General features: G+C 62.1%; 38 protein-coding genes (2 of these 38 only partly in view). 14 read left to right on the plus strand and 24 right to left on the minus strand.

What is annotated here, in order from left to right; all coding sequences use genetic code 11:
- On the minus strand, positions 1-2,366 hold the 5' portion of the coding sequence (locus FNU76_RS04850; protein ID WP_143856656.1) for a polysaccharide biosynthesis/export family protein. It extends 94 nt beyond the left edge of the window; 2,366 of the gene's 2,460 nt are visible here — the first part of the coding sequence; the start codon lies at positions 2,364-2,366; its stop codon lies beyond the left edge, outside the window.
- Positions 2,367-2,780: 414 nt separating this feature from the next.
- Here FNU76_RS04850 and FNU76_RS04855 point away from each other — a divergent pair, with 414 nt between their 5' ends.
- The 4 genes from FNU76_RS04855 to FNU76_RS04870 all read left to right on the plus strand — a co-directional run bounded on the left by FNU76_RS04855 (position 2,781) and on the right by FNU76_RS04870 (position 29,152).
- Positions 2,781-4,082 (plus strand): tryptophan--tRNA ligase, encoded by a 1,302-nt coding sequence (locus FNU76_RS04855; RefSeq protein ID WP_143856657.1) that lies wholly within the window; start codon positions 2,781-2,783, stop codon positions 4,080-4,082.
- A gap of 249 nt (positions 4,083-4,331) precedes the next feature.
- Positions 4,332-27,419: an FG-GAP-like repeat-containing protein gene (locus tag FNU76_RS04860; protein WP_143856658.1), complete on the plus strand. Its 23,088-nt coding sequence runs from the start codon at positions 4,332-4,334 to the stop codon at positions 27,417-27,419.
- Positions 27,409-27,894 (plus strand): hypothetical protein, encoded by a 486-nt coding sequence (locus tag FNU76_RS04865; RefSeq protein WP_143856659.1) that lies wholly within the window; start codon positions 27,409-27,411, stop codon positions 27,892-27,894. The genes FNU76_RS04860 and FNU76_RS04865 overlap by 11 nt, the downstream gene beginning before the upstream one ends.
- Positions 27,895-28,258: 364 nt before the next feature.
- On the plus strand, positions 28,259-29,152 hold the full coding sequence (locus tag FNU76_RS04870) for a transposase (protein ID WP_223879226.1): 894 nt from the start codon (positions 28,259-28,261) through the stop codon (positions 29,150-29,152).
- Between the two features lie 35 nt (positions 29,153-29,187).
- Here FNU76_RS04870 and FNU76_RS04875 read toward each other — a convergent pair whose 3' ends face one another.
- Together FNU76_RS04875 and relB are read right to left on the minus strand one after the other, a co-directional pair.
- Entirely contained in the window at positions 29,188-29,439 is a 252-nt protein-coding gene (locus FNU76_RS04875) for a type II toxin-antitoxin system RelE family toxin (protein ID WP_308418615.1), read from the minus strand.
- A 1-nt stretch (position 29,440) separates the two neighbouring features.
- A complete protein-coding gene (relB, locus tag FNU76_RS04880) occupies positions 29,441-29,698 on the minus strand; it encodes a type II toxin-antitoxin system RelB family antitoxin (RefSeq protein WP_308418616.1) in 258 nt (85 codons plus the stop codon).
- Positions 29,699-30,137: 439 nt separating this feature from the next.
- Here relB and nadS point away from each other — a divergent pair, with 439 nt between their 5' ends.
- The 3 genes from nadS (at position 30,138) to FNU76_RS04895 (ending at position 31,072) form a co-directional block, all read left to right on the plus strand.
- Complete coding sequence (nadS, locus tag FNU76_RS04885; RefSeq protein WP_143856661.1) at positions 30,138-30,428, plus strand: NadS family protein; 291 nt, start codon at positions 30,138-30,140, stop codon at positions 30,426-30,428.
- 120 nt (positions 30,429-30,548) lie between these two features.
- On the plus strand, positions 30,549-30,710 hold the full coding sequence (locus tag FNU76_RS04890) for a DNA-binding protein (protein WP_143856662.1): 162 nt from the start codon (positions 30,549-30,551) through the stop codon (positions 30,708-30,710).
- Complete coding sequence (locus tag FNU76_RS04895) at positions 30,707-31,072, plus strand: hypothetical protein (protein WP_143856663.1); 366 nt, start codon at positions 30,707-30,709, stop codon at positions 31,070-31,072. The genes FNU76_RS04890 and FNU76_RS04895 overlap by 4 nt, the downstream gene beginning before the upstream one ends.
- Before the next feature lie 161 nt (positions 31,073-31,233).
- On the opposite strand, the gene FNU76_RS04900 is transcribed toward FNU76_RS04895, so the two are convergent.
- From FNU76_RS04900 to FNU76_RS04935, 8 genes are all read right to left on the minus strand, one after another.
- Positions 31,234-31,902: a site-2 protease family protein gene (locus FNU76_RS04900; RefSeq protein ID WP_143856664.1), complete on the minus strand. Its 669-nt coding sequence runs from the start codon at positions 31,900-31,902 to the stop codon at positions 31,234-31,236.
- 145 nt (positions 31,903-32,047) lie between these two features.
- Positions 32,048-32,716 (minus strand): site-2 protease family protein, encoded by a 669-nt coding sequence (locus FNU76_RS04905; RefSeq protein ID WP_223879227.1) that lies wholly within the window; start codon positions 32,714-32,716, stop codon positions 32,048-32,050.
- Positions 32,717-32,772: 56 nt separating this feature from the next.
- Positions 32,773-33,297 carry a CPBP family intramembrane glutamic endopeptidase gene (locus FNU76_RS04910; RefSeq protein WP_143856666.1) on the minus strand — a complete coding sequence of 175 codons (525 nt, stop codon included), beginning with the start codon at positions 33,295-33,297 and terminating at the stop codon, positions 32,773-32,775.
- Positions 33,294-33,917, minus strand: coding sequence for an L-threonylcarbamoyladenylate synthase (locus FNU76_RS04915; protein WP_143856667.1), 624 nt, complete (start codon positions 33,915-33,917; stop codon positions 33,294-33,296). Before FNU76_RS04915 ends, FNU76_RS04910 begins: the two co-directional genes overlap by 4 nt.
- A 21-nt stretch (positions 33,918-33,938) precedes the next feature.
- Positions 33,939-34,796, minus strand: a complete 858-nt coding sequence (locus FNU76_RS04920) for a 3',5'-nucleoside bisphosphate phosphatase (RefSeq protein WP_143856668.1) — start codon at positions 34,794-34,796, stop codon at positions 33,939-33,941.
- 72 nt (positions 34,797-34,868) lie between these two features.
- Positions 34,869-35,426: a transcription elongation factor GreB gene (gene greB / locus FNU76_RS04925; protein WP_143856669.1), complete on the minus strand. Its 558-nt coding sequence runs from the start codon at positions 35,424-35,426 to the stop codon at positions 34,869-34,871.
- Positions 35,427-35,633: 207 nt separating this feature from the next.
- A complete protein-coding gene (locus FNU76_RS24390) occupies positions 35,634-37,136 on the minus strand; it encodes a pseudouridine synthase (RefSeq protein ID WP_223879228.1) in 1,503 nt (500 codons plus the stop codon).
- A gap of 69 nt (positions 37,137-37,205) precedes the next feature.
- Positions 37,206-38,636 (minus strand): aminotransferase-like domain-containing protein, encoded by a 1,431-nt coding sequence (locus FNU76_RS04935; RefSeq protein WP_143856670.1) that lies wholly within the window; start codon positions 38,634-38,636, stop codon positions 37,206-37,208.
- Positions 38,637-38,851: 215 nt separating this feature from the next.
- On the opposite strand from FNU76_RS04935, the gene FNU76_RS04940 reads away from it, so the two are divergent.
- Positions 38,852-40,432: a sensor domain-containing diguanylate cyclase gene (locus tag FNU76_RS04940; RefSeq protein WP_143856671.1), complete on the plus strand. Its 1,581-nt coding sequence runs from the start codon at positions 38,852-38,854 to the stop codon at positions 40,430-40,432.
- A 6-nt stretch (positions 40,433-40,438) separates the two neighbouring features.
- Here the strand turns inward: FNU76_RS04940 and FNU76_RS04945 are convergent, their stop codons facing one another.
- Together FNU76_RS04945 and FNU76_RS04950 are read right to left on the minus strand one after the other, a co-directional pair.
- The gene (locus FNU76_RS04945) at positions 40,439-41,062 is read right to left on the minus strand and encodes an NF038129 family PEP-CTERM protein (RefSeq protein ID WP_179958353.1); all 624 of its coding nucleotides are present in this window, start codon (positions 41,060-41,062) and stop codon (positions 40,439-40,441) included.
- 58 nt (positions 41,063-41,120) lie between these two features.
- Positions 41,121-43,772 carry a DUF8508 domain-containing protein gene (locus tag FNU76_RS04950; protein ID WP_223879229.1) on the minus strand — a complete coding sequence of 884 codons (2,652 nt, stop codon included), beginning with the start codon at positions 43,770-43,772 and terminating at the stop codon, positions 41,121-41,123.
- Between the two features lie 243 nt (positions 43,773-44,015).
- Between FNU76_RS04950 and radA the strand changes: the two genes are divergently transcribed.
- The 6 genes from radA (at position 44,016) to FNU76_RS04980 (ending at position 50,001) form a co-directional block, all read left to right on the plus strand.
- Positions 44,016-45,380: a DNA repair protein RadA gene (gene radA, locus FNU76_RS04955; protein ID WP_143856673.1), complete on the plus strand. Its 1,365-nt coding sequence runs from the start codon at positions 44,016-44,018 to the stop codon at positions 45,378-45,380.
- 129 nt (positions 45,381-45,509) lie between these two features.
- On the plus strand, positions 45,510-45,839 hold the full coding sequence (trxA, locus tag FNU76_RS04960; RefSeq protein ID WP_143856674.1) for a thioredoxin TrxA: 330 nt from the start codon (positions 45,510-45,512) through the stop codon (positions 45,837-45,839).
- A 216-nt stretch (positions 45,840-46,055) separates the two neighbouring features.
- A complete protein-coding gene (gene rho, locus FNU76_RS04965; RefSeq protein ID WP_143856675.1) occupies positions 46,056-47,306 on the plus strand; it encodes a transcription termination factor Rho in 1,251 nt (416 codons plus the stop codon).
- 164 nt (positions 47,307-47,470) lie between these two features.
- Positions 47,471-47,734, plus strand: a complete 264-nt coding sequence (locus tag FNU76_RS04970) for a type B 50S ribosomal protein L31 (protein ID WP_143856676.1) — start codon at positions 47,471-47,473, stop codon at positions 47,732-47,734.
- A 50-nt stretch (positions 47,735-47,784) separates the two neighbouring features.
- Complete coding sequence (locus tag FNU76_RS04975; protein WP_143856677.1) at positions 47,785-49,527, plus strand: ArnT family glycosyltransferase; 1,743 nt, start codon at positions 47,785-47,787, stop codon at positions 49,525-49,527.
- Positions 49,528-49,629: 102 nt separating this feature from the next.
- On the plus strand, positions 49,630-50,001 hold the full coding sequence (locus tag FNU76_RS04980) for a hypothetical protein (protein ID WP_143856678.1): 372 nt from the start codon (positions 49,630-49,632) through the stop codon (positions 49,999-50,001).
- Between the two features lie 16 nt (positions 50,002-50,017).
- Here FNU76_RS04980 and FNU76_RS04985 read toward each other — a convergent pair whose 3' ends face one another.
- The 11 genes from FNU76_RS04985 to cysE form a co-directional block, all read right to left on the minus strand.
- A complete protein-coding gene (locus FNU76_RS04985) occupies positions 50,018-50,884 on the minus strand; it encodes an isochorismatase family protein (RefSeq protein WP_143856679.1) in 867 nt (288 codons plus the stop codon).
- Positions 50,885-50,978: 94 nt separating this feature from the next.
- Positions 50,979-51,173, minus strand: a complete 195-nt coding sequence (iscX, locus tag FNU76_RS04990; protein WP_143856680.1) for a Fe-S cluster assembly protein IscX — start codon at positions 51,171-51,173, stop codon at positions 50,979-50,981.
- A 49-nt stretch (positions 51,174-51,222) separates the two neighbouring features.
- Positions 51,223-51,564 (minus strand): DUF4124 domain-containing protein, encoded by a 342-nt coding sequence (locus tag FNU76_RS04995; RefSeq protein WP_179958354.1) that lies wholly within the window; start codon positions 51,562-51,564, stop codon positions 51,223-51,225.
- A 1-nt stretch (position 51,565) separates the two neighbouring features.
- The gene (fdx, locus tag FNU76_RS05000; protein WP_143856682.1) at positions 51,566-51,922 is read right to left on the minus strand and encodes an ISC system 2Fe-2S type ferredoxin; all 357 of its coding nucleotides are present in this window, start codon (positions 51,920-51,922) and stop codon (positions 51,566-51,568) included.
- Positions 51,923-51,968: 46 nt separating this feature from the next.
- A complete protein-coding gene (gene hscA, locus FNU76_RS05005) occupies positions 51,969-53,828 on the minus strand; it encodes a Fe-S protein assembly chaperone HscA (protein ID WP_143856683.1) in 1,860 nt (619 codons plus the stop codon).
- A gap of 45 nt (positions 53,829-53,873) precedes the next feature.
- Positions 53,874-54,410 carry a Fe-S protein assembly co-chaperone HscB gene (gene hscB, locus FNU76_RS05010; RefSeq protein ID WP_143856684.1) on the minus strand — a complete coding sequence of 179 codons (537 nt, stop codon included), beginning with the start codon at positions 54,408-54,410 and terminating at the stop codon, positions 53,874-53,876.
- 117 nt (positions 54,411-54,527) lie between these two features.
- Positions 54,528-54,851: an iron-sulfur cluster assembly protein IscA gene (gene iscA / locus FNU76_RS05015; RefSeq protein WP_143856685.1), complete on the minus strand. Its 324-nt coding sequence runs from the start codon at positions 54,849-54,851 to the stop codon at positions 54,528-54,530.
- 2 nt (positions 54,852-54,853) lie between these two features.
- Positions 54,854-55,237: a Fe-S cluster assembly scaffold IscU gene (gene iscU / locus FNU76_RS05020; RefSeq protein ID WP_143856686.1), complete on the minus strand. Its 384-nt coding sequence runs from the start codon at positions 55,235-55,237 to the stop codon at positions 54,854-54,856.
- Positions 55,238-55,316: 79 nt separating this feature from the next.
- Positions 55,317-56,528 (minus strand): IscS subfamily cysteine desulfurase, encoded by a 1,212-nt coding sequence (locus tag FNU76_RS05025; RefSeq protein WP_143856687.1) that lies wholly within the window; start codon positions 56,526-56,528, stop codon positions 55,317-55,319.
- Positions 56,529-56,621: 93 nt separating this feature from the next.
- Positions 56,622-57,113: a Fe-S cluster assembly transcriptional regulator IscR gene (gene iscR, locus FNU76_RS05030; RefSeq protein ID WP_143856688.1), complete on the minus strand. Its 492-nt coding sequence runs from the start codon at positions 57,111-57,113 to the stop codon at positions 56,622-56,624.
- An 88-nt stretch (positions 57,114-57,201) separates the two neighbouring features.
- A protein-coding gene (cysE, locus tag FNU76_RS05035; RefSeq protein ID WP_143856689.1) for a serine O-acetyltransferase crosses the window boundary here: on the minus strand, positions 57,202-57,671 show its 3' portion. Its footprint extends 283 nt past the window's final position; 470 of the gene's 753 nt are visible here — the last part of the coding sequence; its start codon lies beyond the right edge, outside the window; the stop codon is at positions 57,202-57,204.

Here is a 57,671-nt window from a genome sequence, read left to right on the forward strand (position 1 = left end):
CGTTCCTCCAGCCTTTCGGGCATAACGATTGCATCGCCAGGCATCAATTTTTGTCCACCCAGGCTACTTAGCCAGCCACTTTGCCGCTTGCTTAATACCGTACCGTCCGCACGCAATACGAACATACTGGATTCGTCAGCATCGCGAGTCGGCCCGCCCGACTGGCGTAGATAGTCTTCGAATCGCTTCTCGGATTTGAAGATAAATGCGCCGGGGTTGAAAACCGCACCGAACACGCTAATGGAGCCAGACGCATTGGGGATGACTATCTTATCGCCGTCCTCCAAAGCGATATCCGGCAGTTGTTTTACATCCGGAGGAAGCAGCTCGGCCGGCATCTCAAGCGATACGCGACCGGTTGCCTTGATCTGGCGCAATTTATTCAAAAGCCCGCGCTGCTGCTCAGCTTCTACCTTGGCACTTTGAGCTTCTTCTGCATTCATTGCCTTTTGGCTTTTATTTACTGCCGTACGCTCCAGATCACGCTCCAGCCTATCCACCGAATCATCCAACTGCTTTTGTTGTAGTACGCGGACGGACTCCCGACTGAACTCGGTGCCGAACAAATAGGCATTCGATGTCAAACCGCCAATACGCGTTACCAGCTTTTGCAATGTTTCACCTTGCTCCAGCTTATATATACCAGGCGTAACGAACTCACCTTCCAGGCGAATGTACTTCGACTGCTTTTCTACCGGAACACGAATATCATCCTTGGAGAAGATCGTTACTACGTCATTTGGCTGAAGGAGCAAATTGTGCTGTACGTCGCCCTTCAAAGCCAACCCCAGACTAAATGGCAACAGGTCGCTACTGCCGTCATCGGCAACGCGTTCAATCACGGCATAATCCAGATTGACCGCTTCTGCGCGCTGAATGCTGGCGAAGGCATTTTCGTCTTTTGGATCTACTCCCTGCAGCGGAGTGAAATTCCTGTTGGGTGGATTTATTCCATTGATTTTTCGAGGACCATTCCTTGGCGTGATCTTGCCTCCTCCCCGATACATTGCCTGCACCATCGCATTTTGCGCATCCACGGAATCGTCTTGCGCATCCATCCGATTACGATCCGTCCAATAGCTACGCGATATCAGGGATTCCATGCTGGGGACGATATCGCTTATACGAATCCCCTTACGCCAGGTAAAACGTTCCGGCTGGTTCACAAAACCGCGCAGCGTGATTGAATTGGCAAACTTGGGCGCGATGGGATAAACGGTCACCACATCACCATCCTTGACGGCACCTGACTGGCCTGCCGCATCGAGCTTCAATTCCTCTACCTTGCGGGTCTTACGGTTATCGATTCGTTCAATCGTCACCTTCAATCCATCGGCAAGGCTACTCAAGCCGCCACTCCAGGCAATCAGATCCTTGAGCGAAGCTTCGCCTTCAGGCAACTCATAGATGCCGGCCGTGTTGATACTGCCGCTGATTGCAGCCACCTTGCCCACCGGTGGGATATAGATGACATCGCCGGGCAGGAGCGGACGATCCTTGGTCTTGTCGCCACGCAGCAAGAGGTCATACAGATCCATTTCACTGATGACCTTGTCGCCACGCTTAAGCTGGATTTTACGCATCGACCCTCTGGTGGACGGACCACCGGCGGCGAAGATCGCATTGACCAGGGTACTGAGGGAGCTCACCGTGTAGACACCCGGACGCTGTGCCTGTCCCACCACGAAGACCTGGATGGAGCGCAACTGCCCCAAGGTAACCGACAGCTCGAAGTTCTTGAAGGTGCGGCTGAAGGCGGTGGAAAGATAGCCTTGCAGTTCCTGGTAGCGAATGCCCGCGACATTGAACACGCCAACCCGTGGGATATTCACCGTGCCATTTCGATCGACCACCGCCCGAATATCGATATCAATCTGTCCCCAGGCACGTATCCAGATCTCGTCGCCCGGTCCGATCGTGTAATCGGAGGTAACCGGCACATTGTCTACCGGGGCGAAGGTATCCGGCGAATTGCGAAATAACTGGTAGCCGAACAGGGGCAGCAATTTGCCGGTCGAATCGTAGACAAAGCGCTGGAACTCGGTCTGCTCCGGTAATTGCTGGCGAATCGGCTGGCCCATGCGTTGCTCATCGCCGCCAAGCGCGTCGCCGAGCGGCCGCTGCGCACCCTTATTGGTGCGCGTACCACGCATGGGATCATTGCCGGCCCCCTGGATATCGATGGTGGGTCTGGCTGATGATTCTTGACCAAAAGATTTGCCTACAATCCCAAGCCGCTGTTCTCGCATTGCCGGGTCCGCCGCCAGATCGATATCGTCCGCGCTTACCGCAAAAGAAACACACACTGCGAGCAAGGAAACGAAGCGGCTTGCCCAACTGCATAAAGCATTCTTGGTCAATGTCATCTATCCACAGCCTCAAGACTCAAATCGGTGACGAATACCGCGTCACCTCCAAAGATCGACGGTCGTTCCTGTCTACGCAACTTCGTTCCTGCAAGCGAGGCGGCAACTGCCCTGTAGGCCGCATTCAGCATGACTATAGCAAGCATATGTTGCCGGAATGCACTGGAAAATTTGGCGGTTGCACTCGCTTGTAAGTCCATGCACTGGCAAAAATAGCGTTAGAAAACACTGATTTATGTCAGTCTGCAGCTGTCATATCTCGTGCTTTCAACGGTTTAACCGCCCTACCCCGCCCCACCTCCGCCACCAAAAGCCAGTCTTCAGGCCGATTGGGCCCCGGCGCGGCGCGTATCGCTTATCCAACAACCCCGCTAAACTTCCCGCCTGATTCCGCAAGACACAGGACTTTCCACCATGACTCTGCGCGTACTGACCGGTATCACCACCACCGGCACGCCCCACCTCGGCAACTATGTCGGGGCCATTCGCCCAGCCATCGCCGCCAGCCGCCTGCCCGCTAGCGATTGCTTCTTTTTCCTGGCCGACTACCACGCACTGATCAAATGCGACGATCCGGCCCGCATCGAGCGTTCGCGCCTGGAAATCGCCGCAACCTGGCTGGCCGCCGGGCTCGATGCCGAGCGGGTCACCTTCTATCGCCAGAGCGATGTCCCGGAAGTCACCGAGCTCAACTGGCTGCTGACCTGCGTGACCGCCAAGGGCCAGATGAACCGCGCGCATGCCTACAAGGCATCGGCCGATGCCAACGAGGCGGCCGGCGAGGAGACCGATGCCGGCATCAGCATGGGCCTGTTCTGCTACCCCATCCTGATGGCGGCCGATATCCTGCTGTTCAATGCGCACAAGGTGCCGGTGGGCCGCGACCAGATCCAGCATATCGAGATGGCCCGCGACGTGGCGCAGCGTTTCAACCATCTGTTCGGGCAAGGCCGCGAACTGTTCGTGCTGCCCGAGGCGGTGATCGAGGAACATGTCGCCACCCTGCCCGGCCTGGATGGCCGCAAGATGTCCAAGAGCTACGACAACACCATTCCGCTATTCGAAGGCGGCGCCCGTGGCTTGAAGGACGCCATTGCCCGTATCGTGACCGACTCGCGGCTGCCCGGTGAGCCCAAGGACCCCGAAGGCAACGCCCTGGTTGCCATCTACGAAGCCTTCGGCAGCCCCGAGGAAACCGCCGCCTTCCGCGCCGACCTGCTGGCCGGCCTGGGCTGGGGCGAAGCCAAGCAAAGACTGTTCGAGCGGGTCGAGCGCGATATTGCCCCGATGCGTGCGCATTACGCCGAGCTGATGGCCCACCCGGAACGGATCGAGGAAGCCCTCCAGATCGGTGCCCGTAAAGCCCGCGTGCAGGCTTCCCAGCTGCTCGCCACTCTGCGCGAAGCGGTGGGCCTGCGCAGCTTGCGCGCGGTGCAGACCGCCGCGCCGGCGGCCGATGCCGCCAAGCCGCAACTGGCCGTGTTCAAGCAATATCGCGAAGCCGATGGCCGCTTCTATTTCAAGCTGACCGCCCACGACGGACGCGTACTGCTGCAGAGCCAGGGCTTCGAGCAAGGCCGCGAGGCGGGGCAATGGGTGGGCAAGCTCAAGCAAAGCGGCGCCGCGGTGCTGGCGGAAGCACCGGTCCAGCTGGGCACGGGTATCGATGCCGAGGAAGTCACGGCTGCGCTGGCGCTGTTGGCTGCAACGGAGTAAGGCGAAGCCCACTTATGCTGGCGCTGGCCAGGATCGAAGTGCGGGGGCGTAGATCCCTACCGTAAGGAATCCCGGCCTGCGCCGGGATTTTTTTGTCCGCTGTTAATTTATTTCATTTAAAAACAAACATTTAAATAAATTTATAAAAATATTTTTAGATATCGCTAAACATTCTGAGTTCCCGAACGGAGCCATTGTCTTAACCAGTCGCCCGGCAACCGGCGACCAACCGTTCATGGAATCAGCAAGATGGTCACTATCGTCGCAGGTCAAGACACCGCTTTGTTCAACGGCACCGTTGCGCGCTTGGGCGCAGGCTCGGGCATTGAAGCAATAGGGCAAGCCGGAGAGGGGGTCGCGATCAATATCGCCCGCGGCAACCTGGTGGTGCAGCGCCGCGACGAAATCCTCCAAGGCAAGGGGCTGGCCAGCGATGTGCTGCGGACCTACAACAGCCAGGCCAAGTTCAGCGACGACAACGCCGATGCCTGGTGGCTGGGCGGCTATCGGCTGCTGCGCAACCTGACCGGCACGGTCAATACCATCGGGAGCAAGATCGAGCGGATCACGGCCGACGGGAGCGTGCAGGCTTTCGGCTATGTGGCCGCCGCCGGTGGCCAGCCGGCGCGCTATGTCAGCCAGGATGGCGACGGCGCGCACGACAGCCTCAGTTACGATGGCAGCACCTGGACCTGGCAGGACGGCAGCAGCCGCCTGCAGGAACGCTACCAGCTCGACGGCAGCGTCTACCGCCTCAACCAGGTCAAGGACGCAGCCGGCAATACGGTGGGCTACAGCTTCAGCAATGGCCTGTTGACGCGCACGGTGCATGCCAATGGCGATAGCGTCGATTACGTCTATACCGGCCGTAATCTGAGCCAGGAAAAGCTGACTCGCGCCGATGGCGGCATCGTCAGCCGCACCTATTACCACTACGACGCGCAAAACCGCCTGGACGAGGTCAAGGTCGACCTGACGCCCGACGATAACAGCATCGCCGACGGCAAGGTCTACCTCCTTGCCTATACCTACGACGGCAGCAGCAACCGGCTGGCCAGCATCAGCCAGACCGACGGCAGCAAGCTCAGCTTCACTTATAAGCTGGTAGCGACCGATGATTACCGGGTCGAAACGGTGACCGACGGCCTGGGTCAAATCACCCGCTTTGCCTACGACCTGGCGACGCGTACCACCACCGTTACCGATCCGCTCAGCTATGCCACGCGCTATCGCTACGATGCCCAGAACCGCCTGGTCGAAATCAATGGCCCCACCGTTGATGGCCTGGTTCAAAAGCTGCTGTATGTCTATGACGTCGACGGCAATCTCAGCCACAGCAGCGACGCGTTGGGCAATGCCGTTACCTATAGCTACGACGCCAACGGCAACCAGCTCAGCCAACAGAGCAATGCCGGGGTACGCATAGAGCGCAGCTATGACGCCGCCAACCAGTTATTGACCGAAACCCGCTTCCGCACGCCCGATCCGGATGGGGCCGGCAGCGGCCTGGCCGGCGCGCCCGCCACGACCCGCTACAGCTACGACGCGAAGCAGAACCTGCGCTTTATGGTCAGCGCCGAAGGCCGGGTCACCGAATATCGCTACGATGGTTTCGGCCAGCGCAGCAGCCAGCTCAGCTACCTTGCCAGCGTCTATCCGCTCGGCGCCTTGGCCAAGCACGCCGCACCCAGCGAGGCGGAGTTGGCCGCCTGGGCAGCCAGCCAGCCGGCCAGCCAGTTGAAACGCGAGGACTACAGCTACGACGCCCGTGGCCAGCGCAAGGATCTGGTGCGCTATACCGCCGTGGATAACGTGGGTGCCGGGGTGTCGGCCGGGTCCAGCAAGACCAGCTACACCTACGACCTGTCCGGCCGCCTGCTGACCCAGGTCGACGCCAGCGGCCGCCAGCTCAGCCATGGCTATGACGGCCTCGGCCGCCTGCTCAGCACGCTGGACAGCGGTGTGCCCGCGACCTCGACCTTGCACCAGTACGATGATGCCGGCCGCCGTATCATTCACACCCAGCGCAATGGCCGCATCGATACCGATAGCTACGACCTGGCAGGCCAATTGATCGGCACGATCCAGGGTGGCGCCGGTCCGGTGCAATACCGTTACGACGCCAACGGCAACCGCGTTGCCCTGATCGACGCAGATGGCGTGCTGACGCGCTCGGTATACGACGGCAACAACCGCCTGCGCTACAGCATCTCTGCTACAGGCGCGGTGGTAGAACAACGCTATGACGCCGCCGGCCGCCCCACGCAGCAGGTCGCCTATGCCACGCCGCTCGCCGATACCGGCACGATGGCGCTGAGCCTGGCCACCATGCAGGCCCTGCCCCGCTCCGCCGACGATCGCAATAGCTATCAGCTGTACGATGTGGCCGGCCGCTTGGCCAAGCAAGTCGATGCCGAAGGCTTCGTCACCGAATGGCGCTACGACGGCGCCGGCCAGTTGCTGCAGGAAACCCGCTACGAGACCAGGACCGCCAGCACGGTCACCGCCACCAGCACCGCCGAAAGCGTGCTGGTCACCCCGGCCGCCGGCGACCGGACCGTCCGCAGCTTCTACGATGCCGACGGCAAGCTGCTGGGCCAGCTCGATGCCGAAGGCTTCCTCAGCCTGAATGAATACGACAGCGCCGGCCGACTGGTGCATAGCATCCGCTTTGCCACGGCCAGTCCCCTGGCCAGTCGCGTCAGCGGCACGCTCGCCAGCCTGACGCCTGCAGCCGCGCCGGCCGATCAGCATGACTGGTACCTCTATGATGGGCAGGACCGGGTACAGGCCAAGGTTGATGCGGAAGGCTACCTGACCGAGCTGCAGTACGACACGCTGGGTAACAAGACCAAGGAAATCGCTTACGCCACGGCCGTCAATAGCGCGAACCTGGCAATCGGCAAGACCTTGGCCAATATCAAACCGGCGACCTCCGGCCAGGACCAGGTCAAGCAGTTCAGCTACACCCCCCGTGGCGAATTGGCGACCGAAACGGCTATCGACGGCACCGTCACCCGCTATAGCTACAACAGCGCCGGGCAGCTGATCCGCAAGGATGCGGCTTATAACGACACTTTCCAGTTGCGCAGCGATATCGTCGAATACGATCTGCTGGGCCGGGTTACCCGCGAATTGAGTAGCCAAGGGGTCGCACTGCTGGAACAGGACGGCACCGCCGTGCGGGCCGAGCGCAAGCGTTTGGGTTACCCCGAGCTCTTGGCCAACCTGACCGCGGCCAACAAGACCGCCATCAGCGATAGCTATGCCATTCGCCACGATTACGACAGTGCCGGACGCCGCATTGTCAGTACCGACGGCCGGGGCAACAAGACCCGTTTCTACTACGATGCGGTCGGCCGACTGGTCTACAGCCTCAACGGCCTGGGCGAGATCAGCAAGACCGAGTACGACGCCTTCGGTCAGGTCAGCGCCACCCGTTTGGGCATCAACCGCCTGCCGCCAGCCGTACTGGCAGGCTTGAACGGCGGTCTGCTGACCACGGCCATCAATTCCTTGATCTGGTCCTCCGCCAGCCTGGAAGACCGCACCAGCAAGACCAGCTACACCCTGCGCGGCCAGGTCAAGGACGCGCTCGACAGCCTCGGCAACACCACCAGCCAACGTTACAACGCGTTCGGCGAACTCGCCGGCAGCACGGCCCCGATCGAGGCCGGCCGCACGCTGGTCAGCAGTTACAGCTATGACCGGCGCGGCCTGCGTCTGCAGTCCGTCGCCGACGTGGGCGGCCTCAACGCCACGACCAGCAGCCAGTACGACGCCTTCGGCCGCCAGATCGCCGGCACCGACGCGCGTGGCAAGACCAGTACCAGCGCCTTCGATCGCCTGGGCCGTACCGTCCTGGTCACCGACCCCAACAATGCCACCCGCAAGAGCAGCTACGACGCCTTCGACCGCGTCCTGACCCAGACCGATGCGCTGGGCCATACCACCAGCTTCAGCTACGACAACGCCACTCGGCGCATCACCGTCACGACCGCGGAAGGCATCGTCAGCAGCAGCGAACGAAACCGCCATGGCGAGATCGTGACGCTCAGCGACGGCAAGGGCCAGCAGACGCGCTACAACTACGACGCCGACGGCCAGCTGACCCGTGTGACCGATGGGCTGGGCCAATCCAGCGACAAAGCCTACGATGCGGCCGGCAACCTGGTGCAAACAACCGATGCCAACGGCACCGTCACGCTGTACAGCTTCGATGCCGCCAACCGCCAGTTCAAGCGGCAGGTCGACCCGGCCGGCCTGAACCTCACCACCAGCTACACCTTCGACGGACGCGGCCGCACCGTCACCGCGACCGACGCCAAAGGCACGGTCACGCGCAACGAATACGACCGCAACGGCCAGCTGAAAGCAGTCGTGGTGGACGATGGCGCCGGCAAGCTGAACCTGCGCACCGAATACAGCTACGACGCGCAAGGCCATACCCTCAGCGTGACGCAAGGCGCCGGCAAGCCGGAAGCGCAGACCACCCAATACGTCTACGATAACCTCGGCCGCCGCACGCAAGAGATCGTCGATCCGGCCGGCCTCAAGCTGACCACCCGCTACGAATACAACCGCGCGGACCAGGTCATCGCCAAGCGCGATGCCTTGGGCAATACCAGCCGCTTTGTGTATGACGCGGCCGGGCAACTGACGCATAGCATCGATCCCTTGGGCGCGGTGGTCAGCCAGCAATACGACGCTGCCGGCCGGGTGAGCCGGACCGTCGCCTATGCCAAGACCGTCAATCTGAGTGCCCTGCCCGTGTTGGCCGACGCGATGGTCGGCTACAGCGCCAGCCAGATCGATGCCCTGCTGAGCACCGATCCGGCCGACCGGATCAACCGGACCGTCTACGACAAGGACGGCCGGGCGATTTACAACGTCGATGCGCTGGGTGCGGTGACCGAGCTGCGTTATGACGCGGCCGGCAAGCTGATCAGCCGCCTGGACTACGCCAAGCAGGTCGTAGGCAATTGGACCAGCCGTGCCGAACTGCAGGCTATCCTGGTCGGCGCTGCTTATGCCGGCGATGCCAACAACCGCGTCAGCCATAGCGTCTTCGATGCCGCCGGCCAAGTCGTGTATTCGGTCGATCCGCTAGGCAATGTGATCGGCAGCAGCTACGACGGCAATGGCAATCTGACCAGCCAGACCCGTTATGCGCTGGCCCACGCCACGCCGGCCAGCCTGACGGCTGGCAGCAGCATCCTGCGCAGCGAAAATGACCAGATCACTTACTACGTGTACGACAATGCCAATCGTCGCATTGGCCAGATCGATGCGGCAGGCGCAACCACCGAGTACAGCTACGACGCGGTCGGCAAGCTGATCAAGACCACCAGCTATGCCTCGCTGGCCTGGGATAAGAGCCAATCTTACGACATCCTGGCCCAGGGCGATTTCAACGGGGACGGCAACACCGATCTGTACGTCAACAGCCGCACGCTTGGCGGCGTGCAGCACATCCTCTACGGCACCGACAATGGCGGCTTCAGCGATTATGTCGTGCCGCCGCTGCACTTCAGCTGGTCCGGCTACCAAGTACTGGCCACCGGCGATTTCAATGGCGACGGCAGGACCGACCTTTACCTGAACTATGCCAACTTGGGCGGCGGCGCCGCCCAGCACATCTGGTACGGCCAGGCTAACGGCGGTTTTGCCGATACCAGCGTCACCAAGCTCGATGCCAGCTGGTCCGGTTACAAGATCATGGCGACCGGTGATTTCAATGGCGACGGCAAGACCGACCTATATCTCAACACCAGCAACCTGGCAGGTGGAAACAGGCAACATATTTGGTACGGCCAAAGTGGAACCGGGTTCAGCGATACCTCGCTCAATGCGCTCGATGCCGGCTGGGTGGATTACCAGGTACTGGCCAGCGGCGACTTCAACGGCGATGGCAAAACCGATCTGTATCTGAATCGCGGCAATCTCGGTAGCGGTGCCGCCCAGCACATTTGGTACGGCGGTGCCAGCGGCTTCAATGACCAAACCGTGGCGGGCCTGGCAGCCGGTTGGACCGACTATCAAGTCCTTGCCAGCGGCGACTTCGATGGCGACGGCAAGACCGACCTTTACTTGAACAGTAGCAACCTGGGCGGCGGCAAGACCCAGCACATCTGGTACGGCCAGGCCAGCACCGGCTTTATCGACAAGAGTCTGCCGGCCCTGCACGCCTCGTGGGCCGGTTACCAAGTCTTGGCCAACGGCGATTTCAACAACGACGGCAAGACCGATCTGTATTTGAACACCGCCAGCCTCAGCAGTGGTGCGGTCCAGCATTTCTGGTACGGACAGGCAGCCAACGGAGGCTTTAGCGATATTTCGCAGTCTCCTTTGGATGTCACTGCCTTCAAAGGCTACCAGGTTCTCGCTACCGGCAATTTCGACGGGGCCGGCGGCAAGGAGGTACTGCTCGGCAACCGCGGTGCGGCCTCGCTCCATGCTTCCTTACGACTATGGCAGGGCAACGGCACACAGGGTTTCAGCAATACATCGCCATTGTTGCGGCCTAATTGGCGTAGTTATGTCGAGACCCTGCCCAAGCTGAGCCCGGAAAAGAACCGCAGTACGCAATATGTATACGACGCAGCCGGCCGGCAGATCTATGCCGTGGACGCCGTTGGCGCCGTGACCGAAACGCGCTATGACGCAGCCGGAAACGTCAGTAGCCGGATCGCCTATGCCGCTGCCGTTCAGATTCCTTCAATAGGCAGCAGTGACGGCAAGACCCTGACCTTCAAAGGCTTGCAAGCCGTTATCAAAGGGACGACGTTTGCGAACGTCAATCCCGCCAAGACCTACAAAATCCGCGCTACGCTGCGCCAGCTCAGCGGCACCGGGTCGGTCTATGTGGGTGTGGTCGGCAAAGACGGCACCGGCAAGGAGTTGTCCAACTCCGGCTTCGCCACCTTCTCCTACGCGGCTGCGGCGGGTGTGCCTTTGACGCCCGAAATGGGTTGGCGAACCTTTGAAGGCGAAATCAGCGGCGAAAGTGCCGTTGGCATTGCCACCAACCCTAACAAATTCTTTACCGGCACCGCCAGCGCGGCGCCGCTGATTCTGTACAACTATGGCAGCGATACCAGCGGCGACCTCAGCCGATTGCTGGAAGTGGATACGGTGGAGCTGATCGATATCGCCACCGGCGCGATATTGAATCCCAATTCCAAGCTCGATGGTGGCGCCGCCAATTGGCAGGTGATCGCTGGCGGCTTCGAGACCGTCAATCCTTCCGACAATCTGGATGCAGCGCTGATCAAGAGCTTGCTGCATAGCGATGCAGCCAAGGACCGGATCAGCAGCTTTAGCTACGATGCCGCGGGCCGGCAACGCTTTGCCATCGACCCCGAAGGCTATGTCAGCGAAACCCGCTACGACGGAGAAGGTAAAGTCGTCGCCACAGCTCGTTACGACAAGCGGGTAAGTCTGCCCACTGGCGCCAGTAGCAGTGCCATTCTGGCCGCCCTGGGCAGCAGCGCCACCTTGTCGGCGCTGCCGCCCCAAATGACCCGGCTCCCGAATGGCACCCTTGCCGTCAATAGTGGACCGGGCACTAGCGATATCTGGCCTAGCGCATCCACAATTCTCAAGCCCATGGGCAATAGCTATCGTGCCGAACTGACCCTGGATAGCTCGGGTACCAGCCGATATTTCTACTTCGGTATCGATAACGACTTGGCGCAAACCAATCCGGCCTATCGCCGCCATGCGGTCTCATTCCAGGGAAATAGTGCCTCGGTCAGTTATTTTGATGCGGCTACCTCGACCAAGCTGGGAGAGAACTTCGGAACGGTCAAAGACGGCGCGAGTTATGTGGTCGAGATAGAAACGGACGAGCGTGGTTCGACACTTTATCTGTACGAAAAGGGTAAAGTCCGTTCGGCCGGCCTGGTGGACCGGCGTGACCAGCCAAACTGGAATAGCGCCCAGGCGCGCATTTATGGCCATTTCATGCCTGGCATGGCGGGTAACTCGACCACCGTGGTCGAACGTTTGCAGGAAGTCACACCCACCCAAGTAACACGCTACAGCTACGACGCCGCCGGCCGCCGCATCCAGACCACCGATGCGCTGGGCAATATCAGCAAGACCAGCTACGACGTATTCGGCCAGGCCATCGCCGACACCGATGCATTGGGCAACACCAGCCGGGCTGCCTACGATACCGCCGGCCGCTTGCAATACCGCATGGATGCGCACGGTGCGCTGACCCAATACCAGTACGATGCGGCAGGTCAAACGACGCGCGAAACACGCTATGCCACACCGCTCTCGACCACGGTCACCGGCGCCTGGCAGCCCAGCCCCGTCACCAACGCGCAAGACCGCAGCAGCAACTACGTTTACGACAAGGCTGGCCGCCGTACCCAAACCACCGATCCACTGGGCCAGACCAGCAAGGCCGACTACGACGCCCAAGGCAATGTCATCGCCCGCACGGATGCGCTGGGCAACAAGACCCAGTACGTCCATGACGCCATGGGTCGGCAGCGCTTTGTGATCGATGCCGAAGGTTTTGTCAGCGAGAACCGTTACGACGCACTGGGCAACCTGGCTTCAACCGCGCGCTATGACAAACGCGTCAATCTGACCACTCCGACAGAGACCACGGTTCTGGCAGCCCTCGCCGCCTGGACGCAAGACTTCGCTACCAACGCCAGCGGCCTGACCGTGCTGCCGGTGGGTATGGCGCTGGTCAACGGCGCCCTGGCCATCACCAGCGGCAACCATTCCAGCACCGCTTCCCCGACCGTATATGGCATGCGCAGCAATCCGCTGGGCACGGGCTATCGAGCGGAAATCACCTTGGACGGCATCAGTGCCGCCCGCTCCTTGATGCTGGGCATCGACAATGGCCAGGCCGGCAATGCCTATCGCCGCCATTTCATCGATATCCGTGGTACGCAGGCGTTTAGCCATTACTACGACCGGGTCAGCCAAGCCAATGTCAGCACGCAGATCGGTAGCGTCAGCAACGGTAAGATCTATGTGGTCGAGATCATCACCGATGCACTGGGCAGCACGCTTTACTTGTACCAGAAGGGCACCGACCGCAGCAGCGGTCTGATCGACCGGCGCAATACCGACAACTGGGACAACAGCCGCCTGGCCATCATCGCCCGGCAGTCGTCAACCCTGTCTGGCAGCTCGGTCACCCTGGTAGAGCAACTTCAAGAAACCCTCCCAGTCGACATTACCGAATTCAGCTACGACAAGAACGGCCGCCGCACCCAAACCACCGATGCGCTCGGCAATATCAGCAAACTCGAATACGACGCCCTGGGCAATCTGCGTGCGCAAATCGACGCGCTCGGCTATCGCACCGAATTCAGCTACGACGCCATTGGCCAGCGCATCGAAACCAGCGATGCCAAGAAGCAGTTGAGCAAGCAAGGCTACGACGCCTACGGCAACCTCACCAGCACCACCGACGCGCTCGGCAATATCACCCGCTACATCTACGACGCGCTGGGCCAGCGTACCCAGGTGATCCAGGCCAACGGCCTGACCACCACCACCGCCTACGACGCCACCGGCCATGCCCTCAGCGTGCAGCAGGCCGACAGCCGTTTGCTGGGTACCAGCAACTACGTCTACGACAAGCTGGGCCGTCTGGTCAAAAAGACCGACCAGATCGGTGCCCATACCTTCTACCTGTACGACAGCGCCTCGCGCCAAGTCGGCGAAATCTCGGCCGACGGCACCGTCGTCGAGATGGTCTACAACCAGGCCGGCCAGCTGACGCGCCGCATCGTCAACGACAACCGGGCCGATGCCGCCCTGCTGGCGGCACTGGCCGCCAACCCGACCAGCAAGACGCTGGCCGATTTCAACCGCGGCCATGCCGCCAACGACCTGCCGCAGACGCTGTATTTCTACGACCAGGCCAATCAATTGCAATACGAAGTGGCCGCCGATGGTGCCGTCACCGAGTACCGCTACGACAAGGTCGGCCAGCGCATCGCCCTCACCCGCTATGCCAAGCCGCTCAATCTCGACACACTGCTGGCCGCACTGGGCAGCCCGGCCGATTCCGCGCCGGCCAAGGTCGCCGCCCAAGCTGCCGCCTACGGCGCCGATAGCGCCAATAACCGCCAGACCCGCTACTTCTTCAGCAGCGAAGGCCAGCTGCAGGCCGTGCTCGATGCCGAAGGCTATCTGACCGAATATCGCTTCGATGCCAAGGGCCAGCAAACCGGCACCACCCGCTACGCCACCGCCACCGATCCGGCCCAGCGCGCCGCCGGCACGCTGCTCCAGTTGCGGCCCGCCCCCGCCGCCGCCGACCAGGTCAGCCGCAGGCTGTACAGCGCCACTGGCCAGTTGGAAGGCACGATCGACGCCGAAGGCGCGCTGGTCGAATACCGCTACGACACGCTGGGCAACAAGTACGCCGAGGTCCGCTATGCCCACGTGGCCCGCAACCTATTGGGTGCGAGCCTGGGCGATTGCCTGCCCACCGTGCTGAACCATCCGGAGAACCAGACCACCTATTTCCGCTACGACGCGCTGAACCGGTTGGTACAGGAAGAACAACATCCACAAAACATCGTGACCAGCTACGGCTACGACCAGATGGGCAAGCTGACCAAAGTGGTCAGCGCGCTAAGTAGCGGCGAGGAGCGCACCAAGCTGATGCGCTACGACAGCCGTGGTCAACTGGTCGCAGAACTGAGCGGCGTGGGCAGCGCCAAGCTACCGGTCAATCCGACCGAGGCGCAAATCGCTGCGCAGATCGCTCTGGAGGGCAGCAAGCACACCTACGACGCCGCCGGAAGGCGCATCGCGACCGTGGATGGCGCCGGCCGCAGGACAGTGTTCTTCTACGACGCCATGGACCGCCTGACCCACACCGTCAACGCCGACGGCGAAGTCCGCCAGACCGACTACAACAGCCGAAGCCTGGAAGAGCGTACGGTCGCCTATGCCACGCGTATCACCGCGGCCAATGGCCTGTACGGCCTGGCCGGTGGTAAAACCACGCCCGAATTCCTTGCCTTGGTGAACAATCTCAAGCAAACGAATCTGGACCAGTCGGTACAGCGCAGCTACAACCTGCGCGGTCAGCAGCTACAGAGCAATGACGCGCTGGGCCTGCTCAGCGCGGCGGTCTACAACACCTTCGGTGAAGCGACCGAAACCCGCTCGCTCAAGCAGGATGGCAGCCAGACCGTCATCCGCAGCAGCTACGACCGGCGCGGCCTGCTGCGCACCACGACACAAGGCGTGGCAACGGCCGAGCAGCGCTACGACGCCTTCGGCCGCGTCTTTGAAACCGTCGATGCGCTGGGCAAGCTGACCAAGACCGGCTACGACCGGGCTGGCCGCATCGTCGGTGTCATCAGTGCCGACGGCAGCCAGCGCCTGACCGCCTACGATGGGCTGGGCCGCATCTATTCGATCCGCGACGCTAACGGTCAGACCACGCGCTATAGCTTCGACAGCGCCAAGCGCCAGATGACCATCACCAGCCCGGAAGGCGTGACGGTCACCACCACGCACAACGCCCATGGCGAGCAGTACCGGATCAAGGACGGCACCGGCCATGTCACCCAGTATCACTACAACCGCGACGGCCAACTGATCAGCAAGGTGCTGGCCGATAACGAGACTGCCGCCGACAACCGCGATTTCGACATACCGCTCAGCTACAGCTACGATCGCGCCGGCAACCGCGTGCAGGAATTCGCCAACGATATCGTCACGAATTTCACCTACGATGCCGCCAACCGTATCGTCAGCCGCACCCTCGCACCTGGCCTGGAAAACTCCCCGGGCGATGCCGGCCTGACCACGACCTATCTCCTTGACGGCATCGGCCGCGCCATCTGGAGCAAATCGCCGGACGGTATCTGGACCCGCACCGAATTCGACGCCCGTGGCCGGGTCAAAGCCACGATTGTCGATTCCGAATACGATCCCAATGCCGTCCCCAAAGCCGGTGCGCTGGCCCTGCGTACCGAGTACAGCTACACACCGGCCGGCCAGGTCGCCAGCATCACCGAGGCGGCCGGTACCAGCGCCGCCAAGGTCACCAGCTATAGCTACGACGAATTGGGCCGCCGCTTGAGCGAGACGGTCGATTCGACCCGCCTGAAGCTCACTACCCGCTACGAATACGACGCCGCCGGCAATGTCAGCGCCCGTTACGATGCCCTCAACCACGCCACCCGCTTCGTTTACGATGCCGCCGGCCGCATCCGCTTCACCATCGATCCGCTCGGCAACGTCAGCGAACGGCGCTATGACGCGGCCGGCCAGCTGATCGAAGCGGTCCGCTACGCCAAGCCTATCGTCGTGCCGGCCAGCCTGACCGAAGCCACGCTGATCGCCGCCTTGCCGGTGCAGACACCGCAGACCCGCGAACCGTCGACTCGCTATGCCTATGACAAGGATGGCCGCCTGACCCATACGGTCGATCCGCTCGGCTTCGTCACCGCCCTGGTCCTGGATGCCCAGGGCGCGGTGGTGCAGCGCAGTGAGTACGCCAAGCCGGTAAGCACGAGCTGGAACAATCAAACCGAACTGAAGCAGCAGATCGCCCAGCAGCTGACAGCCGACGACCGTCACAGCTATACCGTGTTCGATAAGGCGGGACGCGCGACCTTCGCTATCGACGCGGAAGGTTATGTCACGCAGAGCAGCTACGATCTGGCCGGCCATGTGGTGGAAAGCAGCCGCCATCCGGTCCGCATCAGCCTGAGCGCGCCGCCCACCGCCGCCCAGGTGGTGACCGCCCTCAATACCGTGACGGCAGCCAACCCGACCCTGGTCAAGCGCACCGACCGCTATGTGTACGATGCGGCCGGCCGCCAGCGTTTCCATATCGATGCCGCCGGCTATGTCAGCGAAAGCCGCTACGACAAGGCCGGCCGCGAACGCTTCTCGATTCGCTATCCCGCCATTCCGACCCTGACGGTCTATGACGAGCGCCGCGTAATCCAGGCCTTGCCGGCGACCCTGCCGGCGCAAGCCGTGGTGACCGAACAGCGCTACGACGCCGCCGGCCGGGTGATCGAAACCATCGATGCCATGGGCACGCTGACCCGCAACCGCTACGACGCGCGCGGCCTGCTCAGCGACCGCACCGTGGCGGCCGATACCACCGAAGCCAGCACCCTGCATTTCGACTACGACAGCGCCGGCCAGCTGATACGCGAAACCAAGGCGTACGGCAGCAAGGACGCTCTGGCGACCGAATACACACTGGACGGCAAGGGCCAGCGCACCGCGATTCGCAGCGCCAGCGGTACGACAAAGCAATGGTTCGATGCCAACGGCCGCGTCTTCAAGACCGAAAATGCCTTGGGTCACACCAAGCTGGTCGATTACGACGCCTTCGGCAACGCCGTCAAGTTGACCGATGCGCGCGGCTTTATCAGCTACCGCAGCTATGACCGCCAGAACCAGCTGATACAGGAGATCGACAACGAGCATTACCTGACCGGCTATACCTATGACGGTTTCGGCAATGTCATCGGCAAGACCCGCTATGCCCAGCAAGTACAGGGCACCCAGCAGGGCTTGGTCAAATTGCTGGCGCCCGGCGCCGCGATTCCCGGCGGCGGTGCCTACCTGTATCTGAACGCATTGCAGGACGCCAACTGGAACGACCGCTTCGACAAGCTGGACCGACGCCTGGAAAGCCAGGATGCCGGCGGTGCCAACCAGGTGCGCTTCAAGGAAAGCTTCGGCTACAACGCCTTCGGCGAGAAGGAGACCGCCGTCAACAAGCTGGGCGGTCAAGTCCGCTATAGCTATGACGCGCTGGGCCGCCTCCTGCGCGAGACCCTGCCGGTCAACGCCCTAAATGCCCAGGGTGTGGCCGTGGCGGTGGTCAACGAATACGACTACGACGCCTTCGGCAATCGCATCCGCAGCACCGAGGCCAAGGATCTGGCCGAGCAGCGCGTCACCAGCTACGGTTTCGACAAACTGGGCCGGCAGATCAGCAAGCTAGGCGCCGAAGTCGATGTGGTCGATCCGTTGAGCATGACGCAAAGCCGTGGCCGGAGCATGGAACGGACCATCTACGACCGGCGCGGTAACGTCATCGAGACCCAGACGGGCCTGCAGGATGGCGCATCGCCCACGTTGATCGGCAGCCCGATCCGCACGCTTGCCTACCATGATTTGGCCGACCGCAAGGTGGCCGACCTGAACGCGGCAGGCTTCCTGGTGGGCCGCCAGTACGACAGCAACGGTTTCGTGGTGGCGCAGACCGCCTATGCCACGCCTATCGCCCTGCCCGCGCAGGCCGGCGGGATGCCGCCTGTAGTCGCCGCCAATGCCGCCGACCGCACGCTGACCTTCCAGAACGATGCACTTGGCCGCCAAGTCGTAGAGACCAGCGGCGCCGTGGTATACGGCGAGCTGGCCGGTGGCAGTTACCAGGTATACAGCGGCAGCCTTACCCGCAAAACCTACTACGATGCCGCCGGCAATGTGATCGAAGAAGTGGATCGGCGCGGCAACTCCAGCTTCAGCTTTTACGACGGGCTGGGCCGCAAGGTCGCGGCGGTGGACCAGGAACGCTATCTGACCCGCTGGAACTACAACGGTAATATCGTCACCGAACAACGCTTCGCCACCGCGATGGTGTCGATGCCCACCCGCACCACCGCTGTCTCGGCCCTGGCCGTGGCATCTGGAGCCACTGACCGCACCACCGTCAGCGAAATGGATAAGCTGGGCCGCCTGGTCAACAAGACCACGCGGGGCGTGCGCTACAACGCCCAAGCCAGCGCCGCTGCCCTCAGCGGCGACGCCACCGTGCATTACGACTACGACGGCCTGGGCAATGTCGTGGCCGAGACCGATGCCGACCTCAATACCAGCCGCAAGGTCTATGACAAGCTGGGCCGCGTGGTGGAAACCCGCTCGGCGCAATTCACCGACCAGACCGGCGCCAACGTCCAGCGTATCAGCCAGATCGCTTACACCGGCCTGGGCGCGCAAGCCAGCGAAACCCAGTTGCACGCCAGCGACCGTAATGCCGACCGTGTCGTCCGCATGCAGTATGACGAAGCGGGCCGCCTCAAGGCCCGCATCGATGCAGAAGGCCACATTACCCACTACGGCTACGATCGCGCCGGCAATCAGGCGCGCACTGTCGTTAAGCTGATGAGCAGCTTCGGCAACGAAGCCCACACCGACAGCACCTATATCCGCAACGATGTATTGGGCCGCGAGATAGGCCGGCTTACCCAGCGTGCGACCGTGACGACGACCCGGGACGCCAACGGCAACGTCGTGTCCACCAAGAACAGCAGCCAGCAGGGCGACCTGAGCGAGATCCGCTATAACGCCTTCGGCGAAATCACCGGTAAGCGCATCGGTGGCGGCGGCCTGGACCTGGCCTGGCAGGAATGGGCCGAATACGATGTGTTGGGCCGCGTGGTCAAGAGCAACAGCAATGGCGGCGTCGCCACCATCTATGTGCACGACGCCAACGGCAACGCCACCGCCAAGGTCGAATCGGCCACGGCCGACCTGGCCAGCGTGCAGAACAAGGATGTGCGCGCCGACGTCAAGACCATCACCGTCTTCGACAAGCGCAATCTGTCCATCCAGACCGTGCAGCCTGATTTCACGGTGGAGGACATCAGCGCCACGCTCAGCAGCGCCAGCGTGTCGATTTCCGGCGGGGTGAACATCAGCACCGGCGGCAAGATATCGGTCTCGGTACTGAAGGGCGTGCCGGCCGCGACCTTGCCGGTGGTGGGCAATGCCACCCTCACCGCGATACCGCCGCTCAGCAGCGTACCGGCCATCTTTACCGTGGCGGTCGATAGCAGGACCGTGGATGTCGGCGATTCCGCGACCAGGACGCTCAATAGCATCATGTCCGGTTCCATCAATGTCTCGCTGCCACAGATGGGCGCCTATGGCATGGGTGGTTACGAGGTCATCTATCGCGATCAGGGCGGCGCGGACGTCAAGGCAACCGCCATCGCCACCGCCGGCAGCGTCAATTTGGCCATCAACCGCCAGATGTGGGGCAACTACAGCATCACGGTCCGTAAATTCCTCGACGCCAATGTCTACGAAACCGTGGCCAGCTATGCCGGTTCGCACGGCGGCCTGCAGAATGCCAATGTCGCCAGCGGTAGCTTCTCCGTCGCCTTGGCGCGGCCGGCCCAGCGCAGCCTGCAATTGACCGGGCTACCGCCCGGCACCGACAGCATCAACCTGTTCAGCCGCAAGCTGAACGACCCGGCCGCGCTCGATCAAAAACTCACCCTGGTACGCAAGAGCGGTGCCAATGGCAGCGTGGCCGACTGGTTCACCGCCGATCTCAGCGGCCTCGCCGCGGGCGACCACAGCTTCCGCTACGAAGTATTGAACAGCCAGGGCGTCAGCATCGCCGGCGGCGATGGCCTGCTCAACACCCAGGGCTCGGTCTACCTGCGCCAACCCGAGTCGGCCGTGGGCATGAACGCCACCGGTCCGTCCAGCAAGCCTGGCATTGCGGTGATGGAACCAGGCGTGACCTACGCCAACGGCTTGGCCGCAGGACAGTTGCTGGACGTCAAGGTAACCGGCGAGGCAAAGCTGGAGAACGTCTTGGTCGGCCATATCAAGGACGGCTACTACGTCGAGAAGGTGACCAGCTATCGCGTCGACAGCTTCTCCGTCCGTATCCCCGACGGCTTGCGTGGCCTGGCCGACAGCTATGAGCTGGAAGTGGCCGAACCAGGCAAACCACTGCGCACTGCCACGGCCAGCCGAAACGACAGTGCCGTCATGCTGCCCTTGAGCCTGCCAATGACGGAAGCCACGCTCAAACTCTACATGGTCAGCAGCGGCGTCCGCACCTTGGTGGCCGACTCGGGCCTGGTCGATCTGCGCTTCGCCACCCCGGTGGTGCAGCTGGCGTCCAAGCCCTTCCCGCAAGCTTTTGTGATTCGCGGCTTGAACAGCGATGTCGGCCGTCTGCTGTTCCATTATCGCGAGAGCGGCGGCAGCGGGGCCTACACGACCAAGTCGCTGGCCCGCAACCCAGCTAGCGCCACCTTCACCCTGGACCCGGCTGCACTCGGATTGCAGGCCGGCAAATCCTACGAGTACCACTACACCGGCCTGACCGCGAACGGCGTCAACCCGGCCTTGGTGCTCGCGCGCCAGACCGGCTTGCTCAGCTACGCCCCAGTCGGCGCCACCTTCACCAATAGCCAGACGCCGCCCAAGATCGGCGGCAACGGCTATGCCTTCTTCGACGATAGCGGCAAGCTGAATTTTGTCGATCAAGGCCGTAGCAGCCTCGCCAGCATACCAACCGTGAGCAGCACCCTGCGCATCCGTCCCAAGGGCCGTACGGACTGGACACCCATGGGCAACCTGCCGCTGCGCAGCGATGGCCTGGTCAGCGGCGTCCCCGGCTGGTTCGTCTGCGATCCGGCTGCCTTCACCGGCGACAACTACCGCAAACTGGTCAGCTACGATATCGACGGCGACAAGGGCGAGTTCGATTTCGAACTTACCAGCTACGACAGCAGCGGCAATGTCACCAACGCGGTGGCAGGCCGTATGGACCTGCGCGCCCCCGCTCGCCGGGTGGAAGCCTATGTGGCGCAAGCCGACTTCGCCAGTACCGCGGCGCTCTACCCGAACCAGGTGACCCTGACCGGCTTTATCGGCGATGGCGCCAGCAACCCAAGCCGGTTGAGCCTGGGCTATCAATCCATCAACGACGGCCTGACCGACAGCGGCCGAGCCGCTCCGGTCGGCACCATCCTGCTGTTCAACGGCTTTGCCGGCGACACCATCGGCACCTTCAACTGGAACGCCAACGCCAGCAACCTGGTGCCCGATGCGACCAAGAACTACCAGTACCGCCTGGATTTCGAATCGCTGAACGGCTTCAACCGTGTGCTTACCAAGGGCTCGGTCAAGGTCTACCTGGGACCGAACGGCAACGTGGTAGGCGAGCCGGAAATCGAACGTACGCCGACCCAGCTGCGCTTCCTGTCCGGCGACGTCAACGCCAAGACGGCGCGTTTCTATTACCGCGTCAAACCTTCGCAGGAAGCCGGCCGTACCGCCGACGACAACGATCCGCTCAACAGCATCAGTCCCTTTGCCCAACGCGATCTGGCCATCGGTACGGACGGCTATTTCGAGATGGACGCCAGCCATCTGCGCCCGGCCGCCGGCCAGCAGGTGTACGAGTACGCCTATGAACTGCTGGATGCCAACGGCAATGTCCTCGCCCGCCGCTCGGATACCTTCGCCCTGGGCGACGGCGCCGCGCTCAGCACGACCGAAATGCGCTGGACCTACGCCGTCACCGGCAACCACAATGTCCGCATTGCCCGTCAGCAGAGCTACGACGCCTTCGGCCAAGTCATCAGCGAAACCGATGGCCTGGGCCGCGTGCGCACGCTCAGCTACAACGCCCTCGGACTCATGACCGAACGGCGCGATGCCGCCGTAGCCAGTACCGACGAACGCGGCACCATCAGTACGGTCACGCCCACCACCCAAATGTTGTACAGCAAGGCGGGCCGCCAGCTCGGCACGGTGGATGCGAACGGCAACGCCCAGTTTGTCCGCTTGGACGCCGCCGGCCAGCAGATCGAAGAGATCCACGCCGATGGCGGCAAGGTGGCCATGAAGTACGATGCCTTCGGCCAAGTACGCGAACGCAATGAAACGCTCAAGGCCGGCAACCACACCACGCGCTACGACTACGACAAGCGCGGCCTGCTCGTACAGGTGACCGAACCGAGCCGCATGAACTTCCGCGCCGCCACGGGCGGAGGCAGCACAGGCGGGGGTTACACCATCCAGGTGGCCAGCCCGGTGCAGCAATATATCTATGACGCATTGGGCCGGCGCCTCAGTGCCCGCACGCGGGAACAGGGCAGCGTCATGGCGGCGGACGTGATCGACAACGTCATCACCACCAGCGACTACGACCTGGCCGGCCGCATCGCCCGCACCCGCGACGGCGGGGTCGTCACCGACTACAAATATGTCTACAAGAGCGATATCGTCGGCCTGGGCGGCCAGCGTATCGGTGGCTACGACCTCACCACCACGATCGCCCCGCTGGCGGAAGGCCAAACCGGCCCCAAGAATATCGCCGTCAACACCGCCACTTCGCATCTCGATGCGCAGGGGCGCCTGACCGTCATCAACGCCGAACGCAGCCAGGTGGACCGCAAGGACTACTTCGGCCACACCACCCAGCACGTCGACCAGAGCGGCCGTACCACGCTGTACCAGTACAACCGCGCCGGCTGGCTCACCCAGCAGACCAGTACCAACCAGGCTGGCCAAGCGCTGCAGAACCTCACGTTCGACCAGTACAGCAACGGCTACGTCAAATCCATCCGCGACAACGTCCTCAAGGTCGAAACCGTCTACGGCTACGACCACCAGGGCAATCGCAGTTTCGAGGGCTATCGCAATATCGTCCCGGCCGGCAGTTCGGTGGAGTACTACCAAAGCGCCACCATCAGCTACGACGCAGCCAACCGTGTCTCCCGCGTGCTCAACTCCGACCAGCGCGCCGATATCCGCTACGAATACGACGCGGTCGGCAATGTGCGGCGCATCCTCAGCGAGTACAAGACCGCTACCTCGCAGAACTTCGCCATACAGGACCTCTGGTACCAGTACGACAGCATGAACCGCTTCACCGTGACGCAAGGCCGCCTCAAGAGTGCCGACGGCAAGCAGGGCGATGCCGCCCGCGGCACCGGCGTGATCGAACAAGGCGATAACGGCGTGCGGCTGACCTACGACTACAACGGCCAGCGGCTCAGCGCCAGCTATGGCGGCAGCTATATCGCCGGCACCGACGCCCATCTGGAGGAATACAAATACACCGCCGACGGCTACCTCACCGAGGTGTATATCGACGGCGAGTTGCGCTCGTACCGCGATATCGACGCCAGCGGCCGGGTCGGCCGGCAGGTGCAGTACGCCGCCCAAACCGGCGCGGTGCTGGAATCCCGCCTCAACCGCTACGACGGCTGGACCGGCAAGCTGAGCGAAGTCAATGTCACCAACAAGGACGGGAACACCAACCAGACCTGGTACTACTACGACGCCGCCGGCAATATGACCTACTCACTGGCCAATACCAACGGCCAGGCCGAGATCGCCACCGTCTACCAGTACGAGTACTGGGACAGCGCCAAACAAAAGACCATCGACGTCACCGGCAAGTCCTACAACACCAACGTCTCCGGCTGGCTGCCGGGCCGCTCGGCCTTCAGCTACGACGTCAACGGCCATGTCGCCAGCGTCGAGGTCGCCGACAAGTTCGACACCAGCGTCGGCAACCGCCGCTTCAACTACCTGACCACCGCCGAGGGCCAGATCCTGCGGCGCGATGAACGCATCGACGGCCAGATCTACCGCTGGCGGCAGTACTACTACGCCGGCGGCACCCGCGTCGGCGACGTCTCCAACGACGGCCCCTCGCGCACCGACTACGCCACCGCGCTCCAGAAGCTCAACAGCGACGAAAGCAACGACAGCCGCTACGCCAACTGGACGGCGCGCGACTCGGCCGACTTCGACCAGAACTACGACCCCATCAGCCCCGACTACCCCGGCAGCACCGGCAGCAGCTACACCGCCCGCCAAGGCGACACGCTCTTCAGCGTGGCGCAAGCGGTCTGGGGTGACGGCAGCATGTGGTACCTGCTGGCCGACACCAACGGCCTGAGCGGCAACGACCCCTTGCAGGAAGGGCAAGTGCTGCTGGTGCCGAACAAGGTCAGCAATATCCACCACAACGCCAGTACCAGCCGGGTTTATCGGCCGGGCGAGGCGATGGGGGAAGTGGACCCGACCTTGCCGTCGCCGCCACCGCCGAAGGTGGACGATGAGGGCTGCGGGGTGTTCGGTACTATCATTATGGTCGCCATCGCAATTGCGGTGACCGTTGCCCTTGGACCGGGCGCCGGCGCGGCCGTCGTGGAGGCGACCAGCGCGACCATCGCCGCAAGTGCCGCCACCGCAGGTGCCGCCGCCGGGGCGGGCGCCGCCGTGGCGGGCGCCGCCGTGGCTGCGGCCAGCACCTTTAGCTGGGCCGTCGTCGGCCAATCCATGCTGGCCGCCGCCGCCGGCAGCGCCGCCAGTCAAGTGGCCGGCATGGCCATGGGTAACGTCAATTCCTTCTCCTGGAAAAATGTCGGCGTCGCAGCACTCAGCGCCGGCATAGGCCAGGGCCTGAGTGGCGTAAGCAATGCCGTCGGCAGCGCTGTCAGCAATGCCGGTGGCGCTTCGTGGGCGGCCAGCGCCGCTTCAGCCGCCGTCACCAGCACAATCAGCATGGGCGTGATATCGGCCCTGGATCTGGGCAAGTTCAGTTGGAAGAACGTTGCCGCCGCCGCTGTTTCGTCCGGCGTGAACAAAGGTCTCGGGATAGACAACATCAGCGGCTTTACTGGTCAATTGACCCAGGCTTTCTCGTCTAACCTGGTTAGCCAGCTGGTCTCGACCGGTAAAGTGGATGGACGTGAACTGTTCGCCAACACGCTGGGCAATGCCATTGGAAACAGCATAGGTGCGCGTTTAAGACCACCTCCGATTGTTCATGGCCAGGGCGCGCAACTGATCGCCCAAGCCCAGGCCATGCAGGACGATCTGACCGCACCCTATCAAAAAATGGCAGCCGATGTAACGGCCGCAGCCAATCGTCGCGGCGTACCCTCGCTGACCTGGGAAAGCACCGACGAGTGGATGAAACGACTGGCGAGCGACTTCCGGTCCAACGCCGATGAACGGAACGGCTCGGACGTCGCCGATGATCTTTATACGAGCCAGCATGGCCTAAATGCCCCTCGTTACGAAGTCACGGTGCAAGCTGGCGATAACCTCAGCAAGATAGCCGCTCAGATGTATGGCAAGAATCAACGGGCGGGGATCGGCGCGTTGTTTGACCTTAATGGTCTGCGCAGCGATCCAAGTACCGGCAACCCCATTATCCAGCCAGGCCAGACCCTGTTCGGCCACGATCTTGCGGCATTCGACGACAAAACTATTGCTCGGTTTGGTAAGCAGGGCGGCGAGGTTATTTCGTACAACACCGCAATGAAGGAATACAGCCAGGCCCAAGCTTTGCGCGCACAATCGGCATCCGCGTTTTCGCTAGGTATGACGTCGGCCCGTTCGACGGGCGACACTGGGAGTTTCAGTGATGGGCTCAACCAGATATATTGGCCTGGTGGTGGCATATCGCCGGGATTGCTAAGCGCAAGCGAAGCTAAATCTGGCCGTTCCGACCCGACAGAGGCAACGGAACGGGGCTTCGTGGATCGTTTCCAAGGCTTGCAAAAGAAACTAGGCTGGACGGCCTATGCAACACCCCTTGGGGGCATGGCAACTGGGGCGATTGCGGCTTTCCTGCCGAATTTGGCCGATGCGGCGATCGACAATACGCCATACCGTTCGCAGGATATTGGGGCAGGTCTTAAAGCTCAGGGTGGCAATATCGCGGTGGATATGGGCATACTGGGCATACAGGCAGCCACACCGCCATTGCTCAGGCCGTTCAATGTTACCGACGGCATGATCAATTATTTAAAGGGCTTCAAGACGGAAATCACACCGGACCTACGCTATGGAGCTGCTGCAGCCGATATGATGGCCATCGTGGGTCCTTCGGCGGTTGAGATGGGGGTGGTGAAACTAGCGCCGGCGATAAAGGGTCTGGCTACTGCCGTTAGCAAAACGAACGTGTATCAGTACATGAATACGCATGGTTTTATGTTTGAAGGCCTTGAAGGCTTGCAGCGGACCATGGGTCCCGCCTTTTCTCAGGTGGGAGCGGTGGGAACCTGGCGATATGGGAAAGCTCCAAACAGCACTGACCTAATGGCAAGTCGTGTAGGGGTAGAAATTGGGCCGGGCAGGTTTGGCCCAAATTCTGAAATGGCTGCAAGTATGTTGCAAAGTGGTGATGTTCGCGCAAAGGCGTTGGCGCGCGCTCTGCAGGAAGGTGATCTTACCCTTAAGTACACAAACCTTCCGACGGGTTATAATGGCGCTTACAGGCCAGGTACTGGTGTGCTTCAGTTGAACAACAATCTAGACTGGTCAGGTCTGAGTGGGCTGGAGAAGGCTTCTGTTATTCTCAGGCATGAGGGGCAACACTATTTGGACGATATGGCAGGTATTGCAACCAGAGGCATGAAAAACAACGAACTCTACTTCGAAGCTCGTGCCTTTTTAGGTGAGCAAAAATTTGCAAATCAAATTGGCAAGCCAGAGCTGGGTACGTTACACCGCTTGGAACAACAACACGGGAGCCGCCAAGCGGCATGGGAAGTAATCAAAAAGGGATATGGCTATGGAGAATGACGTCAGCCTGGAAGAGAGAGCAGCCGTGGAGGCTTATTTTGGGGAGCCTGCAATATTCCTCTCTAAGAGCGAATTCATGGCAGGGAGGCTTGTTTTCTGGAAGAACGCGGAGTCTTTTCCTACGATCAGGGCATGCTCCTTCCGCCGCCGCAATGGAGACGTGCTTGTTCCCAATGAGGGCGAAGATTTCTTTCGGGGAACGCTATTTGAAATCGGGGCAGAAATAAAGGATGCCGATCATTGGTGTAAGCTTATTGAGAGAACATCCCCTGGAGTACGGCAGTCCATAAAAAAGCTTCTTCCCTACATGAAGGATATTCAGAGTTCATGGCATCTTCCAATTGAAACCGGGGAAGGATTTGATGCGTTCTTTGATAATTATTCAACCGGACGGCTTGAGAGAATTGGCATGAAAAGAGGTGCTGCTCTTCGAATTGAGGATGTGGGCGCTGGAATGGAGCTGCACTTGCATTAGTCCCAAACAGCATAGTTTCCAATGAGGTTGCCGCACTCCAGCGCATCGGTTCAAATGCGCCCCAAAGCGCTGCTTCCATCAAGCGAATGGCGCGAATTGATGAGCCATCAGAGAGTAATGCAGAACGATATCTGGTCAGGCTGCAAGCCGAGGAACGAACAGTTAAACCCAATGCTCACTTCGTTGATAGGCACAGTTTAATACGACGCTTGCAAGTACGGGGTCATGCAAGTACGAAGTACGGGGTCAGGTCTTGTATTTTGGAAGTACGGGGTCAGGTCTTGTATTTTGCATAGCTTGATCGAGAGATCTACGGAAGTACGGGGTCAGGTCTTGTATTTTGCATAGCTTGATCGAGAGATCTATGCTGACAACTCTTTTTATTTATCACTTCCAAACTATGGCTCGCCCCCTTCGACTTGAGTTTGCCGGTGCACTGTACCACCTCACCTCACGAGGTGATCGGCGTGAAGACATCTATCTTACCGAGGAAGATCGCCGGCAATTTCTGATGCTGCTCGGTCAAGTGTGCGAACGGTTCAACTGGCGGGTTCATGCCTATTGCCTGATGACCAACCACTACCACCTTGTGGTGGAGACGGTGGAAGCGAATCTTTCGGCGGGCATGCGTCAACTCAACGGTGTCTATACCCAATACTTCAACCGTGCCCATTGTCGGGTAGGCCATGTGTTTCAAGGGCGGTATAAAGGCATCCTGGTAGAACGGGACAGCTACCTGCTGGAATTGTCTCGCTACGTAGTACTCAATCCACTTCGCGCTGGCATGGTGGCCGAACTGCTCGATTGGCCCTGGAGCAGCTATCCAACCATGGTGGGAGATTCAGCGCCCGATTGGCTTGCGGTCAAGCCCTTGCTGGCGTGTTTCGGTGGGAAAATTGATCAGGCTCGCGAGCGTTACCGCCGTTTCGTTGCACAGGGCGTTAATCGCAGTCCTCCGTGGGAGGAACTACGGGGCCAGGCATTCTTAGGTAGTGATGCATTCCTTGATCAGATGCAGGTGCGGCTGAGTCAGCAAGTATCGGCTGTGACTAGTCTGCGAGAAATCCCCCGCGTCCAGCGCCGGCCTGCAGCCAAACCCGTGGGCTGGTATGCAATCATGTATCCGGAAAGAAATACAGCGATTTTCGAGGCATACCAGAGTGGTGGTTACACTTTGCAAGATGTGGCTGAGCACTTTGGATTGCATTACACAACGGTAAGCCGAATTGTATCGAAATATGTAAAATACAAGACCTGACCTTTTTAGTTCAAGACCTGACCCTTTTTTAGTTTTTAGCGATACACCTCGCGCCGGTTGTCAATCCGCACCACCAGAATTTTCAACGCACCATCCTCGATGCTGCTGATGATGCGGTAATCACCTACCCGGTACTTCCAGAGCTCGCCCAGTTCACCGCCTTTGAGCGCTTCACCGATTGAGCGCGGGTCATCCAAGGTCGCCAATCGATCCAGCAGGAAGCTGCGGATACGCTGGGCAACCGGCCGATCCAGCTTGCCAAGCTGTTTCAGGGCGCTATCGGTCACTTCAATCCGCCAGGCCAAGCTTTGCCTCTACTTCTGCCAGGGTGTAAGTCTGCTCCTCGCCACTGCGCACGCGCCGCAGTACCTGCTCGGCCAGGTAGAGGTCTTCCAGGTCTTCCAAGTGCTCCATGATCGCTTCGCGAACATAGAAGCTCTTGGTGCGCCCAGTGCGCTGCGCCAGATTTTCCAGGCGGGTCTCGATGTCTTGCGGGAGACGGATGGCCAGCATGATGGCGTCCTCCTTGAGTTGAGTGCAATACATGTATTACGCTCTTCATGGTACGCGCCGGGTGCGCTCAGTGCAATCTGCCGTTGTGCCGCGTTGGCCTGGTCAGCGGCGTACCATCGTTCGTCTGTGATCCGGCCCAGCGAACGCAATGAAACACTCCAGGCAGCCAGCAGGGCAATCGGAGTTACGAGAGCTATCGCAACATCGTGCCGGCCGGTAGTTCGAAAACCCATAAGCTTCCCAGCGGACATTGTGGTGAAGGTTATTGCAGAAGACCGCCACTGTGGCCGCCAAGCCACCTGAGATTCGCCATAACTGACACGGAAGGCGGCGCGCCACAAACGCATTCGAGCACAAGAACGAAGCCTTTACGTCGTGAATAGCGTGATCTCGATAGAACCAGTGGCCGCAGGCTTGGCCAACTTGCTGGCCGCACTCGCTCATAGAGAAAGATTGTAGAAAGGTGGGGCCCATGAACAAGACGATGTTTGATGAACTACTGGCCAGCGTCGAGGAAATGGACAAGATCGCACGCGGCGAGCTAAAGGCTGGGCGAGTCACCGAGATTACCGAACCAACTGTACAGGCAGTGCGGGAAAAGACCGGGCTCTCGCAAACCCGTTTTGCACGGTTGATTGGCGTCAGCAAGCGAACGCTGGAAAACTGGGAGCACGGCCGCCGGCACCCGACTGGTCCTGCGCGTGCCTTGCTACGCATCGTGGACGCAGACCCGCAGCGAGCCATTCACGCATTACACCGATAGCCCGACCTAGGCTGTCATGAGGTGACGAAGCAAATAGCCTTATCGAGGCGCGGCAAAAGCAGCGGTGCCCGGACGCTAGTGACCTACCGGCCTGGGGACCAGATGGGAATGAGGTGAACCATGACAAGCCGACTACTGAAATCGCTGCACGAAACTGCCCTGGACTTCGCCGACATTGGATTGGTCGACGCGCAGACCATGCGCGAGTTCGATGCGTTGTACTTACCGCCGGTAAAGGACTACACGGCGGACGAGATCAAGAATCTGCGTTTGCACAAATGAACGACACTCATTTTAGCGCTGACTTGGCAACAGGCCTGATCCTGCTCAATTTCAATGGCCGACTTTCGATATGGAAGCAATTGGCTTTGCAGCAGGCCGACTGGGATGAACCGGCCCAAGTAGTCCTCGCACTGAGCGGACCAACATTCGCTGAATCGCTGCACTGCTTTGAAGTAGATGGCCGTGAACGCTGGCGCGTAGCCGCCCCGCCCAACTTTGAATTTCAATACCTACTCGCGCCTGCCGGCGAAGCCATCCGTCTCGTTTGCTCGGGTACCAGTTCAGCCGGCGATACGCTGGATTGGTACTTCAAAGTCGACAAACAAACAGGAACGCTCACCCGACAAGGCCGGTCCTACTGATACGCCCCGACCCATGACCAGATCGCTTGGCCGCCATTCATTGCCTGGCCCACCTCGCTGCACTGGTGAAGCTGGCAACCTCAGCCGGCCTCCATGTGGAAATGCGCTTCCTGAAAGCCGTCTGACAGTCAAATCCGCGTCATCCAATGCCGGGAAACCCATCACAACAACGAATCCAACACTTTATACGTAGTCAGCATCAAAGGCCCCAGGATCGCCGACAGCGTATTGGTAGCAATCAACGCAACCAGAATAAAGACCCCAAACGGTTCCACCCTGGTCATCACCATCGAAGCCCGATCCGGCAGCAGCGAAATCAGTATCCGACCGCCGTCCAGTGGCGGTAACGGCAGCAGATTCAGCAGCATCAAGCTCATATTGATCCGTACTCCGGCGCAGGCGACATTGGCCAGCCAGTCGTCCACGCCGCCGGATCGGACCATATTCAAGGCCGGGATCAAGTTCATTCCCAGGCTATTCACCAGCACAATCCCCCAGATCAGCAGCATCAGCAGATTGGAAGCAGGGCCGGCCGCCGCTACCCACAGCATATCGGCCTTGGGATGACGCAATTTTTCGAAAACCACCGGTACCGGCTTGGCCCAACCGAACAGGAAGTTGCCGAAGTACAAGGTCAGCAGCGGTACCAGCACGGTGCCGATGGGTTCGATATGGCGGAGCGGATTGAGCGACAGGCGCCCTTCCCGCTCGGCGGTGTTGTCGCCGAAATACTTGGCGACATAGCCGTGGGCCGCTTCATGTACCGTAATGGCTAACAGTACGGGGATCGCGTAAACCGCAATCTGTGCTATCCAGTTCCCGGTATCCAATCAAACGCTCCTTGCGGCACATCGAAAAAATATCGCCAAAAGCCCGATCAAACTTGAGTCGGCTTTCACCAGGCGGCACCAAACCACTCCGCTATTCAAGCAGTCTATCTCGATCCAACCGGCCGACGCCGCGATAGCGCCCCCCTCACATCACCAAATCCATCACCCGATAAACCGTAAACGCCACGGGCCCCAGGATCGGCGACAAAGCATTAGTCGCGACCAAGCCGATCATGATAAAGAACCCATATGGCTCCACCCGGACCATCGCCATCGCGGCCCGGTCGGGCAACAGCGAGATCAGCATGCGGCCGCCGGCCAAGGGCGGTATCGGCAGCAGGTTGATCAGCATCAGGCTCATATTGATCCGCAGCCCGGCACCAGCGACATTGGCCAGCCAGCCTTCCGCTTCACCTGCGAAGATCATTTTCAAAGCCGGGAACAAATTCATGTCCAGGCTAATCACCAGCACAACTCCCCAGAACAGCAGCATCAGGAGATTGGCGGCAGGGCCGGCGGCGGATACCCAAAACATATCGGCTTTGGGATTGCGCAGTTTTTCAAAAGCGATTGGCATCGGCTTGGCCCAGCCGAACATAAAGCTACCCAGGACCAGCGTCAGCAGGGGTAGCAGCACCGTGCCGATGGGGTCGACATGGCGCAAAGCGTTGAACGTCAGCCGTCCTTCCTGCTCGGCCGTGTCGTCGCCAAAATATTTGGCGACATAGCCACGGGCCACTTCATGTACCGTAAGGGCTAGCAATACGGGAATCGCGTAAACCGCGATCTGTGCTATCCAATTCCCGTTATTCAATCTAACAACTCCTTGCATGCATCAAAAAATAAAACAAAAAAGCGACCGAGCTGGTTTTAACCAGCCGGCACCAAGCCACTCCGCTGCGCCCACTGTACCGACCACGCCAGCAAATTATGCAGGCCATGGATGGCCGCAACGGCGATAAAGGGATGTCCATCAGGACGGCGGGCACGGTAGCAGTAAGCACTAGCCAGCACCAGGCCCATCACGGCCGCGTTCAACATCCCGGCCAGCAGCCTGTGGTAGTGCAGCAGGGTGAAGATGAGGCTGCTAAGCAGGATTGGCAAGACCAGGCCACGGCTGAATCTGCCGACCAGCCGGATAGGCAACTGCTGAAACAGCCAGGTTTCCAACAAGGGCGCCAACACTACGCCCTGGATAAACAGCACCAGCAGCGAACGCTGGGCATCGCCCTGATACCGCAGCAATGGCTGGCCTACCGCGACGGCTGCTTCGCTCGCCATCATCATGATGGCGATCTTGACCACCAGCGAAACCGTGTAGACGACCACGACGAACTGCCAAAGCGGTTGATTGGCCAGCCGGGTCAGTTGGGCATCGATGCGCCGAACGATCACAAACCAAACACCGCGGCGTCTCCCGCGCCCTGCCGTATCAGCACCGGGTCCGCCTCGGTCAGGTCGATGACGGTGGTCACGGCAGTGCCGCAGAGTCCGCCGTCGAGCACGGCTTCGACCTGGTGTTCCAGTTGCTGGCTGATCTCCCAGCCTTCGGTCGGCGGCCATTCCTCGCCCGGCAATAACAGGGTGGAGGACAGCAAGGGTTCGCCCAGTTCTTCCAGCAGCGCCTGGGCGACGGCGTTCTGCGGCACGCGTAGGCCGATGGTGGATCGCTTGGCGTGCATCACCCGGCGCGGCACTTCGCGGGTGGCTTGCAGAATAACGGTGAAGGCGCCGGGCATGGCGCTTTTCAGGAAGCGGTATTGGCGGTTATCGACCTTGGCATAGGTGGCCAGCTCGGATAGATCGCGGCATACCAGGGTGAAATGGTGTTTATCGTCCACCTGGCGGATGCGGCGGATGCGTTCCAGCGCGTCTTTGTCGCCGAGTTGGCAGCCCAGGGCGTAGCACGATTCGGTGGGGTAGACGATCACACCGCCGGCGCGAACGATATCGACCGCCTGTTTGATCAGGCGGGGCTGCGGATTGTCGGGATGCAGTGGCAGGTATAGGGCCATGGTGGCGGTGGTCTTGTCTTTTTATGCGGCAGCGGCCGCTATGCGATCACGCCAGCGGTCCCAGACGGGCGTGGGGCCGGACGGCATATCGGGCAGCGCGCCCGGTTCGCGGGCGCCTTCGCCGGTGGCGTGGTAATCGGTACCGACCGAGGCCAGCAGTCCATTGGTTTCGGCGAGCTTGGCAAAGCGCAGGTAGTCGTCAGGGTGGTGGCTGCCGGATACCACTTCGATACCCTCCCCGCCCGCGGCCTTGAACTCCTCGATCAATTCGCCCATGGTCTGCTTGCCGAATTCATAACGGCCGGGATGGGCGATGACCGCCACGCCGCCGGCCTCGCGTATCCAGGCGACCGCGTCTTCCAGGCTGGCCCATTGGTGGGACACATAGCCGGGCTTGCCACGGGCGAGGTATTTCTTGAATACGCCCTGCATATTCTTGGCCTTGCCCAGTTCGATCAGGTACCGGGCAAAGTGGGCGCGGCCTATCATTTCCGGGTTGTCGGCGAACTTGCGGGCGCCTTCCAGCACACCGGGGATGCCGCGCTTCGCCAACTCCGCGTCCATGCGCACGGCGCGTTCGTCGCGGCCCAGCCGTACCGATTTCAGGCCGGCCAGCAGTTTTTCGTCGCGGGGATCGAAGCCCAGACCGATGATATGCAGGGTGTGCTTGCGCCAGCTCACCGATATCTCGACCCCCGGCACGAAGCCCATGCCCAGGCGGGCGGCTTCGTCGGCGGCATCGGCCAGGCCGCGCACGTCGTCATGGTCGGTCAGCGCGAACAGCTGGCAACCGCGCCCGTGGGCACGCGCCACGACTTCGCGCGGTGGCAGCATGCCATCCGAAATATTGGAATGCGCGTGTAGATCAACGTAAAGCATGCGTGTTCCTCCCATGCCAGTTTAACAGAGCCGCCGGATCCGCCGGCGTCTCACTCGGCAGGGCGGCAGTGGTCAATCCAGGGCGCGGTAGACCACTTCGAGGATGTCGATTTCCTCCGGGCCGGCCGGGCCGCGCAGCAGCACCGTCTCGCCCTCGCGAGCCTTCAGCAGGCAGCGTGCCAGCGGCGAAATCCAGCTGATGTGCTGCTTATCCAGGTCCAGTTCGTCCACCCCGACGATGCTGACGGTCTGCTCCTCGCCATTGCCGCGCAACACCGTGACCGTGGCGCTGAAAAACACCTGGTCGGTGGCTTCGCGGGTGGCCGGATCGACCACTTCGGCGTTTTCCATGCGCTTGGTCAGAAAGCGGATGCGACGATCGATTTCGCGCAGGCGCTTTTTGCCATAGATATAGTCGCCGTTTTCCGAACGGTCGCCATTGCCGGCCGCCCAGTTGATCATCTGGGTCAGGGCGGGCCGTTCCTTGCTGACCAGTTCATGCAGCTCGGCGCGCATGCGCTCCCAGCCGCCAGGGGTCATGTAATTCTTGGTCGATGCGGGCAGCCGCTGCTCGGGCGGAAGAAAATCGTCTTCATCGCCGTCGTCTTCCTTGGTGAATGCCTTGTTCATATGCTGTGCAAGCCGGGCCAAGCCCGACGACCTTTTAGAAGAGGTTGCAAGGAAAAAGGCGCGGCGCTCTTCCGCCAATGCGGATGCCGGGCATACCCTTGCTAGACGGCAAATCAGGAAAAAAATTCCAGGAAATTCGACCCACGCCGTCATGGCGCGGTTCGAACCAGCACTCAGGGGCGACCCTAGGCCGCCCCGCCCCACCGTTCAGCGGGTAGGTACCCGGCCGGTCAGGCTAAGGCCGGCCCATTTCAGCACCGACAAGACTTCCGGTTCGTCCAGTTCGTAGTACTGGCCACGCTTGAGGCGCGAGGGCATGGCCAACATGCCGAAGCGGACCCGCATCAGGCGCGATACCGTCAGTTCGAAATGTTCGAACATACGGCGAACTTCGCGGTTGCGGCCTTCCTTGAGGATGACGCGATACCAATGGTTGCTACCTTCGCCGCCCTGGTCTTCCAGCATCTCGAAGCGTGCTTCGCCGTCTTCCAGCGTGACGCCGGTGACCAGCTCCTTCTTCTGCTCGTCGGTCAACTGGCCCAGCACCCGCACCGCGTACTCGCGCTGCACTTCAAAGCTGGGGTGCATCAGCCGGTTGGCCAGGTCGCCCGAGGTGGTGAAGATCAGCAGGCCGGAGGTATTGAAGTCCAGCCGGCCCACGGCGATCCAGGCCGAGCTTTGCACCTTGGGCAGGCGCTCGAACACGGTGGTGCGGCCTTCCGGGTCGTCGCGGCTGACGATTTCGCCTTCCTGCTTGTGGTACATCACGATACGCGGCAGCCGGTCCGGCCATTTGATCTGGATGGGCTTGCCGTCCACCAGCACGCGATTGCCCATGGCGACCCGTGCGCCGGGCTTGGCGACCTGGCCGTCGATGCTGACGCGGCCGGCCGCGACCCATTCGTCGCAGTCGCGACGCGAGCCGACGCCGGACAAGGCCAGCGCCTTCTGGATACGCAGATCGCCGACATAATGGGCTTCGACGCGCTTTTCACGCAGCTCAAGCGCCTGTCTTTCGTGTTTTTCGTTGCCGTGGCGCACCAGCATCTTCTTGGCTGGTTCCACCGGCAAATCGGCCACCACGATGGGGGCTTTGCGGGTATTGCGGCGCAGTTCGCGGCGGGCGGCTTCGTCGCCACGGTCGATCTGCTGGTTTTCTATGCTGCCGAAACCCTGGCCGCGCAGCTTGCGCTGGGCGTCCGCACCCGTGCGGGTGGTCGCGGCGCCGCGTGGCGCTTGCGCATCGGCGCTACGGCCACGGCCGCCTTCCGCGCCGGGCCGGCCGGTGCCGCCGGCACGGGGTGTCCGGGTACCGGCCGGTGCGCCGGGATAAGCGTCGCGGCCTTGGCCTTCGACCGGACGCCCGCGTCCACCGCGCGCGCCTTCGACTGGCGGGCGGCGGCCGTCCGCCACGACTGCGCCACGGGGGCCGCGCGGGACGTCGGTGCGGGTGCCGTCGGCCCGGTCGCTGCTGCGCGGCACCGGGTTGCCACGGCGGGTATCTTCGGCGAAATGACGCTTGTCGCGGCCGGCGGCCGAGCCGGCGGGTGCTGCGCGATTGCCGTCTGCTTCTTCCTTGCGGCCGCTCTGGCTGCGGCGATTATCGCCCGCGCGGCCTTGGCCAGCTTCGCCCTGGGGGGGACGCGCGCGCTCACCGCGAGGGGTGAACGGGGCGGCGGATTTCGGGGCGGGTTTGCGTGGCGGGGCCATGTTGGTACTCCAATACATAAATAATGAACGGCGGTGGAAAGCACCGCCGTTCGTGATGTGACGGGCGCATTATAGCGCGCGCGCGGGCACTCCCGCCGCGACTCGTGCCAACCAATCCCAAACCCGCTCGTCTTCCATGTGCGCCACATTGAAGCGAAGCCATGGCGTGGGACCGCCCTGGGGGCAGAAAAGTACCCCGGGCGCCTGCATCAAACCTTCCTGCAGGGCGCTCTGGGCCAGCGGCGCCGTGTCTTCCAGGCCAGGCAGGCGGGCGTGGCAGAACATGCCGCCGGAGGGTTGCGCCCACAGCACGAAGCCCAGCGCTTCCAAACGCGGCAGGACGGTATCGGCGGTTTGTTTCAGGCGGCTTTTCACGCGCTCCATATGTTTGCGGTAGGCGCCTTCGGTCAGCATGGCGTGGATCACCCGTTCGGCCGCTTCCGAGCTGGATAGGCCGGTGAGCAGCTTGAGATCGCACAGATCCTGCGCACGCTTGGGGTCGGCGGCGATAAAGCCCACCCGCAGGTTGGCCGACAGCGTCTTGGAAAAGCTGCCGATATAGATCACCCGTTCCAGCTGGTCCAAAGCTGCCAGCCGTTCGCCCGGGCCGGTCTGGAAATCGCTGTAGATATCGTCTTCGACGATGGTCAGGTCGTACTTTTCGGCCAACTGCAGGATGCGGAAGGCGGTGGCGCGGTTCAGGCTGGTGCCGGTGGGGTTGTGCAGCACGCTGTTGGTGATGAAAAGCTTGGGCTTATGCTCAGCCAGCAATTGCTCCAGCACCACCACGTCCGGGCCGTTGGCTGTGCGCGGCACGCCATATAGGCGGGCGCCGTTCAGTTTCTGGTTGGCGAAGACATTGAAGAAACCCGGCTCGTCCACCAGGACCGCATCGCCCTCATCGACAAAATAGCGTGCGATCAGGTCCAGCGCCTGCATGGCGCCATTGGTCAGCACGATCTGCTCCGGCTCGGCCTCGATTTCCAGCTCCGCCAAGCGTACGGTCAGTTGCTGGCGCAGCGGGCGGTAGCCAAAGGGCTCGCCATAGGCGGTCAGGCGGGCATTGGGCCGGCGCGTGAGGTCGCGCAGCGCTTTTTCCAGTTCGGCCTGCGGCATCCAATCCGCCGGCAGCCAACCGCAACCGGGTTTGAGGATGTCGTTATCGGAGGTCAGCGCATCATGCCGCAGCAGCCACAGGCTATCGACACAGCGCCGCAAGGGCGGCGCCCGCCGGACCGGCGCATGGGCGTGCGCCTCCACCCGGGACGCCACGAAGAAACCCGCGCCGCGCCGCGATTGCACATAGCCGAGCGCGACCAGGCGGTCGTAGGCTTCCACGACGGTGAATTTGGAAACATGGTACTGGCCGGCAAAGCCGCGGATCGACGGTAGCCGGCTGCCGGCCCGCAGGCTTTTATCGCCGATGCGAGCAATAAATTGCTCGACGATCTGCTCGACCAGGGGCTGGGCCAAGGCGTGTTCGACTGTAAAGGGTTGCATAGGGAACGCCGCTCCGACTGTACCGGCCAGAACTGTCCGGAATTGTCTGGCGATTGTCCACGAGATATGCGCTTTGGGCCAGAACTAATGCTTGCGGCATGACAATCGGTATTGCGGCAGGCGGATCTCCTCTACCTCCGCGTTGAGCTTGCACCACAGAAGGCCTACATTGGAAGCACCGCACATCTATATTCCAGACTGGTTGCGATCGCATCATGGGCTTACGCGGCAAACTACTGTTCAGCCTGGTCGCCTTGCTGGGCGTGCTTGGATTGGCCAGTACGCTGATTCTGCGCAGCAGCGTACTGGCCAGCTACCAGCAGATCGAACTGGAAGCCTCGCAAGACGATATGGCCCGCCTGGTGCAGACCCTGGAAGCGGAGTTGTTGCAGTTGAACCAGGTCACCCGCGAGTGGGGCAATTGGACCGAGCTGTACAATTACCTGGCCAACCGCAATCGCGATTTCCGCAACGAAAACCTAAGCCCGACCAATCTGGCGCTATCCGGCGTGTGGTACCTGGCCATCTACGACCTGGCCGGCCATACCGTCGAGGCGCACAGCCTGAATCCCCGCACCAGCCAGCCCGTCGATCTGGGCCAGCTGGCACAAAGCGATAATCCCATCCGGGCCATCCTGGGCCAACAGCCGGAAGCCTCGCCCGACAATTGCGGCTTGGCACGGGTCGCACAGGGGCTGCTGATGCTGTGCCGGCTACCGATACTGGATAGCGAAGGCAAGCTGCCTAGCCGTGGGGTGATCGTGATGGGCCGCTTGCTCGACCCACCGGCCTTGCAGCGTATCGCCAACCAGACCCGCCTGCAGTTCGAGTTACTGTCCGCACCGACGCAAACCAAGCCGCCGCCCACGGGGGAGCCGCGCACCTTGTTTTCGCCGCTGGGCTACGGCCCGGTCGGCTATCTGCAGGGCGAGGATCGCTACGAATTGCACTGGACCTTGCGCGACTTGGCAGGCCGTCCCTGCGGCGAGCTCCTGCTGCCCTGGCCGCGCAGCATCATGACGCGGGGGCGGGAAGTGCTGGTGCAGGCGCAGTGGCAACTGACCCTGCTGACCCTGCTGGGCGCCTTCGGCATGTTGCTGGTAATCGACCGGGTGCTGTTGGTCAGGCTGAAGCGACTGAGCAATGAGCTGGACGATATCCGCGCCGGCCAGGACTGGGCCAAGCGCACCAGCGATAGCTCGGCCGATGAGATAGGCGGCGTGGCGCAACATACCAACGAGCTGCTGACGGTGATCGCGGCGCAGATGCTGGAACTGGAGCAGCGCGCCCAGACCGACCCCCTGACCGGCCTGGCCAACCGGCGTGCCTTCGATCAACGGCTGCTGCATGAAATCCGCCTGCAACGGCGCAAGGGCCAGCCGCTGGCGCTGGTCATGCTGGATGTGGATTTTTTCAAGCGCTACAACGACGCCTATGGGCACCAGGCCGGCGATGCCGCCTTGCGCGTGGTGGCGCGCTGCATGAGCGGCCAGGCGAAGCGGCCGGGTGATCTGCCGGTGCGCCTGGGTGGCGAGGAGTTCGCCATCCTGCTGGCGGATACCAACCTGGCGGCTGCCTGCGATATCGCCGAACGGGTCAGGCTGGCACTGCTGGCGGAGGCGCTGCCGCACAAGCAATCCGACGTGGCGGAGGTGTTGAGCATCAGCCTGGGGGTGGCGATGCTGCAGTCCGACGACACGCCGGAAAGCCTGTACGCCCGCGCCGACACCGCCCTCTACGCCGCCAAGCACGCGGGGCGCAACCAGGTGGTGAGCAAGGCGACGGAGACGGATTAGGGCGAATCAGCCGCCACGGGCACGGCGTTTGACCGCGGCCAGCACCATCAAGCCGGCCATCAGCATGGCGGCTGTTTCCGGTTCCGGCACGGCGGTGATGCTGACCGGCGAGCCATGCCCCTGTCCATCGCGGTCAAAGGTGACGGCTTCGATACGGCCGGCGGGCAGCAATTCGAAGCGCAGCAGATCGCCGTTACCATCGTTCGTCAGCAGGGTGGCGTCGGCGGCCTGATTCCAAAGCTTGAAGGCAAAGGTATTGCCGCTGCCCAAGGGATTGGTTTGCCAGTCGCCGCTGAAAGTCAGCCGGAAGCCCAGTTGCTGACCGAACTGCCAGGCGCCGAACACGGCATTGAAGGCTTGGCCATTATCCAGCGCCCAGCCGCCCGCAACCGCCGCAGCGCCGCCATCCAGCTGCACGGGACCGAGCAGGCTGCCGCCGGACAAGCCCGTGATGCTTGCACCGGCCAGGGGAGAGTCGTTCAGACCGATCAGGCCGAAATCCAGGTGGCCTTGGCTGCCGGCCAGGCTGCTGGTATCGACACGGATATCGTAGCTGACGCTGGCGCCGGCCGAAGCCAGCAGCGCCAAGGCGGCGAACAGGCCGAATAGGGGTTTGGTCCAGAGTTTCACTTGCGTATTCCTTTTAGGGATTCATACCCCCGGCCGCTTGCACGGCCGGGCGGAGATTTTACAGGCCGCTGTAGACACGTACCGCATAGCCCAGGCGGACATTGCCCGGGTTGCGGAACTGCAGCGTGACGGTCAGGCGCTGCCCAGCCGTGACCGAGCCGGGAAGGCGGATCGCCGGCAGATTGGCGACCGTGGCATTGCCATTGGCCAGGCTCACGCCGGCAGGCAGATCGGCCAGGGCCAGGGCAAGCGGACCGGCCATGGCATTGGTCGCGGTCAGCGTCACGGTGCCCTGGTAGATGCCGGTGGCACGGTTGTAGCTGAGGCCGGACGCCTGCCAGGTGAAATTGGCCGAACCATCCACCAGCGGCGGCAGGCTGATACGGGCGACTTCCGGTTCATGGTCGCTGGTCTGGTTGGCGAATTCGCTATTCACGTGCACCACGTCGTATTCCGTCCGGCTGGCCAGGCCGGCGCTGACCAGGATATGGTCGAGTGCTTGCGAGTTGCCTTCGTATACATAGGTATAGCGCTCGCCCGGCGGCAGGTTTTCTACCAGGTCGCGCAGTCCCGCCGCCTTGAGTATCCCCAGGGCAGGCGAGAACTCGAAGTCATTCATATCGCCCAGCACCACCACGCCCGCCTGTGCATCGGCCTGCAGAATGCGCGAGACGAACTGCGCCACGACCTGGGTCTGCTGCATGCGCTTGGGCTCGGTGCCCAGTTGCGGCGGCTGGAAGCGGCCGAACAAGGGCTGGTCGGTGGTCTTGGCGTTGAAGTGGTTGGCGATCAGGAAGACCTTGCGGCCGTTGAAGACGAATTCGCCCGCCAGCGGCTTGCGGCTATTGCTGAAGGCCGGATTGGCCGGTTCGATACGGCCCGGGCTGGCGGACAGGCGCGGGCCGTCGCTACCCTGCTGGACGCTGATGGCGCTGACGGCATCGCCACCCGGCCGGTCGATAAAGGCCACCCGCGCCGGATTGAACAGAAAGCCCTGGCGGATATTGCCGCCGGGTTCTCCGCCGTCCTGGCCGTTGAGCGGATTGATGGCGCGGAATTGATAAACCGGCCCACCCGCCTGGCTGATGGACTGGAACAGCCGGGCAAAGGTCCGGCCGGCATCCACTTCGCCGCTATTGGCGGCGCCGTCGTTGTCCTGCACTTCCATCACCGCGACGATATCGGGCGATTGCAGGTTGTGGACGATCTGCCTGGCCAAGCCATCGAACTTGCCGGCCGAATCGCCGGCCGACAGGTTTTCCAGATTGAAGGAGGCGATGGCCAATTCGTTGACCAACTGCGGCCGGGTACGCTCCTGGCTCAGGCCACCGCGCGCCAGGCCGCTCAGCTCGCCGGCCAGCAGTTTGAAGTCGCCGTTGCCGTAGTCGAGGATGCCGGAGATCGCGGCAAAGCGATCGCCCACATCGACTTGCGGCGGGGTCGCCACGCCCTTGACCACGGTCAGCCGTTCGGGATTGAAGTCGCCGGCGGCCACCACCACGCCGCCGCGCGGCGTGCGGGTTTGCGTCGCGCTGCCATTGTCCGGCAACACCACCATATCGCCGGCCGCATTGCTCGGACCGACCACGACCGGCGCCGGCACCTGCACGCGCATCCCTTCCAGGCTCTCGTAGAAATCGATCGCGTTGACGCTGGGCACCAGCACGCCAAGCGTCTCGACGTCGCCATGGCCCATATGGATCAGCGCGCCGGGCGCCTGCCGGCCGGCCGCGCCGATCACGGTGGCGACCGGCAAGGCATTGCCGTGCGAGATCATGCGCACCGTAGGCGCGGTGATTTCGGTAGTGGTGAGATTCTCGGCGGCGTTGCTGCCGCCAGGGCGGTATTCGGTCACCAGACCGTTGACCTGGACCGCGTCGCCTACCTGCACGGTCGGCGCGCTGCCGGTGTAGACAAAGACACCTTCCGAGGTGACGGGATCGTTGTCCGGTTCGGCGTCCTGCATAAAGAAGCCATTGCTCATCAGCGCCGTGACGACACCGGGCACCTGGACGACCTGGCGGCCCTTCAGCGGCGACAGATGGGCGCGGCCCTGGATATCGTGGATACGGGCCTGCACCGGCTCGACCGGTCCGCCGTCGTCGCCGCAGAGGTGCGGGGCCGTGGCGCGGTTGCGCGGAACCGGCATGCCGGTGCTGAAGTCGGCGCTATTGCTGTTGCTGTCGCTGCAACCCACCGCGCCGCGCAATACCGACAAGGTATTGGAAGGCGCCGGAGCGGCACCGCCCTCGGCATTGTTGGCACTGCCGAAGCCGACGAAATCGACCACATTGGCGGTCAGGGCGCAGCTGCTGCCGCATGGCAGCGGCGTGTCGTTATTGACCAGCGCCACCTTGCCGGCGGTACCGGACAGGGTCAAGGCGCCGATGGCGTCGGGATTGGGCAGATTCTGCGTACCACCCGCGCCGGCGGCTTGCTGTACCAGGTAATATTGGCCCGCCTGGAGGACACCGCTCAGGCTGGTCTTCTGCCAATTGCTACCGCTGGCGCTGGCGTATTGGACGCTCCACCCGTCGAGGGTGACGGGCGCATCGCCGCGATTGAACAATTCGATAAAGTCATTGCGCCACACCGACCCGCTATTGCCGCCGCCGCCATAAACCTGGCTGATGACCGGCAGCCCAGCCGCCAACGCCGGCATGGCCAGCCCTGCCATCGCAATAGCGATGGCAATATCCTTCTGCTTCATGATTTCCCCGTTTGTTCGATGGATGCGGGTGCGGTACCGGCCGCCCACGCGGATAGCGCCGTTCTATATTTGCGGCGCTGCTCAGACTGGCAAACGGGCGCAAAACTACAAGGAAGACATGACAAGCTGGTGACGTTTATATTTTACCGTGGCACGATCACAACGCTTTTGTCGGGTTATTTTCGCAGGTCCCTGCAGCCCCCTCCCGCCCTCCCCTCCTCCCTTGACCGGGAAAGCATACCCATGGCCAAACCCAAAACCGTCTACACCTGCGCCGATTGCGGCGGTATCAACCCGAAATGGCAGGGCCAATGCCCCCATTGCAGCGCCTGGAACACGCTCTCCGAAACCATCGCGGTCGAGTCCAAACCAAGCCACGGACGCTTCAGCGCCCTGGCGGCCGGCGGCGGCGTGCAATCGCTGACCGACGTGCAGACGGCCGAGCTGCCACGGCTTTCGACCGGCAGCGAGGAATTGGACCGGGTGTTGGGCGGCGGCTTGGTGCGCGGCGGCGTGGTGCTGATCGGCGGCGACCCTGGGATCGGCAAGTCCACCCTGCTATTGCAGGCACTGGCGCATATCGGCAATCAACATCGGGTGCTGTATGTCAGCGGCGAGGAATCGGCCCAGCAGATCGCCCTGCGCGCCCGCCGCCTGACGGTGGACGCAGGCCCGGTACGGCTGCTGGCCGAGATCAATATGGAGACCATTCTCGCCACCTTGTCGGCCGAGAAACCGGAAATCGTGGTGATCGACTCGATCCAGACGGTCTACAGCGAACACTTGCAGTCCGCGCCCGGTTCGGTGGCCCAGGTGCGCGAATGCTCGGCCCAGCTGACCCGCTACGCCAAGACCAGCGGCACCACCATCCTGCTGGTCGGCCACGTCACCAAGGATGGCGCGCTGGCCGGTCCGCGCGTGCTGGAGCATATCGTCGATGCGGTGCTGTATTTCGAGGGCGATACCCACTCCAGCTTCCGGCTGATACGCGCGCAGAAGAACCGTTTCGGCGCGGTCAATGAGCTGGGCGTATTCGCCATGACCGACAAAGGCCTGCGCGGCGTCACCAACCCGTCCGCGCTGTTCCTGTCGCAACACGCCGAGCCGGTGGCCGGGGCCTGCGTGCTGGTCACGCAAGAGGGTACCCGCCCGCTGCTTGTGGAAATACAGGCCCTGGTGGATGAGGCGCATGCGCCCAATCCCAAGCGCCTGGCGGTGGGACTGGAGCAAAACCGCTTGGCGCTGTTGCTGGCGGTGCTGCACCGGCACGCCGGGGTGGCCTGTTTCGACCAGGACGTGTTCGTCAACGCCGTGGGCGGCGTGCGCATCGCCGAGCCCGCCGCCGACCTGGCGGTATTGCTGGCGATTGTCTCCTCGCTGCGCAACCGGCCCTTGCCGGCCAAGCTGGTGGTGTTCGGCGAAGTGGGCCTGGCGGGCGAAGTCAGGCCGGTGCAACGCGGCCAGGAGCGTTTGAAGGAAGCGGCCAAGCTGGGCTTTACCATGGCCATCATCCCCAAGGCCAATGCCCCCAAGACGCCCATTCCCGGCATGACCGTGCAGGCCGTGGACCGGCTGGAGCAGGCCGTGGCGGCCTTGCGCGACGCTTGAAACCCAAGCTATCAATCCCATATAAACATTCAATCAACGCCCGCTTCTCGATTGAGCCTGCAATCGGGTAGCATTGACCTTGTACTGTCGGCTCAGCCGACGCGATCCAATGACCGGAGAATTTCATCTATGAGCAGCGATCTCATCCATCACGTGACCGACGCCAGTTTCGAAGGCGATGTACTGCAAGCAACCGGCCCGGTGCTGGTGGACTACTGGGCCGAGTGGTGCGGTCCTTGCAAGATGATCGCCCCCATCCTCGACGAGGTGGCCAATGAGTACCAGGGCAAGCTGAAGGTGACCAAGCTCAATATCGACGAAAACCAGGCCACCCCGCCCAAGTTCGGCATCCGCGGCATCCCCACCCTGATGATCTTCAAGGATGGCGCAGTGGCCGCCACCAAGGTCGGCGCGCTGTCGAAATCGCAGCTGACCACCTTTATCGACAGCCACCTGTAAACGGCTGTACGACCCGGCGCCGCGTGCTTGTTCTGCAACAAGCGGGCGGCGCTTTGCGTTTGTGCATTGACAGCGGCGAGGCCGCCCACTAAGCTGCGCTGAAACCTGTTCCAACTGCCGATGAGTCCATTCCGGCAGTTCACGGCACCAAAGCCGATTCCCGTATCCCTCCTTAAGAAATCATTCTTCCACCAAGACTGGAAAGTCTACCCGCACATGCATTTGTCAGACCTAAAGCACAAGCACGTATCCGAGCTGGTCGATATGGCCACCGATATCGACGGTGCAAACCGGATGCGCAAGCAGGACCTGATCTTCGCCTTGCTGAAGAGTCAGGCCAAAAAGGGCGAAAGCATTTTCGGCGACGGCACTCTGGAAGTGCTGCCCGACGGCTTCGGTTTCTTGCGTAGCCCCGACACCAGCTATCTGGCCGGTCCGGACGATATCTACGTTTCCCCCTCGCAGATCCGCCGTTTCAATCTGCACACGGGCGACACCATCGAAGGCGAGATCCGCACCCCCAAGGATGGGGAGCGCTACTTCGCCCTGGTGAAGGTGGATAGAGTCAATAACGACACGCCGGAAGCCACCAAGAACAAGATCCTCTTCGAAAACCTGACGCCGCTGTTCCCCACCGAGCGCATGACGCTGGAACGCGATATCAAGGCCGAAGAGAACATCACCAGCCGGGTGATCGACTTGATCGCGCCGATCGGCAAGGGCCAGCGCGGCCTGCTGGTCGCCCCGCCCAAGTCGGGCAAGACCGTGATGCTGACGCATATCGCGCATGCCATCACCGCCAACCATCCCGACGTGATCCTGATCGTGCTGCTGATCGACGAACGGCCGGAAGAAGTGACCGAAATGACGCGCACGGTGCGCGGCGAAGTGGTTGCCTCCACCTTCGACGAACCGCCGACACGCCATGTGCAGGTTGCCGAAATGGTGATCGAGAAGGCCAAGCGCCTGGTCGAGCACAAGAAGGACGTGGTCATCCTGCTGGACTCCATCACCCGCCTGGCTCGCGCCTACAACACCGTGATCCCGGCATCGGGCAAGGTATTGACCGGTGGTGTGGACGCCAATGCCCTGCAAAAGCCCAAGCGCTTCTTCGGCGCCGCCCGCAATATCGAGGAAGGCGGCTCGCTGACCATTATCGCCACCGCGCTGACCGACACCGGCAGCCGCATGGACGATGTGATCTACGAAGAATTCAAGGGTACCGGCAATATGGAACTGCATCTCGACCGCCGCATGGCCGAGAAGCGCATCTACCCGGCGATCAACGTCAACCGCTCCGGCACCCGCCGCGAGGAATTGCTGATCCCGTCCGAACAGCTGCAGAAAATCTGGGTGCTGCGCAAGCTGCTCTACCCGATGGACGAGCTGGAGGCGATGGACTTCCTGCTGGGCAAGGTCAAGGGCACCAAGAACAACAACGACTTCTTCGACTCGATGCGTCGCTAAGCTTTGCCGGCCGCGCCTTTGCCGGCCGCGCCGGAATACAGGGTGTTGAACGGGTGAAAATGCTTGCCCGTTCAACACCCTATCGCGCATAATCGCGGACTTTTCTACGCAAGACCGGGCACTGTACAACCCAGGCCCACCTTTAGCTCAAAGGGACTCCCAAAATGAAGCAAGGCATTCACCCAGAATACAAAGAAGTCATCTTTTTCGACGCAAGCGTTGACTTCAAATTCCTGACCCGCACCACCATGAAGGCGCGCGGCGCCGAAATGATGAAGTGGACCGACGGCAAGGAATACCCGGTCGTGCGTCTGGACGTTTCGTCCGAATCGCACCCCTTCTACACCGGCAAGCAAAAGATCGTCGATACCGCCGGCCGTATCGAGAAGTTCAACAGCAAGTACGCCATGCTCAGCGCCAAGAAGTAATCGGCGCAACGGGCGGCCCCTGGCCGCCTTGTGCAGGAAAAGGCAGCCGCGTGCTGCCTTTTTTCATGCCCACGCCTCGCGTGGCGGATACGTCCATCGACCCGCCTGCTAGACTTCGCCATTCGCCCGAAACACGCCTTGCCATGCTGACTTATACCCCACCGCACGAACAGGATCTGCCTCCGGCCACCGAAAAGCCCTGGTTGCTGTTGCTGCTATGCCTGGTCTGGCTGCTGCCCGGCCTGCTGGGCCGCGAACCGCTCAAACCGGATGAAACCCTGGTTGCCGATATCGTGCGCAATCTGCTGGACGGCGGCAAGTGGGCCTTGCCCACCGTGGCGGGCGAAGCCTGGCTGGAGCGCGGGCCGCTGTTCTATTGGGTCGCGGCAGGCTGCGCCTGGCTGGGCGACACCGTGGGGCTACCGCTGCACGAAGGCGCCCGCTTGGCCACCGGCCTGTTCATGGCGCTGGCGCTGTGGGGTACCGGACTGTCCGCGCGTGAACTGATCGGCCGGCGGCATGGCCGCAGCGCGGTGCTGATCCTGATCGGCAGCGCCGGCCTGCTGCTGCCCGGCCATTCCTTGAATGGCGATGTGGCGGTGTTGGCGGCCTGGTGCTGGGGCATCTACGCGCTCGCCCTGGCGCCGCGCCGGCCCATGCAGGCCGCGCCGCTGCTGGGCGCCACCATGGCGGTTTGCGGGCTGGCCGGCAGCCTGGCCGAACCGCTGCTGCTGCTGGCGCTTGCCTTGGCCCTGACCCTGTTCCCGGCCTGGCGCTTTCGCCGCTACAGCCTGGTGCTGCTGATCGCACTCAGTATCGCGCTGCCGCTGATCACCGCCTGGCCGCTGGCCTTGCAGCAAGCCTCCGACAGCGCCTTCGGCATCTGGTGGGATAACTACTCCCTGGGATTCTTTGGCGGTTTTGCCTTGCTGCAAGCACTGCACCCATTCGGCTTCTATCTGCAACTCTTGCCCTGGTTCGCCTGGCCCGGCTGGTTCCTCGCCGCCGCCACCGTGTGGATGCAGGGCGACCGGCTGATGCAGCCCCGTTTCCAACTACCCCTGCTGGCGGGCGGACTCGCCTTGCTCTGCCTGGTGCTCTCCAATAGCGGGCGGGCCGGCTATGCCCTGCTACTGTTACCGCCGCTGGCACTGATCGGCGCGGTCGGTCTGGATGTCTTGCGCCGCGGGGTCGCGTCCTTCCTCAACTGGTTCGGCGTGATGACCTTCGGCCTATTGGCCATCTTTCTCTGGATAGCCTGGCTGGCGATACAATTTGGCGTACCGCAGCGCTTCAGCGACCGCATCCTGTCGCTGGCGCCCAGTTTTACCCCGCATTTCGGCCTGGGCACCGCCTTATTGATCACCATCCTGACTGTCGCCTGGGTGTGGGCGGTATCGCGCCGCCGCACGGTGGGCCGCCAGGCCGTCACCAACTGGGCCGCCGGCACCACCCTGTGCTGGGGACTGGCGGTTGCCGTTGCAGGCAACTGGGTCGATGCCCGCACCAGTTACCGCGACTTCGCGACCGCCATCGCGCCACAGTTGCCGCGCCAAGGCTGCGTGGCCAGCGAGAACCTGCAACCCAGCCAGCGCGCCGTATTGCACTACTACCTGGGCCTGACTACCCAACGGCGCGAACTGGTCACCGAGCCGGGCTGCGACTGGCTGCTGCGGCAGGCCGGTAGTGAAGCCCTCAGCGCCCCCGGCGGCTGGCGCGAAGTATGGCAAGGCGCCAGGCCGGGCGACCGCAACGAGCGCTATTACCTGTATCGGCGGGAAGCGACGGAATAAGACCAAGGTACCGGCAAGCGACACTACTCCGACTGCCGGACTGGTGGCCGCAAGGTGACCTCGGCTAAACTACGGCCTATGCACACCATCCAGACATCCCACTTGCAAATGCTGTTGGCCAGCTGCCTGGCGCTGGGTTGTCTGGTCACGGCCCACGCGGAACCGCGTGGTGCGCTGGTGCCACCGGTGGATGCCATGACCCAGTCGCGCGTGCCCAGCCAGGACGCGCAGGGCAAGGCCGAAAACAAGGTTGCCCAGAAAAGTCCGGCGCCATGCTGCGCATCGGGCAGCCGGAACTGCCCGGCCAAATGCACCAGTCCCTGCGTCAAGCCGCCGGCCAGGAACGGCTATTTCGGCTCGCTATTCGGCCTGCTGGACAGCCGTCCCAGCTGCCCTCGCCGCGATATCGCCGGCAACGACGAAGAGGACACGGCCCCCCTGCCCTCGCCGGACCGGCCGCCCCGGCTGATCTGATGGATTTGGTGCCGAGCTAACTCGGCATCATCAAGCGTACGCCGTAGCCCCCACCCATGACCTCCAGGCTGAACAAGCGATCGATATTGGGATGCTTGCCGGGATGCTTACGGGCATCGTCGGCGTGTTCGCAATACAGCCATTGACCCAATCGGGCGGCTTTCGGGGTGATCGCGCCAAAGTCGCGGAACAGGGCATGATAGACCGCCAGCGAGCCGGCCTGGCCCGGACGGTTCTCGATAATGGCTTCCAGCTTGCCTTCCCGCCATAGCTGCATACCGGCCAGATGATCGATGCGCGGCAGCACCGCCAAGGCATCCTGGAAGGGCAGGCAAGGGGCTTGTTGCAGCAGGTTCTTGCTGGCTTCGCGGAATTTCGGGGCGCGGCTATCGCGCAGCCATTCGAACAGCGCCATCTCGCGCGTCACGATCACCACGCCGGCGGCGGCCGCGCGGGCCAGCGCCGCAGCCTTGTCCTCGCGGCCACGCGCGCCGATGGCATCGCTGACCAGGAAAACCTGCTTCCCCTGGGCCTGTAGTTCCAAAGCAGTTTGCAGTACGCAGACATGCGCTTCGATACCGCAAATCAATACCTGGCTACGTGCTTCGACGGGCGTGTTCCGCAAACAATCGGCGGCCACGCAGGAGAATAAGGTCTTGTCCACCACGGGCGCGTCGGGTGCGGCGCTTTTCAACAAGCCGAGCGTTGCGCCCAGCCCTTGTGGGTATTGCTCCGAAAAGACCACCGGCACGCCATTGAGTTTGGCGGCGTCCAGCAGCCAGCGCATGGACGCAAGCAGGCGGGGGGCGTCGTGAATGGCCGCGATCAGCTTCTCTTGTACGTCCACTACCAGCAGACTACAGTCCTCGGCGCGCATCAGCATGACGGGTCTCCTTACCGTTATCGCAAGGCCTTCATGCTACCTGTCCAGCTCGCCAGGAAAAAGCGGAATCCACCCTACCCGCTTGCCGCCTGGATTATTCCGCCTCATCCATCCAACACAGCTGAATCCCTTCCAGGATTTTTTCGCCGCAATGTTTGGGGTCGTCGTTAAAGCCGTCCAAGGCCAGTACCCATTCCATCAGATCGGTAAAGCGCACCGCCTTGGGGTCGGTATCGGGAAACTTATCCGCGAGGGCGATGGCGATTTCGCGGGAATCGGTCCACTTCATTTTGCTTGCTCCAGTTTGATATCTGCGATCGGGGCGCTGTTCTCGCGTATCAGGCGGGAGGCTGGGACGAGCTATCTGGAGCGTCGGGTGCCGTGGCGTCCTGCGGCTTGGCTGCTTCGGCCGGAGTGCTCTCGGCCGGCTTGGGCGCCACGACGGCCGGCTTGGCTTCCACCACGGCGGGTGGTGGTGGCGCCGAGATCGTGTTCGGTTTCAGCTCCAGCTTTTTCGCCTTGGCCTTCGCCTCGGCAGGCGGCGTATCGCCGTATTGCACGCGGCCGTTCTGGTCTACCCATTTGTAGATATCGGCCGACACGCTAGCCGCCAGGCAAACCAGCAACGCAGGCAGGGCCAAGGCGGTCAGCATGCGGGGGGATTTCGTCGGTAACGTCATATCAGATGTCCCAATCCTTGTCGTGATGCTCACGCGCGTGGTTGATGGTGTATTTGGGGATTTCCACCGTCAGGTCGGACTGGGTGACCACCGCCTGACAGGAAAGCCGCGACAAGGGGGTCAAACCCCAAGCCTTGTCGAGCAGATCATCTTCTTCTTCCTCGCTGGGGGGAAGGCTTTTGAATCCTTCCCGCACGATCACGTGGCAGGTGGTACAGGCGCAGGACTGCTCGCAGGCGTGCTCGATGGCGATATCGTGGACCAGCAAGGCGTTGCAGACGGTTTCGCCGGCTTCGACCTCGAAACGGGCGCCATTGGGGCACAGTTCCTTATGGGGTAATACGGTAATGATGGGCACGTGGCGGCCTCTCTCTGTCTGTCGGCGCCTGACGGCGCCGCTGGGTTTATAGCTCGCTCAGTTTTTGGCCGGCCAGGCCACGCTTGACCGCCGCGTCCATGCGCAAGGCGGCGAACTCGCTGCTGGCCTGGTTCAGCTGCTCGGTCAGTTCGCGCAGGCGTGCGGCGTCGTCCTGCCCGGCGGCAAGCTGCAGTGCCTCCATGGCTTTGGTCAGCTTGTCACGTTCGGCTTGGTCAATCAGCGCACCATCGATCTCCAGCGCGTTGCGGGTGGCCGTCAGCAGGCTATCCGCCTCGACCCGCGCTTCGGCCAGGCCGCGCGCCGCCATATCGTCGGCGGCATGGGACATGGAATCCTGCAGCATGCGGGCGATTTCGTCGTCCGCCAGGCCGTAGGACGGCTTGACCACGATGCTGGTCTCCACCCCGGTGGATTGTTCGCGCGCCGACACCGACAACAAGCCGTCGGCATCCACCTGGAAGGTCACCCGGATGCGCGCCGCACCGGCCACCATGGGCGGGATGCCGCGCAGTTCGAAACGGGCCAGGCTGCGGCAATCGCTGATCAACTCACGCTCGCCCTGCACCACATGGATGGCCATGGCGGTCTGGCCGTCCTTGAAGGTGGTGAACTCCTGGGCCCGGGCGGTAGGGATGGTGCTGTTGCGGGGAATGACCTTCTCGGCCAGGCCGCCCATGGTCTCCAGGCCCAGCGACAGGGGAATCACATCCAGCAGCAACCACTCGTCATCGCCCTTGTTGCCGGCCAGGGCGTTGGCCTGCATGGCGGCGCCCAGGGCGACCACCTTGTCGGGATCGAGATTGGTCAGCGGCTCGCGGCCGAAATGCTCGGCCACCGCGCGGCGCACATGCGGCATGCGGGTAGCACCGCCCACCATCACCACGCCCTTGATATCGTCCAGGCAAAGCTGGGCATCGCGCATGGCCTTGCGGACCGGATTGATGGTCTTCTGCACCAGGTTGGCGGTAATTTGCTGGAAGACTTCCAGGGACAGCACCACATCGACCACGTCGCCGTTTTCCAGCCGGGCCATGATATGGGTGCTGTCATGCTCGGACAGCGCTTCCTTGGCTTCGCGCGCACGCGTCAGCAATAGCCGGGTATCGTGATCGCCCAGGCGGGTCAGGCCTGCCTGTTCCGCCACCCAGCAGAAGATGCGCTGATCGAAATCATCGCCGCCCAGGGCCGAATCGCCCGAGGTCGCCAGCACTTCGAACACGCCACGGCTGAGCCGGAGAATGGATACATCGAAGGTACCGCCGCCAAGATCGTAGATCACATACGTGCCTTCCGAGCCGTTATCCAGGCCGTAGGCGACCGCTGCGGCGGTAGGTTCGTTCAGGAGGCGCAGTACATTGAGGCCGGCCAGCGTGGCGGCATCCTTGGTGGCCTGCCGCTGTGCATCGTCGAAATAGGCCGGCACGGTGATCACCGCGCCCACCAGCTCGCCGCCCAGGCTGGCCTCGGCGCGCAGCTTCAATGCCCGCAGCACATCGGCCGACACGGCGACCGGGCTCTTGTCGCCGGCGACCGTCTTGATCTTGAGCATGCCCGGCGCATCGACGAAGCGGTAAGGCGTAGCGGCGGAATCCGGCAGATCCTTGACGCCGCGCCCCATGAAGCGCTTGACCGACACGATGGTGTTGCGGGGATCCTCGCTCTGCCGCGCCTGTGCGGCATGGCCCACCGTGATCTTGCCGGCCGCGTCGTAATGGACCACCGAAGGCAGCAGGGTGCGGCCCAGCTCGTCGGCCAGCACCACGGCGGAACCACTGCGCACGGTGGCGACCAGCGAGTTGGTGGTACCCAGGTCGATGCCTACCGCCAAACGGTGTTTATGCGGCTCGGCGGCTTGGCCAGGTTCGGCGATTTGGAATAGGGCCATGACGATCTATGCGGCTTCTGTAGTGTTGAGTGGTGGGTGGCTACGCTACTGGTCCAGCAACAGCTCGGTGGCGTCGTCGATTTCGCGCGCCAATTTTTCAAGGAACTTCAGCTTGCGGACCAGCAAGGCCGCTTCGGCATGGTCCTGGCGCGCATCGAGCGCCTCGGACAGTGCCGCTTCCAATAAACGTGTCTCGCCGCGCAGCTCGCCCGCCAATTTCTCCAGGGCAGCCACCTGCTTGTCCGCCCGGGCATCCGCCACGGCCTCGCGCCATTCCATCTGCTGCATCAGAAAGGCGGTGGGCATGCTGGTATTGGTTTCTTCCTGGGTATCCACGCCGGCCAGCTGCAAGAGATAGCGGGCGCGCCCCAGCGGCGACTTCAGGGTCTGGAATGCCTCGTTGACCCGGGTGGCGGCCTGCAGCGACAGGCGCTTGTCGGCATCGCCCAAGCCGGCGGCGCGGTCCGGATGGTAGCGCGACTGCAAGCCGAGATAGGCCGCGTCCAGCGCAGCCCTATCCAACCGGAAGCCGCGCGGCAGTCCGAACAAGGCAAAATGGTCCTGCGAGAAATCAAAAACCATATTCATCCGCCATCATCGCGCCGAACGCCAAAAAGCAGCGCCGCATCAGGGCGGCGCTGTTTTTCTTGGCTTGCTTTGCAGCGGACGGCGAACCACCCCCGCATCGCAAGCGGGCGCTCAGGTATTGAAACTTTCGCCGCAGCCGCACTCGTCCTTGACGTTGGGGTTATTGAACTTGAAACCTTCGTTCAACCCTTCCTTGACGAAATCCAGCTCGGTGCCATCCAGGTAAGGCAGGCTCTTGGCATCGGTAAAGATCTTTACCCCGAAGCTTTCGAACGCCAGGTCGTCGGTCGACGCTTCGTCGACAAACTCCAGCTTGTAAGCCATGCCCGAACAACCGGACGTGCGCACCGCCAGCCGGACACCGACGCCCTTACCGCGCTTGGCGATATATTTGGCGACGTGCCTGGCGGCACTTTCAGACAGGGAAAGACCCATGATCAGCCCTCGTGCTTGGCCTTGTAATCGGCCACCGCAGCCTTGATGGCATCTTCCGCCAGGATGGAGCAGTGGATCTTCACCGGTGGCAGCGCCAATTCTTCGGCGATCTGGGTGTTCTTGATGCTGAGGGCCTGGTCCAGCGTCTTGCCCTTGACCCATTCGGTCACCAGCGAGCTGGAGGCAATGGCCGAGCCGCAGCCATAGGTCTTGAACTTGGCGTCCTCGATGGTGCCGTCGGCAGCCACCTTGATCTGCAGTTTCATCACGTCGCCGCAAGCGGGCGCACCAACCATGCCGGTGCCTACGCTATCGTCGCCCTTTTCGAAGGCGCCCACATTGCGGGGATTTTCGTAGTGGTCGATGACCTTGTCGCTGTATGCCATTTTTCGTACTCCTTGGCGGAACCACCACGGTTCCGCACTTGCTTCGTATCGCCGTCAGGCGAGTGTGTCCGGCTGCGGTTTAATGCGCGGCCCATTGCACGGTGCTGAGATCAACGCCGTCTTTGTACATATCCCACAAGGGGCTCAGTTCGCGCAGCTTGTCGATCTTGCCGCGGATCAGGGCAATGGCGTAGTCGATGTCTTCCACCGTATTGAAGCGGCCGATGGTAAAGCGGATCGAGGAATGCGCCAGTTCGTCGTTGCGGCCCAGGGCGCGCAAGACGTAGGACGGTTCCAGCGAAGCCGAGGTACAGGCGGAACCGGACGATACCGCCAGGTCCTTCAGCGCCATGATCAAGGACTCGCCTTCGACATAGTTGAAGCTGACATTCAGGTTATGCGGCACGCGCTGGTCGCGGTCGCCGTTCAGATAGACCTCTTCCATATCGGCCACGCCGTCCCACAAACGGTCGCGCAGCATGCGGATGCGTGCCAGTTCGGCGCCCATTTCCTCGCGGGCAATGCGGAAGGCCTCGCCCATGCCGACGATCTGGTGGGTCGCCAGGGTACCCGAGCGCATGCCGCGCTCATGGCCGCCACCATGCATCTGCGCTTCCAGCCGCACACGCGGCTTGCGGCGCACGTACAGCGCCCCGATGCCCTTGGGGCCATAGGTCTTGTGCGCGGAAAAACTCATCAGGTCGACCTTGAGCGTGCTCAGGTCGATTTCGATCTTGCCGGTGGCCTGGGCCGCGTCCACGTGGAACAGGATGCCGCGCTCGCGCAGCATCTCGCCGATCTCGGCGATGGGCTGGACCACGCCGATCTCATTGTTGACCGCCATGATGGAGACCAGCACGGTGTCGTCGCGCAAGCTGGCCTTCAGTACGTCCAGATCGACCAGGCCGTTGTCGCGCGGGCTGAGGTAGGTCACCTCGTAGCCTTCGCGCTCCAGTTCGCGCATGGTATCGAGCACAGCCTTGTGCTCGGTCTTCATGGTGATCAGGTGCTTGCCCTTGCTGTCCTTGTAGAAATGCGCGGCGCCCTTGATGGCCAGGTTGTTGGACTCGGTCGCACCCGAGGTCCAGACGATTTCCTTGGCATCGCAGTTCACCAGCTTGGCGATTTCCTCGCGGGCATTCTCTACCGCTTCCTCGGCCGCCCAGCCATAGGCGTGCGAACGACTGGCCGGATTGCCGAACTGCTCGGTCAACCAGGGAATCATTTTCGCGGCGACACGCGGGTCCACCGGCGTGGTGGCGGAATAGTCGAGATAGATCGGCAGTTTCATTTACTACGCTCCATGGCGATACGTCTGTGCCCAGTACGAAGGCGGGTTCGGGTTCCCGGTTTACGACGCTGATGCAAAAGTTCAAACAACACTTCAAGCGCTTGGCATGGCTTCCGGACTGGTTTTGCGCCTGTCGTGCAGCACGCTGCATTCGCTGGACTGGACCGACGGGCACTTGGCGCGCTGCCTTTCGATCAGGTCGCCCAGCGAAACCGAAGCCAGGTACGCATAAATGGTGCGATTGAGATCGGTCCATAAATCGTGCGTCATGCAACGCTTGTTATCTTCCAGGCAGTTTTCCTTGCCGCCGCACTGGGTGGCATCCAGCGGTTCGTCCACCGCGGTGATGATGTCCGCCACCGAGATATCGGCCACCGGCCGTGCCAGGCGGTAACCGCCGCCGGGGCCTCGCACACTGTCCACCAGGCCGTTGCGGCGCAACTTGCCGAACAACTGTTCCAGGTAGGACAGCGAAATATGCTGCCGCTCCGACACGCCAGCCAGCGTAACCGGCCCCTTCTGCTCGCACAGTGCCAGGTCAAGCATTGCCGTCACGGCGAAGCGGCCTTTGGTGGTCAAGCGCATGGAGGGGGTTCCTGCCTGGCGAAGTGAGTAGGGATAAGGCCTAGGATAAAATACCCGACTTTTTTAGTCAACCATATATCCTACTAATTTAGTCAACTATCTTGTTCAAGTAGCCCGCATCGAACTTGTCGGCGGTAGCGCGTTCTTCCGCGCAATTCACGCCCAGTTTTTCCAGATGCTGCAGGATCAATTCGATGCGCGCGTCGATATTGCTGCTGTGGTCCACCAGGCCGTGGATGGCCTGCACGATGGGATCGTCCATCTTGCCGGTGATGGCGTAGGCCGAAAAACCCATCTTCTCGGCACTGGCTTCGCGCGCCTGCGCAACGGTATCCGCGACGATACGGGCCGGGATGCCGACGGCGGTGGCATTGGCCGGCACATCCTTGACCACCACCGCGTTGGAGCCGACCTTGGCGCCGGCATACAGGGTGATCGGTCCCAGCACCTTGGCGCCCGCGCCGATGATCACGCCCCGCTCCAGGGTCGGATGGCGTTTGCCCTTGTTCCAGCTGGTACCACCCAGGGTGACGCCGTGATAAAGCGTGCAATCGTCGC

Origin of the sequence: Chitinimonas arctica (assembly GCF_007431345.1) — a bacterium.
Lineage (GTDB): Bacteria > Pseudomonadota > Gammaproteobacteria > Burkholderiales > Chitinimonadaceae > Chitinimonas > Chitinimonas arctica.

Bases quoted from the DNA above. Each gene is read 5' to 3' on its own strand.
- iscA (WP_143856685.1), bottom strand. From the start codon at position 54,851: ATGGGTCTTTCCCTGTCTGAAAGTGCCGCCAGGCACGTCGCCAAATAT.
- FNU76_RS04995 (WP_179958354.1), bottom strand. From the start codon at position 51,564: ATGACGTTACCGACGAAATCCCCCCGCATGCTGACCGCCTTGGCCCTG.
- FNU76_RS04935 (WP_143856670.1), bottom strand. From the start codon at position 38,636: ATGCAACCCTTTACAGTCGAACACGCCTTGGCCCAGCCCCTGGTCGAG.
- FNU76_RS04940 (WP_143856671.1), top strand. From the start codon at position 38,852: ATGGGCTTACGCGGCAAACTACTGTTCAGCCTGGTCGCCTTGCTGGGC.
- radA (WP_143856673.1), top strand. From the start codon at position 44,016: ATGGCCAAACCCAAAACCGTCTACACCTGCGCCGATTGCGGCGGTATC.
- rho (WP_143856675.1), top strand. From the start codon at position 46,056: ATGCATTTGTCAGACCTAAAGCACAAGCACGTATCCGAGCTGGTCGAT.
- FNU76_RS04950 (WP_223879229.1), bottom strand. From the start codon at position 43,772: ATGAAGCAGAAGGATATTGCCATCGCTATTGCGATGGCAGGGCTGGCC.
- FNU76_RS05025 (WP_143856687.1), bottom strand. From the start codon at position 56,528: ATGAAACTGCCGATCTATCTCGACTATTCCGCCACCACGCCGGTGGAC.
- FNU76_RS04860 (WP_143856658.1), top strand. From the start codon at position 4,332: ATGGTCACTATCGTCGCAGGTCAAGACACCGCTTTGTTCAACGGCACC.
- FNU76_RS04870 (WP_223879226.1), top strand. From the start codon at position 28,259: ATGCTGACAACTCTTTTTATTTATCACTTCCAAACTATGGCTCGCCCC.
- greB (WP_143856669.1), bottom strand. From the start codon at position 35,426: ATGAACAAGGCATTCACCAAGGAAGACGACGGCGATGAAGACGATTTT.
- FNU76_RS04890 (WP_143856662.1), top strand. From the start codon at position 30,549: ATGACAAGCCGACTACTGAAATCGCTGCACGAAACTGCCCTGGACTTC.
- FNU76_RS04895 (WP_143856663.1), top strand. From the start codon at position 30,707: ATGAACGACACTCATTTTAGCGCTGACTTGGCAACAGGCCTGATCCTG.
- FNU76_RS04920 (WP_143856668.1), bottom strand. From the start codon at position 34,796: ATGCTTTACGTTGATCTACACGCGCATTCCAATATTTCGGATGGCATG.
- nadS (WP_143856661.1), top strand. From the start codon at position 30,138: ATGAACAAGACGATGTTTGATGAACTACTGGCCAGCGTCGAGGAAATG.
- iscX (WP_143856680.1), bottom strand. From the start codon at position 51,173: ATGAAGTGGACCGATTCCCGCGAAATCGCCATCGCCCTCGCGGATAAG.
- FNU76_RS04985 (WP_143856679.1), bottom strand. From the start codon at position 50,884: ATGCTGATGCGCGCCGAGGACTGTAGTCTGCTGGTAGTGGACGTACAA.
- hscB (WP_143856684.1), bottom strand. From the start codon at position 54,410: ATGGTTTTTGATTTCTCGCAGGACCATTTTGCCTTGTTCGGACTGCCG.
- relB (WP_308418616.1), bottom strand. From the start codon at position 29,698: ATGTATTGCACTCAACTCAAGGAGGACGCCATCATGCTGGCCATCCGT.
- hscA (WP_143856683.1), bottom strand. From the start codon at position 53,828: ATGGCCCTATTCCAAATCGCCGAACCTGGCCAAGCCGCCGAGCCGCAT.
- FNU76_RS04855 (WP_143856657.1), top strand. From the start codon at position 2,781: ATGACTCTGCGCGTACTGACCGGTATCACCACCACCGGCACGCCCCAC.
- FNU76_RS04915 (WP_143856667.1), bottom strand. From the start codon at position 33,917: ATGGCCCTATACCTGCCACTGCATCCCGACAATCCGCAGCCCCGCCTG.
- FNU76_RS04865 (WP_143856659.1), top strand. From the start codon at position 27,409: ATGGAGAATGACGTCAGCCTGGAAGAGAGAGCAGCCGTGGAGGCTTAT.
- trxA (WP_143856674.1), top strand. From the start codon at position 45,510: ATGAGCAGCGATCTCATCCATCACGTGACCGACGCCAGTTTCGAAGGC.
- iscU (WP_143856686.1), bottom strand. From the start codon at position 55,237: ATGGCATACAGCGACAAGGTCATCGACCACTACGAAAATCCCCGCAAT.
- FNU76_RS24390 (WP_223879228.1), bottom strand. From the start codon at position 37,136: ATGGCCCCGCCACGCAAACCCGCCCCGAAATCCGCCGCCCCGTTCACC.
- iscR (WP_143856688.1), bottom strand. From the start codon at position 57,113: ATGCGCTTGACCACCAAAGGCCGCTTCGCCGTGACGGCAATGCTTGAC.
- FNU76_RS04970 (WP_143856676.1), top strand. From the start codon at position 47,471: ATGAAGCAAGGCATTCACCCAGAATACAAAGAAGTCATCTTTTTCGAC.